General features: G+C 72.0%; 54 protein-coding genes (1 of these 54 running past the window's edge). 35 read left to right on the forward strand and 19 right to left on the reverse strand.

What is annotated here, in order from left to right; translation table 11 throughout:
- Positions 1 to 212: 212 nt before the first annotated feature.
- Positions 213 to 902, forward strand: a complete 690-nt coding sequence (locus C503_RS0128015; protein WP_018685538.1) for a DsbA family oxidoreductase — start codon at positions 213 to 215, stop codon at positions 900 to 902.
- 285 nt (positions 903 to 1,187) lie between these two features.
- Positions 1,188 to 3,998, forward strand: coding sequence for an ATP-binding protein (locus C503_RS41160; RefSeq protein ID WP_018685539.1), 2,811 nt, complete (start codon positions 1,188 to 1,190; stop codon positions 3,996 to 3,998).
- A gap of 65 nt (positions 3,999 to 4,063) precedes the next feature.
- Here the strand turns inward: C503_RS41160 and C503_RS0128025 are convergent, their stop codons facing one another.
- Both C503_RS0128025 and C503_RS41165 read right to left on the reverse strand, forming a co-directional pair.
- Entirely contained in the window at positions 4,064 to 4,681 is a 618-nt protein-coding gene (locus tag C503_RS0128025; RefSeq protein WP_018685540.1) for a malonic semialdehyde reductase, read from the reverse strand.
- A gap of 69 nt (positions 4,682 to 4,750) precedes the next feature.
- Positions 4,751 to 6,190, reverse strand: a complete 1,440-nt coding sequence (locus C503_RS41165; protein ID WP_063710851.1) for an MFS transporter — start codon at positions 6,188 to 6,190, stop codon at positions 4,751 to 4,753.
- A 259-nt stretch (positions 6,191 to 6,449) separates the two neighbouring features.
- On the opposite strand from C503_RS41165, the gene C503_RS46980 reads away from it, so the two are divergent.
- Complete coding sequence (locus tag C503_RS46980; RefSeq protein WP_018685542.1) at positions 6,450 to 7,016, forward strand: cupin domain-containing protein; 567 nt, start codon at positions 6,450 to 6,452, stop codon at positions 7,014 to 7,016.
- Positions 7,017 to 7,106: 90 nt separating this feature from the next.
- Here the strand turns inward: C503_RS46980 and C503_RS0128040 are convergent, their stop codons facing one another.
- From C503_RS0128040 to C503_RS0128055, 4 genes are read right to left on the reverse strand one after another with little or no spacing between them, the layout of a single operon-like run.
- Positions 7,107 to 8,270, reverse strand: a complete 1,164-nt coding sequence (locus tag C503_RS0128040) for a 3-deoxy-7-phosphoheptulonate synthase (protein ID WP_018685543.1) — start codon at positions 8,268 to 8,270, stop codon at positions 7,107 to 7,109.
- Positions 8,267 to 9,367 (reverse strand): hypothetical protein, encoded by a 1,101-nt coding sequence (locus C503_RS0128045; protein ID WP_156893576.1) that lies wholly within the window; start codon positions 9,365 to 9,367, stop codon positions 8,267 to 8,269. The genes C503_RS0128040 and C503_RS0128045 overlap by 4 nt, the downstream gene beginning before the upstream one ends.
- Entirely contained in the window at positions 9,364 to 11,250 is a 1,887-nt protein-coding gene (locus tag C503_RS0128050; RefSeq protein ID WP_018685545.1) for a phenazine-specific anthranilate synthase component I, read from the reverse strand. The genes C503_RS0128045 and C503_RS0128050 overlap by 4 nt, the downstream gene beginning before the upstream one ends.
- 27 nt (positions 11,251 to 11,277) lie before the next feature.
- Positions 11,278 to 12,885 (reverse strand): FAD-dependent monooxygenase, encoded by a 1,608-nt coding sequence (locus C503_RS0128055; RefSeq protein ID WP_245572603.1) that lies wholly within the window; start codon positions 12,883 to 12,885, stop codon positions 11,278 to 11,280.
- 395 nt (positions 12,886 to 13,280) lie between these two features.
- Between C503_RS0128055 and C503_RS41175 the strand changes: the two genes are divergently transcribed.
- The 8 genes from C503_RS41175 to C503_RS0128100 all read left to right on the forward strand — a co-directional run bounded on the left by C503_RS41175 (position 13,281) and on the right by C503_RS0128100 (position 21,485).
- Complete coding sequence (locus C503_RS41175) at positions 13,281 to 14,579, forward strand: aspartate kinase (RefSeq protein ID WP_018685547.1); 1,299 nt, start codon at positions 13,281 to 13,283, stop codon at positions 14,577 to 14,579.
- A 12-nt stretch (positions 14,580 to 14,591) separates the two neighbouring features.
- Positions 14,592 to 15,404 (forward strand): 2-amino-3,7-dideoxy-D-threo-hept-6-ulosonate synthase, encoded by an 813-nt coding sequence (locus C503_RS0128070; protein ID WP_018685548.1) that lies wholly within the window; start codon positions 14,592 to 14,594, stop codon positions 15,402 to 15,404.
- Positions 15,405 to 15,447: 43 nt separating this feature from the next.
- On the forward strand, positions 15,448 to 16,551 hold the full coding sequence (locus C503_RS0128075; protein ID WP_018685549.1) for a 3-dehydroquinate synthase II: 1,104 nt from the start codon (positions 15,448 to 15,450) through the stop codon (positions 16,549 to 16,551).
- Positions 16,548 to 17,312, forward strand: a complete 765-nt coding sequence (locus C503_RS0128080) for an amidohydrolase family protein (RefSeq protein ID WP_018685550.1) — start codon at positions 16,548 to 16,550, stop codon at positions 17,310 to 17,312. The genes C503_RS0128075 and C503_RS0128080 overlap by 4 nt, the downstream gene beginning before the upstream one ends.
- Positions 17,309 to 18,628 (forward strand): AMP-binding protein, encoded by a 1,320-nt coding sequence (locus C503_RS0128085; RefSeq protein WP_018685551.1) that lies wholly within the window; start codon positions 17,309 to 17,311, stop codon positions 18,626 to 18,628. The genes C503_RS0128080 and C503_RS0128085 overlap by 4 nt, the downstream gene beginning before the upstream one ends.
- Positions 18,629 to 18,653: 25 nt before the next feature.
- A complete protein-coding gene (locus C503_RS0128090) occupies positions 18,654 to 19,841 on the forward strand; it encodes an FAD-dependent monooxygenase (RefSeq protein ID WP_018685552.1) in 1,188 nt (395 codons plus the stop codon).
- 204 nt (positions 19,842 to 20,045) lie between these two features.
- Positions 20,046 to 20,819 (forward strand): 2,3-dihydro-2,3-dihydroxybenzoate dehydrogenase, encoded by a 774-nt coding sequence (locus tag C503_RS0128095; protein WP_018685553.1) that lies wholly within the window; start codon positions 20,046 to 20,048, stop codon positions 20,817 to 20,819.
- Between the two features lie 12 nt (positions 20,820 to 20,831).
- Complete coding sequence (locus C503_RS0128100; RefSeq protein ID WP_018685554.1) at positions 20,832 to 21,485, forward strand: isochorismatase family protein; 654 nt, start codon at positions 20,832 to 20,834, stop codon at positions 21,483 to 21,485.
- Positions 21,486 to 21,577: 92 nt separating this feature from the next.
- Here C503_RS0128100 and C503_RS48120 read toward each other — a convergent pair whose 3' ends face one another.
- From C503_RS48120 to C503_RS48625, 3 genes are all read right to left on the reverse strand, one after another.
- Positions 21,578 to 22,444: an SAM-dependent methyltransferase gene (locus C503_RS48120; protein ID WP_018685555.1), complete on the reverse strand. Its 867-nt coding sequence runs from the start codon at positions 22,442 to 22,444 to the stop codon at positions 21,578 to 21,580.
- A 71-nt stretch (positions 22,445 to 22,515) separates the two neighbouring features.
- Positions 22,516 to 23,352 carry a helix-turn-helix domain-containing protein gene (locus tag C503_RS48125; protein WP_156893577.1) on the reverse strand — a complete coding sequence of 279 codons (837 nt, stop codon included), beginning with the start codon at positions 23,350 to 23,352 and terminating at the stop codon, positions 22,516 to 22,518.
- Between the two features lie 39 nt (positions 23,353 to 23,391).
- Entirely contained in the window at positions 23,392 to 23,595 is a 204-nt protein-coding gene (locus C503_RS48625) for a DUF397 domain-containing protein (RefSeq protein WP_026316774.1), read from the reverse strand.
- A 249-nt stretch (positions 23,596 to 23,844) separates the two neighbouring features.
- Between C503_RS48625 and C503_RS48135 the strand changes: the two genes are divergently transcribed.
- Entirely contained in the window at positions 23,845 to 24,363 is a 519-nt protein-coding gene (locus C503_RS48135; RefSeq protein ID WP_425393538.1) for a helix-turn-helix domain-containing protein, read from the forward strand.
- Here the strand turns inward: C503_RS48135 and C503_RS0128125 are convergent.
- Positions 24,270 to 24,788: a hypothetical protein gene (locus C503_RS0128125; RefSeq protein ID WP_018685559.1), complete on the reverse strand. Its 519-nt coding sequence runs from the start codon at positions 24,786 to 24,788 to the stop codon at positions 24,270 to 24,272. The genes C503_RS48135 and C503_RS0128125 overlap by 94 nt on opposite strands.
- 588 nt (positions 24,789 to 25,376) lie before the next feature.
- Here C503_RS0128125 and C503_RS0128130 point away from each other — a divergent pair.
- Positions 25,377 to 26,516, forward strand: a complete 1,140-nt coding sequence (locus tag C503_RS0128130; RefSeq protein ID WP_156893578.1) for a hypothetical protein — start codon at positions 25,377 to 25,379, stop codon at positions 26,514 to 26,516.
- Positions 26,517 to 26,527: 11 nt separating this feature from the next.
- On the opposite strand, the gene C503_RS0128135 is transcribed toward C503_RS0128130, so the two are convergent.
- Complete coding sequence (locus C503_RS0128135) at positions 26,528 to 27,472, reverse strand: SMP-30/gluconolactonase/LRE family protein (protein ID WP_018685561.1); 945 nt, start codon at positions 27,470 to 27,472, stop codon at positions 26,528 to 26,530.
- Between the two features lie 251 nt (positions 27,473 to 27,723).
- On the opposite strand from C503_RS0128135, the gene C503_RS46315 reads away from it, so the two are divergent.
- Together C503_RS46315 and C503_RS0128145 are read left to right on the forward strand one after the other, a co-directional pair.
- Positions 27,724 to 27,882 (forward strand): hypothetical protein, encoded by a 159-nt coding sequence (locus tag C503_RS46315; protein ID WP_156893579.1) that lies wholly within the window; start codon positions 27,724 to 27,726, stop codon positions 27,880 to 27,882.
- Between the two features lie 62 nt (positions 27,883 to 27,944).
- Positions 27,945 to 28,628, forward strand: a complete 684-nt coding sequence (locus C503_RS0128145) for a hypothetical protein (protein ID WP_018685563.1) — start codon at positions 27,945 to 27,947, stop codon at positions 28,626 to 28,628.
- On the opposite strand, the gene der is transcribed toward C503_RS0128145, so the two are convergent.
- The 3 genes from der to cmk are packed head-to-tail and all read right to left on the reverse strand — an operon-like array spanning position 28,567 to position 31,389.
- Entirely contained in the window at positions 28,567 to 29,988 is a 1,422-nt protein-coding gene (gene der, locus C503_RS0128150; RefSeq protein ID WP_018685564.1) for a ribosome biogenesis GTPase Der, read from the reverse strand. The genes C503_RS0128145 and der overlap by 62 nt on opposite strands.
- Positions 29,981 to 30,667 carry a lysophospholipid acyltransferase family protein gene (locus C503_RS0128155; protein WP_018685565.1) on the reverse strand — a complete coding sequence of 229 codons (687 nt, stop codon included), beginning with the start codon at positions 30,665 to 30,667 and terminating at the stop codon, positions 29,981 to 29,983. Before C503_RS0128155 ends, der begins: the two co-directional genes overlap by 8 nt.
- Entirely contained in the window at positions 30,664 to 31,389 is a 726-nt protein-coding gene (cmk, locus tag C503_RS0128160; RefSeq protein ID WP_018685566.1) for a (d)CMP kinase, read from the reverse strand. Before cmk ends, C503_RS0128155 begins: the two co-directional genes overlap by 4 nt.
- Positions 31,390 to 31,659: 270 nt before the next feature.
- Here cmk and C503_RS0128165 point away from each other — a divergent pair, with 270 nt between their 5' ends.
- Together C503_RS0128165 and C503_RS0128170 are read left to right on the forward strand one after the other, a co-directional pair.
- On the forward strand, positions 31,660 to 32,835 hold the full coding sequence (locus C503_RS0128165; protein ID WP_018685567.1) for an AGE family epimerase/isomerase: 1,176 nt from the start codon (positions 31,660 to 31,662) through the stop codon (positions 32,833 to 32,835).
- A gap of 320 nt (positions 32,836 to 33,155) precedes the next feature.
- The gene (locus C503_RS0128170; RefSeq protein WP_018685568.1) at positions 33,156 to 33,869 is read left to right on the forward strand and encodes a S1 family peptidase; all 714 of its coding nucleotides are present in this window, start codon (positions 33,156 to 33,158) and stop codon (positions 33,867 to 33,869) included.
- Positions 33,870 to 34,072: 203 nt separating this feature from the next.
- On the opposite strand, the gene C503_RS0128175 is transcribed toward C503_RS0128170, so the two are convergent.
- Together C503_RS0128175 and C503_RS0128180 are read right to left on the reverse strand one after the other, a co-directional pair.
- A complete protein-coding gene (locus C503_RS0128175; protein WP_018685569.1) occupies positions 34,073 to 34,750 on the reverse strand; it encodes a hypothetical protein in 678 nt (225 codons plus the stop codon).
- Between the two features lie 53 nt (positions 34,751 to 34,803).
- The gene (locus C503_RS0128180; RefSeq protein ID WP_018685570.1) at positions 34,804 to 35,067 is read right to left on the reverse strand and encodes a DUF6059 family protein; all 264 of its coding nucleotides are present in this window, start codon (positions 35,065 to 35,067) and stop codon (positions 34,804 to 34,806) included.
- Between the two features lie 237 nt (positions 35,068 to 35,304).
- Here C503_RS0128180 and C503_RS0128185 point away from each other — a divergent pair, with 237 nt between their 5' ends.
- The 18 genes from C503_RS0128185 (at position 35,305) to C503_RS0128275 (ending at position 54,993) form a co-directional block, all read left to right on the forward strand.
- Positions 35,305 to 35,775, forward strand: coding sequence for a L,D-transpeptidase (locus C503_RS0128185; protein ID WP_051114953.1), 471 nt, complete (start codon positions 35,305 to 35,307; stop codon positions 35,773 to 35,775).
- Between the two features lie 516 nt (positions 35,776 to 36,291).
- A complete protein-coding gene (locus C503_RS0128195) occupies positions 36,292 to 38,592 on the forward strand; it encodes a chemotaxis protein CheA (RefSeq protein WP_018685573.1) in 2,301 nt (766 codons plus the stop codon).
- Entirely contained in the window at positions 38,589 to 39,020 is a 432-nt protein-coding gene (locus C503_RS0128200; protein WP_018685574.1) for a chemotaxis protein CheW, read from the forward strand. Before C503_RS0128195 ends, C503_RS0128200 begins: the two co-directional genes overlap by 4 nt.
- 141 nt (positions 39,021 to 39,161) lie before the next feature.
- Positions 39,162 to 40,805: a methyl-accepting chemotaxis protein gene (locus C503_RS0128205; RefSeq protein ID WP_018685575.1), complete on the forward strand. Its 1,644-nt coding sequence runs from the start codon at positions 39,162 to 39,164 to the stop codon at positions 40,803 to 40,805.
- A gap of 187 nt (positions 40,806 to 40,992) precedes the next feature.
- Complete coding sequence (locus C503_RS0128210; protein WP_018685576.1) at positions 40,993 to 41,862, forward strand: hypothetical protein; 870 nt, start codon at positions 40,993 to 40,995, stop codon at positions 41,860 to 41,862.
- A 355-nt stretch (positions 41,863 to 42,217) separates the two neighbouring features.
- On the forward strand, positions 42,218 to 43,297 hold the full coding sequence (locus tag C503_RS0128215) for a protein-glutamate methylesterase/protein-glutamine glutaminase (protein ID WP_018685577.1): 1,080 nt from the start codon (positions 42,218 to 42,220) through the stop codon (positions 43,295 to 43,297).
- The gene (locus tag C503_RS41190; protein WP_018685578.1) at positions 43,294 to 44,130 is read left to right on the forward strand and encodes a CheR family methyltransferase; all 837 of its coding nucleotides are present in this window, start codon (positions 43,294 to 43,296) and stop codon (positions 44,128 to 44,130) included. Before C503_RS0128215 ends, C503_RS41190 begins: the two co-directional genes overlap by 4 nt.
- Positions 44,124 to 44,507, forward strand: coding sequence for a response regulator (locus C503_RS0128225; protein WP_033401148.1), 384 nt, complete (start codon positions 44,124 to 44,126; stop codon positions 44,505 to 44,507). The genes C503_RS41190 and C503_RS0128225 overlap by 7 nt, the downstream gene beginning before the upstream one ends.
- Positions 44,507 to 44,986 (forward strand): chemotaxis protein CheX, encoded by a 480-nt coding sequence (locus C503_RS0128230; protein ID WP_026316775.1) that lies wholly within the window; start codon positions 44,507 to 44,509, stop codon positions 44,984 to 44,986. Before C503_RS0128225 ends, C503_RS0128230 begins: the two co-directional genes overlap by 1 nt.
- Entirely contained in the window at positions 44,983 to 45,345 is a 363-nt protein-coding gene (locus C503_RS0128235) for a response regulator (protein WP_018685581.1), read from the forward strand. The genes C503_RS0128230 and C503_RS0128235 overlap by 4 nt, the downstream gene beginning before the upstream one ends.
- Positions 45,346 to 45,349: 4 nt before the next feature.
- On the forward strand, positions 45,350 to 45,826 hold the full coding sequence (locus C503_RS0128240) for a hypothetical protein (protein ID WP_018685582.1): 477 nt from the start codon (positions 45,350 to 45,352) through the stop codon (positions 45,824 to 45,826).
- Positions 45,827 to 46,048: 222 nt separating this feature from the next.
- Positions 46,049 to 48,088 carry a flagellar biosynthesis protein FlhA gene (locus C503_RS0128245; protein WP_018685583.1) on the forward strand — a complete coding sequence of 680 codons (2,040 nt, stop codon included), beginning with the start codon at positions 46,049 to 46,051 and terminating at the stop codon, positions 48,086 to 48,088.
- Complete coding sequence (locus C503_RS0128250; RefSeq protein ID WP_156893580.1) at positions 48,066 to 50,699, forward strand: hypothetical protein; 2,634 nt, start codon at positions 48,066 to 48,068, stop codon at positions 50,697 to 50,699. Before C503_RS0128245 ends, C503_RS0128250 begins: the two co-directional genes overlap by 23 nt.
- A 26-nt stretch (positions 50,700 to 50,725) precedes the next feature.
- Positions 50,726 to 50,980, forward strand: a complete 255-nt coding sequence (locus C503_RS41195; RefSeq protein ID WP_018685584.1) for a hypothetical protein — start codon at positions 50,726 to 50,728, stop codon at positions 50,978 to 50,980.
- Between the two features lie 510 nt (positions 50,981 to 51,490).
- Positions 51,491 to 52,228, forward strand: coding sequence for an aspartate/glutamate racemase family protein (locus C503_RS41200; protein WP_018685585.1), 738 nt, complete (start codon positions 51,491 to 51,493; stop codon positions 52,226 to 52,228).
- A 6-nt stretch (positions 52,229 to 52,234) separates the two neighbouring features.
- Positions 52,235 to 53,422: an MFS transporter gene (locus C503_RS0128265; RefSeq protein ID WP_018685586.1), complete on the forward strand. Its 1,188-nt coding sequence runs from the start codon at positions 52,235 to 52,237 to the stop codon at positions 53,420 to 53,422.
- 54 nt (positions 53,423 to 53,476) lie between these two features.
- Positions 53,477 to 54,547: a class I SAM-dependent methyltransferase gene (locus C503_RS0128270; protein ID WP_018685587.1), complete on the forward strand. Its 1,071-nt coding sequence runs from the start codon at positions 53,477 to 53,479 to the stop codon at positions 54,545 to 54,547.
- Positions 54,548 to 54,555: 8 nt separating this feature from the next.
- Positions 54,556 to 54,993 carry a cupin domain-containing protein gene (locus tag C503_RS0128275; RefSeq protein WP_018685588.1) on the forward strand — a complete coding sequence of 146 codons (438 nt, stop codon included), beginning with the start codon at positions 54,556 to 54,558 and terminating at the stop codon, positions 54,991 to 54,993.
- A 64-nt stretch (positions 54,994 to 55,057) separates the two neighbouring features.
- Here the strand turns inward: C503_RS0128275 and C503_RS0128280 are convergent, their stop codons facing one another.
- The 3 genes in view from C503_RS0128280 to fliQ are tightly spaced (at most 33 nt apart) and all read right to left on the reverse strand, a layout consistent with a single transcriptional unit that may run on beyond the window.
- Complete coding sequence (locus C503_RS0128280; protein ID WP_018685589.1) at positions 55,058 to 56,158, reverse strand: EscU/YscU/HrcU family type III secretion system export apparatus switch protein; 1,101 nt, start codon at positions 56,156 to 56,158, stop codon at positions 55,058 to 55,060.
- A 33-nt stretch (positions 56,159 to 56,191) separates the two neighbouring features.
- On the reverse strand, positions 56,192 to 56,959 hold the full coding sequence (locus C503_RS0128285; protein ID WP_018685590.1) for a flagellar biosynthetic protein FliR: 768 nt from the start codon (positions 56,957 to 56,959) through the stop codon (positions 56,192 to 56,194).
- Positions 56,960 to 56,965: 6 nt separating this feature from the next.
- Positions 56,966 to 57,116: the 3' portion of a flagellar biosynthesis protein FliQ gene (fliQ, locus tag C503_RS0128290; RefSeq protein WP_018685591.1), read on the reverse strand. The gene runs 122 nt beyond the window's last position; the window shows 151 of its 273 coding nt (coding positions 123-273); its start codon lies beyond the right edge, outside the window; it ends in the stop codon at positions 56,966 to 56,968.

Below are 57,116 nucleotides of genomic sequence, written 5' to 3' on the forward strand. Positions count from 1 at the left end.
GCGGGATCGCGCCGGTCTCTTCCCACCCGATCCCAGGAGGCCCCCAGGGCCGAGTGGGATCGGGTGGGAAGAGACCGGCTGAAGGCGATCCCGCCGCGAGGCGAAGCCGAGCCAACAAACACAGCAGGCCAATACATCCCGCAAAGACGTGATGCGTCCCCCGCGAGACGGGGAGATCATGGGACCAGAGCCCAGGACACTAGGAGAGCACCTTGAGTTCGGACGAGACCGTCAACCCAGCCGCCCGCACGGTCACCGTGTGGTCCGACCTGGGCTGCCCCTGGGCCACCCTCGCCCTGCACACCCTCCGCACCGTCGCCACCGAGCGCGCCGAGACGGTACTGATCGACCACCGCGTGTTCCCGTTGGAGCTGTTCAACGAGATGCCCACCCCCAAGCACATCCTGGACGCGGAGATCGTCACCATCGCCGGGCACCGCCCGGAGGTGGGCTGGCGGCTGTGGGCGGCGGCCGAGTCGACGTACCCGGTCACCATGCTGCCCGCGATGGAGGCCGTGCAGGCGGCGAAGTCGGCCGAGGTGGGTGGGCTGGTGGCGAGTGACGAGCTGGATGCCGCGCTGCGCAAGGCTTTCTACACCGACCAGCGTTGTGTGAGCATCCCGTCGGTGATCCTGGACGTCGCGAAGGAATGCCCCTCGGTGAACTCCGAGGCGCTGGCCGAGGCGATCGCGCGTGGCGCGGGCCGGGCCGAGGTGTACCGGGACTGGAGGATCGCCCAGGGGCCCTCGGTGCAGGGCAGCCCGCACCTGTTCGCCGCCAACGGGTACGCCGAGCACAACCCGGGTGTCGTATACCACTGGACGAATCGTCCGCCGCTCGGTTTCCCCCGGCTGGACGACTATGACCCGGCCTGGGCGCACAAACTGATCGATTCGCTCTGATCGGAATTCCCGCCATTCCCCCGATGGTCGGGAATACCTCCCAGGGGCGGACGATCCCACCCCCGCGTCGGGTGTCCCAGCGAAACTCCCTGTGCCTGCGCGGGAAACGGACCCCGGGCGCGCGGTTCTCACCCCCCGTGAACCGCGCGCCGGGGGTATTTCCGGCTATCCGGGTGCGACACTGGTGCGGCGCCGATAGGCTGCCCCGGCTCGTTGGTCACGGTTCGATAACTCGGGTCCAGGCGGGCGCACGCAGGCCCGACATTGGTACAGGGGGGTGGCCACGTGGGACCGAACTCGACACCGCTGGTCGGTCGGGGTGCCGAACGCGCCGAGCTGAGCCGGGTGCTCGCCGCCGCGGCCGACGGGACCGGGGCCTGTGTGGTGCTGGAGGGCCCCGCGGGCATCGGCAAGAGCAGGCTGCTCGCGGCCGCCTGCGCGGAGGCCGCGGCGCTGGGCATGGCGGTGGCCGCGGGCCGGGCGACCGAACTGGACAACGTCGCCCCGCTCACCGCGCTGTTGACCGCGCTCAAGAGCAGCGACCCGCCCGTGTTGGCCGACATCGCCCAGTTGGGTGACCCGGCGGCGGGCCGGTTCTGGTTGGTTGACCGGCTCGACGAGCTGGTGCAGAAGTACGTCACCGGCCGCGCGCTGCTGATCGTCGTGGACGACATGCAATGGGCCGACGAGCTGACCGCGCTGGCGCTGCGGCTGCTGGTGCCGTCGCTGTCGAGCTCGCCGGTCGTCTGGTTGTTGGCCCGACGTCCGATGCCCGCCCGCACCACCGGACAGGACGTGGTGCACCGACTGATCGAGTCGGGGTGCTCGCGCGTCGTCCTCGGTCCATTGGACGACGGCGCGGTGGCCGACATCTGCGCCCACGTCCTGGGTGCCCGTCCCGACCCGACGGTGCTCGCGCTCGCGGGTCGCAGCGGCGGCAACCCGTTCCTGATCGAGGAGGTGCTGGTGTCCCTGCGCGACCGCGGCCAGATCCTGGTCAGCGGCGACACCGCCACCGCGGTCGTGCGGGACCTGCCGCCCAGCTTCCTCACCTCGGTGGAGTACCGGCTGCGCGGCCTTGGCGAGGACGTGCGCAGGCTGCTGGAGGCCGGGAGTGTCCTGGGTAGACCGTTCACCGTGCACGAGGCCGCGCGGCTGCTCGGTCGCCGTCCCATCGACCTGGTGACCGCCACCGACGAGGCGATCCGGCTGGACGTGCTGGTCGACTGCGGCACCGATCTGGCGTTCCGGCACGACCTGATCCGCGAGGCGGTCTACAACAACCTGCCCGGTCCGGTCCGCCAGGTGCTGCACCGCGAGGCGGCGGCGGTGCTGGAGGCCGAGGGCCGCTCGCCGATGGAGATCGCCGAGCACCTGGTGCGGTGTGGACCGCGCGGCAACCGGCAGGCGGTCACGGTCGTGCAGCAGGCGGTGGCCAGGGTGGCGCCGACCGCGCCCGGCACGGCGGCCGACCTGATCACCCGCACGCTCGGCCTGCTCGACACCGACGACGTGACCCGGCCCGGCCTGGTCGCCGACGCGGTCCGGCTGCTGGCCAACGTCGGCAGGCTCGCCGAGGCCCGCGACCTCGGCGAGACCGCGCTGCGCACCGGCATGGACTCGGCCACCGAGTCGGCGCTGCTGATGGGCCTGGCGGAGGCGTTGAAGCACGCCGGGCAGGACGCGGCCGTGGTCGAGTACACCGGCCGCGTGCTCGACATCCGCGGCACGCCCGCCGAGGTCCGCGCGCACGCCTACGCCACCCGCGCGCACGCCCTGGTCAACACCGGCGACGTGCGCGACGCCTCGCGCGCGGCCGCGGACGCCGTGGTCTGCGCGCGTACAGCCGAGGCGCATGCCGCGTTGGTGCACGCGACCGCCGCGCAGAGCATCATCGAGCTGGTGCGCGGGGATATCGGTGCCTCGGTCGAGCGCGCGCACGAGGCGGTGCAGACCGCGGACGAGGTCGGCGGCGAGGCCCGGCACCGCCACCCGCGGCTCTGGCTCGGCCACGCGCTCTCCGCCGCCGACCGGTTCACCGAGGCCGCCGCGGTGTACGAGGTGGGCCGCCGGGAGGCCGAACAGCTGGGCACCGCCTGGTCGCAGCCGCTCTGGCACTACTACCAGGCCGAGCTGTGGGCGGCGAAGGGCATGCTGGAGGACGCCAAGGCCGAGGCCGAGGCGGGGGTCCGGATCGCCGACCAGCTCACCGCGATGGCGCTGAGCGTGCCGCTGCTCGGCACCCTCGCGCACCTGGCGGTCCGCCGGGGCGACCTGGTCGCGGCGGGCGGCTACCTCGACCGCGCCCAGCGGCTCACCCTGGACGGCGTCGGCTCCCGGCTGGAGGACCTGTCCTGGCGGCTCGCGCTCTACCAGGACGCGGGCGGGCAGCCGCAGGCCGCGATGGAGACACTGTCCACTTTGTTCACCGCGCTGCCGGACCGGCTGCTGGTGCTGACCCAGGACCCGGGCGCGGGCCCGCAGCTGGTGCGGCTGGCCCTGCGCACCGGTGCCCGGGACAAGGCCGAGGTCGTGGCGGCCGCGTTGGCCGAGCTGGCCGAGGGCAACCAGGGCATCTCGTCGCTGGCGGGTGCCGCGGCGCATGCCAGGGGTCTGCTCCGGGGCGATCTGGACGCGTTGCGCGCGGCGGTCGCGGAGTACGAGGACAGCCCGCGGGTGCTGGCCCGTGCGCTGGCGGTGGAGGACGCGGGGCTGGCCGAACACGCGGCGGGGGACCGGAAGGCGGCGGTGTCGCTGCTGGAGGAGGCGGCCACGACCTACACCACCGCCACGGCCCGCTTCGACCTGGACCGGGTGCAGCGGTCGCTGGCCGAGCTGGGTGTCCGCCGCCGGTCGAAACCGGACGCGGCCCGCTCGGCGGGCAACAACGGGACACCGCTGACCCAGTCGGAGCTGCGGGTGGCGCACATGGTGGCCCGGGGCAAGACCAACCGGGAGGTCGCGGCCGAGCTGTTCCTGTCGCGACACACCGTGGACAGTCATCTGCGGCACATCTTCGCCAAGCTCGGGATGTCCAGCCGGGTCTCGTTGACCCGATGGGTGATGGAGCAGGATCCGCCGATAGCGCGTACCTGATCCGACTGGCACGAAAGAGAAATCGGCGGCGCGGGGTCGGTCCCCGCGCCGCCGATCCCGTCGGGTCACTCGGTGCTGAAGACCTCGTCGTACTCCAGCCGGGGCAGCCTGCCCCACCAGGCGTTCTCGCCCGGCCTGCCGATGTTCACCACGACCAGCGCGCGGTGCTTGCCACCCGGGAAGAACTCGGCGGCGACCTTCTCCGCGTCGAAGCCGGACATCGGCCCGGCCGCCAGGCCTGCCGCCCGGACGCCCAGGATGAAGTAGGCGACCTGCAGGGCGGTGTTCAGCGTCGCCGACTCGGCGCGCACCGTCGGGTCGCCGAAGAACGCGTCCTTCGCCTCGGGGAAGAACGGGAACTGGGTCGGCAGGTTCTCGTGGAAGTCGTCGTCCGCGGCGAGGACCGCCACCAGCGGCGCCGAGGCCGTCTTCTGCTTGTTGTTGTCCCACATGTGCTCGACCAGCCGGGCGCGGGCGCCCTCGGAGCGGATCAGCTTGACCCGCAGCGGCTGCTGGTTGAACGAGGTCGGCGCCCACTTGACCAGGTCGTAGATGGCCTGGACCTGCTCGTCGGTGACCGGTTCGTCGGTGAACGCGTTGGCCGTGCGCGCCTCGCGGAACAGGAGGTCCTGCGCGGAGCGTTCCAGCACCAGGTGCTCGGTGAGGTTCTCCAGGGTGGTCACGGTGTGTTCCTTTCGATTCTTCTTCTCTGGGAATCCGGGGGCGAACATGGCGTGTTCGCGTGATGTGGCTCAGTGGTGCGGCGCCGGGGGCTGCCAGGTGCGGCGCAGCCAGACGACGACCGGCACGGCCACCGCGGCGATGCCGACGGTCACCCACAGGGCCACCGCGTGCCCGCCGGACAGCGCCTCCGGCCGGGTCGCGCCGCCCGCGGCCAGCGCGCCGGTGCGGGTGTTCGCGACCGCGCCCAGCACCGCCACCCCGATCGCGCCGCCCACCTGCAGCGACGTGCTGACCAGGCCGGACGCCGCGCCCGCCACCTCGCCGCGCAGTCCGCTGGTGCACACCACGAAGGCGGCGACGATGGCCGCGCCGAGGCCGAAGCCCCACAGCACGCCGGGGACCACGAACGAGAGCACGATGCCGTCGGCCGGGTCGAGCACGGCCGCCCACAGCGCCAGTGCCAGCGCCTGCAGCACCAGGCCTGCGGCCAGCGCGTCGACCGGGTTGAGCCTGCCGAAGGCGCGGATGGTGACCTGCGAGCCAAGGAACAGCGCGACGCTGACCGGGATGATCGCGAACGCCGCCTGCAGCGGGCTCAGCTCCCTGGCCAGCTGCACGTTCAGCGTGGCCACCAGGAAGGTGCCGAACATCAGCGCGCCGACGGCGGTGTTGGCCAGGTTGCCCAGCACCACGTTGCGCAGCCGGAACAGCATCCGGGGCATGAGCGGCGACCTCGCCCGCAGCTGTCGCGCCACGAACGCGCCCAGCAGCACGACCGCGACGGCCAGGGCCAGCAGTGTCGAGGTGCTCGCGCCCTCGGTGCCGAAGCGCAGGACCGAGAACAGCAGCACGCACAGGCCGCCAACGCCCGCCGCCGCGCCGAGCACGTCGACCCCGCCGGTGGCGTGCGGCGCGCCGGTGGGCAGCGCCCGGACCCCGATGGCCAGCACGACCAGGATCACCGGCACGTTGATCAGGAACGTCCACTGCCAGCCGATCGAGGTCAGCAGCCCGCCGAACAGGGTGCCGGTGGCGCCCGCGACGCCGCCGATCCCGCCGAACATCCCCAGCGCCTTGTAGCGCGCCGGGCCCTCCGGGAAGATGTCGGTGACCAGCGCCATCGCCGCGGGCGAGATGATCGCCGCGCCAAGGCCCTGCGCGGCGCGCGCGGCCACCAGCTGCCACGGCTGGGTGGACAGCCCGCAGGCCAGCGACGCCAGCGCGAACAGCGCCAGCCCGGCCAGCAGCACCCGGCGGCGCCCGAGCAGGTCCGCGGCCCGGCCGCCGACCAGCATGAACCCGCCGAAGGCGAGCATGTAGGCGTCCATCACCCAGACCAGCCCGGCCGGGCTGAAGCCCATCTGGCGCTGGATGGACGGCAGTGCCACGTACACGATGCCCGCGTCCAGGACCACCATGAACTGGACCACCGCGAGCAGGCCGAACACCCGCCACGGACTGCGCGTGGTCGCGGCCGTGGCGGCCGGATCCACCTGGGTAGTACTCATCCAGCTGCTCCCTAACCGTCGGGGCCCGCACCGCGCGTCGTCCGGCGGTGGGGCTCGGTGTCGATGTCGATGTTTCCGGCGGTGCGGGGTCGGCCACATCCCGTGTTCAAGGGATCATCGGCGGCGGGCGCGCCGGTTCCGGCGGCGCGGCGGGCCGCGGGCGGGCGCGCAACATCCCGCAAAGCCGGGACGACGCGGCGGGGCCCGCCGGCCAAAGCTGGAGAGGTTCAGTCTTCCGATCTCTGCCGGAGGTGTCGCTGTGACCTTTACCGAGCCGACGACCTATACCGAGCCGACGACCTGTCCCGAGCCGACAAGTCCACCCGGGCAGTCCGAGGTCCTGCTGGTGCGCGCGGGTGAGGGCATCGCGCTGTGGGTGCCGGAGGAGCCCCCGGTCGACCTGGTCGACGGGGCGGGCCCGCAGATGTCGACCTACACGTTCGTGGCGACCGGGGACAACACCCGCGGGTCGCTGGCCGTGGTGGACACCGTGGTCCCCGCGCACAACGGGCCGCCGCCGCACCAGCACGCCGACGCCGACGAGTCGTTCTACGTGCTGGAGGGGCGGTTCGACGTGTGGGCGGGCGGCAAGCACTTCACCATCGGGCCGGGCGACTTCGTGTTCGTGCCGCGCGGCACCGAGCACATCTGGAAGAACGCGGGGGACACCACCGCGCGCATGATCCGCATCTACACGCCGGGCGGCATGGAGCGGTTCTTCATCGACATCGGTCGACCCGCGCAGCTCGGGGAGCCCGCGCCGCAGCTGACGGTGGCGGACGTGCGGCGGGCGGAGAAGGTCGCCGCCGAGCACTACGGCGGCTGAGCCCGGGACACCGAGGGGCCCGACCGAGTCGTTCGGTCGGGCCCCTCGGTGTCTCTGGGGGGTGTTTTTGCGGAATTGCCCCGGACTTGGTCAGAGGCAGCGGTCGATGAGCTCGATGCCCTGGGCCCGGGTCAATCGCGGGTCGCAGAGCGAGGTGTACCGGGTGGCCAGGTCGGCCTCGGACCCGACCGGGCCGCCGAGGCACTCGGTCACGTCATCGCCCGCGGTCTCCAGGTGCAGCCCGCCCGCGGGCACGCCCTGGCGCGCCAGCACCCGGTGGAACGCGGCGGCCTCCGCGACCAGGGCGTCGAGGTGCCGGGTCTTGACGCCTGTCGAGGTGGTGATCGTGTTGCCGTGCATGGGATCGCACAGCCACACCACCGGGTGCCCGGCCCGGCGCACCGCGGACACGATGCACGGCAGCGCGTCCTCGACCCGGTCCCGGCCCATGCGCGAGATCAGCACCAGGCGTCCCGGCTCGCGGTCGGGGTCGAGCAGCCCGCACAGCCGCACGACCTCCTCCGGCGGCGCGGTCGGTCCGACCTTGCACCCGACCGGGTTGCGCACGGACGCCAGCAGCCGCACGTGCGCGTGGTCGGGCTGCCGGGTGCGCTCGCCGATCCACGGCAGGTGCGTCGAGGCGAGGTAGGGGCCGGTGTCGCCGTCCCGCAGCAGGGCGGACTCGTAGTCGAGGACCAGTGCCTCGTGGCTCGACCAGGGTCCCCAGTGGCCGGTCCGACGCCGGTTCAGCACGTCCAGCACCCGGCCTGCCGCCTCGTAGGCCCAGAGCATGCGGCGCGGGTCGTGCTGGCGCGCCGCCCGGGTGGGCACCTCGGAGTTCACCAGGTGCCCGCGGAAGGACTGGATGGTCCGGTCCCCGTGTCGCTCCGTGGGCTTGGACCGGGGCTTGGCGAACTGGCCGCCCAACCGGCCGATCCGCAGCACCGGGACGTCCGTGCGCTCGTGCAGTCGATCGGCCAGGGCGTCGACCACGTCGAGTCGGGCGCCGACGTGCTCGGCGGTGCATTCGTAGAAGCTCTCGGCGCAATCGCCTGCCTGGATGACCCGAGCCTGACCCGTGGCCACCCGCGCCAATGCCTCACGCAATGCTTCGAGGTCGGCTGGGTCGATCAACGGGTCTGCTCGCTCCAGCGTTCGGCGCGCGTCGGCGTAGGCGGGATGGGCCCGCCACAGCGGTTGTTGCGCGGCGGGCGCGGCCGCCCAGGTGGCGGCGGTGGCCAGTGCTCCGCTCATCGGTCGAACTCCTCGTCGGGCACCCGCGCGAGAGCGGCGTGCACGTGGGTCGATTTGTGGCGCAACAGGACCGGCGCGCCCTCGATGTGTTCCAGGCCCGAGTGGAAGCCGCCGTGCTGGTGGTCGGCCAGTGCCACGAGTGCGGTCCTGGCGAGGACCGACACGCCGTGATCGGTGCCGCCGGTGGCGCGCAGGGCCGAGCATGCCTGCAGCAGGTCGATCGCGTCGGCGGTCCGCTGGGTGCGGTACGGGTGGTAGCCCGGTCCGGTGATCGCGGGCCGGTCCCAGAACCCGCCGTGCACCGGGTCGTGCAGGCGGGTGGCCGCGAACTCCAGCAGCGCCGACGCGGTGCCCAGGTGACCGCTGGTGCCCAGCAGCCGCCCGGCGTGCGCCAGGGCCAGCGCCACCCGGGCCAGCGGGCCGCACCGGGTCAGCGCCTCCGCCGCGAGCACGGTGCCGGGCGCCGGTCCGGCCATGGCCCGGCGCGCGGCCGCGGTGAGTTCGCGGGTGAGCGCGGGCAGCGGGTCGATGTCCACATCGGACTCGCCGAGCATGTCGGCGGTGGCCAGCGCGCGGATCGCCGCGACGGTGGCCTGCCGGGACGGGGTGGGCACGGCCGCGTCCCGCCAGTCCGCGGTGAGCGCGGTGGGGAACACGCCGTCGCGGGTGGTGCTCAGGCAGCGGTTGAGCAGGTCCACCGCGCGGGCGCGCAGCCGGTCGTCGTCCTGGCGGTGCGCGCGGACCAGCAGCGCCGTCGCGGCGTGCACCTGGTAGCGGGTGGTGCGCAGGCGCTGGGCGCCGTGCGGGGTCCAGCCGCGGTCGGTGACCTCCAGGAAGCCCGCGTGGCCGTGCCGGTCGGCCAGCGCGTCCAGGCCGGCGGCGGCGGTCGCCAACTCGGCGGTCAGCCCTGGGTGGGCGGCCACGGCCAGCACCGCGCTCGCCTGGTCGACCAGGCGGCGCTCGGTGCCCAGCGGGCGGGCGCCGGTGGGGTCGGTGGCGGCGTGCGCGCCGCCGCGGTCGGGGTCGAGCAGGTGGGTCACGAGGAAGTCCCGTGCCGCGCGCGGCGCCCGGGTCCTCGGTAAGGAAACTGCGGTCACGTCGTCCTCCGTCGTCCGCGGGTGGTCGTGCCGAGCGCGGTCCCCAGCAGGTCGCCGAGGATCGCCGGGCCGTCGCGGGTCAGCACCGACTCGGGGTGGAACTGCACCGAGGCGAACCCCGGGCCGCGCAGCGCGTGCACCTGCCCGGTCCGCTCGTCCCGGCTCACCGCCACCGGGCCGTCCCTGGTCGGGAACGCCGGGTCCGGGCACACAGCCGTGAAGCTGTTGTAGAAGCCGACGGACTCCCGTCGGCCGAACAGATCGATCTCGCGTTGCGTGCCCTGGTTGGGCACGGTTCTCCGACGCACCGACAGCCCCAACACCGAGGAGAGCACCTGGTGTCCCAGGCACACCGCGAGCATCGGGGTCCGGGCGATCAGCGCGTGACGCACGATCCGGCGCAGCGCGGCGATCTTCGGGTCCTGCCCGTCCCCGGGATCACCCGGGCCGGGGCCGACCACGACGAACCCGGCGTGGTCCAGGTCGCCCGGGTCGCGGTACGGCCGCACCTCGACCTCCGCGCCCAGCGCGGTCAGCTGGTGGGCCAGCATGGCGGTGAACGTGTCCTCCGCGTCCACGATCACCCCTCGCGTGCCGCGCAGCACGGGCGTGGTCGCGGTGTTCGTGAGCCAGAACCGCGCCAGTGTGGTGTTCCGCTCCGCCAACGCCGTCCGGACCTCGGGGCGCGCGCCCACCGGAGCCACCGCGTGGGCCGGTCGCGGGGCCAGCCCACCCCGGAACGCGGCCAGCAGCCCCTCCGCCTTGGCCGCCGTCTCCGCGGCCTCCGACTCCGGGCGCGAGCCGCGGACCAGGGTCGCGCCCAGGCCGATGCGCAGCCGCCCGCGGTCGATGTCGGCGGTGCGGATCAGGATCGCCGAGTCCAGCGTGCGCTCGCCGGTGGCGTCCCGGCCGATCAGCGCCGCGACCCCGCTGTAGTAGCCGCGGCCTGTCGGCTCGTGCCGGGCGATGACCCGACACGCGTTCTCCAACGGACTGCCGGTCACGGTCGGGGCGAACATGGTCTCCCGTAGGAGTTCCCGAACGTCTGCCGCGCACTTGCCCTCGATGAGGTACTCGGTGTGCGCCACCCGGGCCATCTCCTTCAGGTACGGCCCATGCGCGCGCCCGCCCTCGGGGCAGACCCGCGCCATCATCTTCAGTTCCTCGTCGACCACCATCGACAGCTCGTCCGCTTCCTTGCGGTCGGCCAGGAACTCCAACACCCCGTCCAGCTCCGGGCGCCCGCCCGGGTACCGGTAGGTCCCACTGATCGGGTTCATGACCGCCACCCCGGACTCCAGGCTGACATGCCGCTCCGGGCTCGCCCCCAGGAACATCCGAGACCCCAGCCGCACCAGGAACACCCAGTGCGCCCCGCTCTCGCCGCGGAGCAACCGGGCGAACACCGCGAGCGCGGCGGCGGGGGAGAAGTCCGGGAGCTCCGCGGTGAAATCCCGGCGGATCACGAAGTTCGCCCCCGCGCCCCGGCCGATCTCGTCGGCGAGCACTCCGCGCACGATGTCCGCGTAGGTCGGGTCATCCGTGGCGAACCCGGCGTTCGCCAGCTCGACCGGCATGTCCGGGATCAGTCGCAGCACGTCCGCGAGCCCGGCGCAGGACTGCTCGCGCACGCTCAGCGCCAGGATCGGCGCGCCGTCGTCGCGGCAGTCGAACCCGCGCTCGGTGATCTGCCGGAACGGGATCAGCGCGAGCAGCTCCTGCCGGGGCACCCCGCTCGCCGCGTCGTCGGCCAGCGGCAGGTCCGCCAGGAGATCCACAGTGGACTCCGTGCCGACCAGCACGTCCACCGTCTCGTGCCCGGCTCGGTACAACAGCGCGAACGCCGCGGGCGGGTCGGCCAGCAGCGCGCCAAGGTCCGTCATCGTCCTCCCCCTCCACCGGCGGCCGGGTCACCGGCCGCACACCAGCTCCAGCACCGCGTCCCAGTCGGCGGGCACACCCTCACCCCGCCACGCCACGTGCTGGTCCGGGCGGACCAGCACCAGCCCGTGCCCCCACACCGCGCGCACGTCCGGGTCGTCCACCACCAGGTGGTCCACCGGCACGCCCATCCCGGCGGCCCGCTTGGCCAGGTCCGCGCCCAGGTCGCGGCCGGTCAGGTCGACCAGCGTCAGCCCGGTCCCGAACCGGTCGAACAGCGCCGTCCCGTCCGGCAGCGGCACCGCGGGCGCGCGCCCGCCCGGCCAGGGTGTGGGCGTGATCCGGTCCCAGTGCCAGGCGGGCGCCGGGCCGTCCTCGTGCGCCACCACCGGCGAGCAGGCGTACCGGTATCCGAAGTGGACACCCGGGTTGTCCACCTGGGACGCCTCGCGGGCGAGCAGGCCGCCGAGCTGCTCGCGGGTCGCGCCGTCGGCGGCCAGCCGGGTGTAGCGGCGCCACACCTCCAGCAGGTCGGCCGACATCTCCCGGTTGAACAGCGCCACCGGGCGGCGCTCGGCCTCGTAGGAGTCCAGCAGCCGCGGCCCGCCCCAGCCGTTGACCACCGCGGCCAGCTTCCAGCCCAGGTCGACGCCGTCGGCGATGCCGGTGTTCGCGCCGTGCCCGCCGAACGGGTAGAACTGGTGCGCCGAGTCGCCTGCCAGGAACACCGACCCGCGCCGGTACCGGGCGGCCACCGCGAGCGCGCCGCGCCACTGCCCGACGCTGAGCACCTCGTCCACGGCGAAGTCCACGCCCAGCTTGTCCCGCACGACCGCCATCGGGTCGCCCGCGAACGGCTCGTCCTCGGGCACCTGGAACGACGCGGTCCACACCGCGCCCTCGTCCCGGGACACCAGGGTCAGGCCGCGGCTGCCGATCGTGACGAAGGCCCGGCCGTGTGCCCGGAGCACCGGGTCGGACGAGCGGAAGTACACCGAGCAGCGGCTGCTGCCCTGACCCGAGGACACCAGCGGGATGTCGAGGCAACCGCGCACCACGCTGCTCGCGCCGTCGCAGCCGACCAGGAACCGGGCCCGCAGCGTGTGCCGGGACGCGGTCTCCGCGCACAGCAGTGTGGCGGTGATGCCGCCGACGTCCTCGAACAGCCCGGTGAATGTCCAGCCCTCGCGCACCTCGACCAGCGGGTGCGCGCGGACCGCCCGGCGCAGTGTCTCCTCCAGTACCGTGCCCTGGATCCGCTGGTACACCTCGACCGGCGCGGACCCGTCGCGCACGCCCGCCGCCCGCGCGGCCAGCTCGCGCGGCGACGGGTACGACCAGACCGCGACCGGCGGCTCGGCCAGGCCGGTGGTCCAGTGGAAGTCGGCGCCGTGTCCGCCGTCCACCCCGCCCGCGCGGACTTGGTCGACCAGGCCGAACCGGCGCAGCAGCTCCATGCTGCGGCCGTTGATGAAGTCCATCTTCGGGAACACCGGCGGCGCCGTCGACCGGTCCACGACCACGCTGGGCACCCCGTGCCGGGCCAGCTCCAGCGCGACCACGCAGCCGACCGGACCGGCGCCGACCACCAGCACCCGGCCCCCGGCCGGGTTTCGCTCACGCGATTGTTCTCTCACCGGCAGGCTCCTCGTCCCCCGTCGGAATTCCGATGTGACGATCCTGCCGACCGTTGCCCGCGCCGGTATCACGCTTCCACGGGATCCTGTCCCGCGTTAATGCCCTACGCGGTTTCCCGGTGCCCGTGTTCTTTTACTCACGAGTCGTCCTCGAAATGCACGGCCGACCCGGGGAATCCGTCCGGTTGCTCCTTCCGGTCCGGGTTGGACGGTCGGTGGACCACCCGATGGTGTCACCCGATCGGCGCACGACGATCCGCCATCCGGCCTGGCGTGCGCAAGATGGCGTGAACGGGTGATGTCCCCCGTTCACCCGTCAAGCAGCCTTGCCGCATCGCTTCACGAGGCGGACTCCGGCTCGTCCGGATCAACCGATGATGGGGATGGGGCTTCGGATGGTCACCGACGTTCTGGTGCAGAAATACGGGGGCAGCTCGCTGTCCACACTCGACCGGGTGCGCGGGGTCGCCCGGCGGGTCGCCGCCGCGCACACCGGCGGCAGGCCCACCGTGGTCGTCGTCTCCGCCCGGGGCGACACCACGGACGCGCTGATCGGCGAGGCGGCCGCGCTCGGCACCGCCCCGGACGCCCGCGAGCTCGACCAGCTGCTGGCCACCGGCGAGTGCGCCAGCGCGGCGCTGCTGGCCATCGGCCTGCGCGGGCTCGGCGTCCCGGCGGTGTCGCTGACCGGCAGGCAGGCGGGAATCCGGGTCGCGGGCCGTCACGGCGCGGGCCGCATCGACGAGATAGACACCACCCGGCTCGAACGGGTCCTGGCAGGCGGCTCGGTCGCCGTGGTCGCCGGGTTCCAGGGCACCGTCGGCACCTACGGTGCCGACGACGTCGATGACGCCGATGACGTCGTCACGCTGGGTCGCGGTGGCTCGGACACCACGGCGGTCGCGCTGGCGGCCGCGATCGGCGCCCGCGACTGCGAGATCTACACCGATGTCGACGGTATCTACACCGCCGATCCGAGAATTGTGCCGACCGCGCGAAAAATTCCGTTCGTCCGCCCGGACGTGATGGCGGAAATGGCCTTCGCGGGTGCCCGGGTACTGCATTCCCGGTCGGTCGAGCTGGCCGCCATGGCGGGCGTGCCGGTGCACGTCCGCGCATCAGTCGGGGATCAATCGGGAACCATTGTCGCTCCACGGGGGAGTAATCCGATGCTGGAAACCACCGGTGCGGTAGTCGCCGTCACCCACGACACCGATGTCGCCCGCGTGCTGGTGCGGTCCCGCGGCGGGACCGACCTGGCCGCGGAGGTACTGGACATCCTGGCCCGGCACTGCGTGCCGGTGGACCTGGTGGCCAGGTCCGGGCCGGACGAGGACGAGTTCCGGATGGGCTTCACCATCCGGCGCAGCGACGTGCCCGAGGTGCGCGCCGCCCTGGAGGCCGCGGCGGGGGCGCACGGCGGCCAGGTGCGGGTGGACACCGCCGTGGGCAAGGTGTCGCTGATCGGGATGGGGCTGCTCAACCGCCCCGAGTACGTGGCCAGGATGGCCGCCGCGCTGGCCCGCGCGGGCATCGCGACCAGCTGGGTGTCCACCTCCCAGCTGCGTGCCTCGGTGACCGTGCACGAGGGGAACGTGGCCGACTCGGTGGTGCTGCTGCACCGGGAGTTCGGCCTGGAACAGACCGAGTCCGCCGAGCCGGTGGCCGACCTGGCCATGTCGGCGGGCAGTTGAGGGGGGATCCGCATGTCCGTCAACCATTTCGCCCGCGAATTAAGGCTGCGCAGGCTCTACCGGCACGGTGGCCAGGGGCTGCTGGTGGTGCCGCTGGACCACTCGATCAGTGATGGCCCGCTGCGCGGCACCGGCGCGCTGGACGCGCTCGTCGGCGGTCTCGCGGGCACCGGCGTGGACGCGATCGTGCTGCACAAGGGCAGCGTCCGACACGTCCGGCACACCCGTTTCACCGCCATGTCGCTGATCATCCACCTCAGCGCGAGCACCGTGCACGCGCCGGACCCGGACGCGAAGTACCTGGTCAGCGGTGTGGACGAGGCGCTGCGGATGGGCGCGGACGCGGTCAGCGTGCACGTCAACCTCGGCTCGGCCGACGAGCGCGGGCAGATCCGCGACCTGGCCTCGGTGGCCGAGGTGTGCGACCGCTGGAACGTGCCGCTGCTGGCCATGATGTACCCGCGCGGCCCGCGCATCGCCAACCCGCGCGATCCGGAGCTGGTCGCGCACGCCGCCACGTTGGCCGCCGACCTGGGCGCCGACATCGTCAAGACCCCGTTCGTCGGCACCGCGGCGGAGATGGCCGACGTGGTGGCCAGCTGCCCGATCCCGCTGATCGTGGCGGGCGGCGCGCGGATGGCCACCGACGCCGAGGTGCTGGCCTACGTGGACGAGGCGATGCGCGGCGGGGCCAGCGGGGTGGCCATGGGCCGCAACATCTTCGAGGCCGCCGACCCGGGCGGGCTGGCCCGCCGGATCGCCCGGCTGGTGCACTCCGCGGCCGAGCGCGGTCGGCTCGAACCGGTCGTCACCACGGCCAGCTGAACTTCGGCGAACCGTTTTCCCAACCGAGACAAGGAGACTTGGCGTGAAACTGTGCTGGATCGACGTGCGCGCGATCACCACCGGCAAGCAGGCCGTCCTGGAGGAGGCACTGCACCAGCGCGTGGACGGGATCGTCGCGGCGGACCCGGCGGACCTGGTCGGGTTACCGCCCACGGTCAAGAAGGTCCTGTTCCCGAACACCGGCGCGGCGGTGCCCGCCGATCTGTCCGATGTGGACGTCGTGGTCACCCGGCCGGGCACCGCGGGCGTCGCCGAGGCGGCCGCGGCCAACCCGGGCGTGGAGTTCGGCCGGTTCGTGGAGATCACCGACCGGCCCACCCTGGACGAGGCCTGCGTGGCCGCCCGGGACGAGCGGTGGAGCCTGCTGCTGTTCCGCGACCCCACCAAGATCCCGCTGGAGATCGTGCTGGCCGCCGCCGACGGCGCCACCGGCAGCATCATCACCGCGGTGGCCGACGTGGCGGAGGCCGAGATCGTGTTCGGCGTGCTGGAGCACGGCTCGGACGGTGTGCTGATGGCGCCTGCCAAGGTCGGCGACGCCACCGCGCTCAAGGCCGCCGCGCTGGCCCGTCCGTCCACTCTGGACCTGGTCGAGCTGCGGGTCACCGGGACCACGCACGTCGGCATGGGCGAACGGGCCTGTGTGGACACCTGCTCGCACTTCCGCGAGGACGAGGGCATCCTGGTCGGCTCGCACTCCAAGGGCATGATCCTGTGCGTCAGCGAGACGCACCCGCTGCCCTACATGCCCACCCGCCCGTTCCGGGTCAACGCGGGCGCCATCCACTCCTACACCGTCTCCGGCGAGGGCCGCACCAACTACCTCAGCGAGCTCACCACCGGCGGCAAGGTGCTGGCGGTGGACGTCAAGGGGCAGACCCGGCTGGTCACCGTGGGCCGGGTGAAGATCGAGTCCCGGCCGCTGCTGTCCATCGACGCGGTCGCCGACGACGGGCGCACCGTCAACCTGATCCTGCAGGACGACTGGCACGTGCGGGTGCTCGGCCCGGGTGGCTCGGTGCTCAACAGCACCGAGCTCAAGCCCGGCGACGTGGTGCTCGGCTACCTGCCCACCGCCGACCGGCACGTCGGCTACCCGATCGACGAGTTCTGCCTGGAGAAGTGAGCACCGTGCGGCCGGTACTGGATTTCCACGCCCGGCTCGCGCCCCGGCCCGGCGCGGCCGACGACCTGCTGTCCACCATGGACGCCTGCGGGATCGGCCGTGCCGGGGTGGCGGCGGGCGGGGTGGTCGGGCTGGACGCGCTGTCGCGCCTGCTCGTCGTCGGCGGACACGTCACCGACGACGCCGACAACGACGCCGTGCTCGCCGCGTGCTCGGCCGCCGGAGGGCGGTTGGTGCCGTACTTCTTCGCCAACCCGCACCGGGGGATCGAGCACTACACGACGCGCGCGGCGGAGTTCCGGGCCGTGGAGATCTCGCCCGCCGTCCACGGCGTCCCGCTCAACGACTCGCGGGTGCACGCGCTCGTGGAGGTGGCGCGCGTGCACCGGCACCCCGTCTACACCGTCTGCCTGTCGCGGCCGGGCGCGGGCGTGGCCGACCTGGTCGCGCTGGCGCGGGCACACCGCGAGGTCACCTTCGTGCTCGGCCACCTCGGCGTGGGGCTGATCGACACCTACGCGGTCGACCTGGTCGCGGCGAGCCCCAACGTGCTGGTGGAGACGTCCGGCGCGTTCGGTTTCACGGTGCGGGTCGCGCTGGAACGGCTCGGCCCGGACCGGCTGCTGTTCGCCGCCGAGCACCCGTTGCAGCACCCGTCGGTCGAGCTGGCCAAGTACGCCGCGCTCGACCTCGCCGCCGACACCTGGGAACGGATCGCCTGGCACAACGCCACCCGATTGCTCGGAGAGGATTTGCCATGACCCTCGAACTGACCCGTGCGGCGCTGCCGCAGATCGGGCAGTGGGCCAGCACCGACGAATTATCCGACCTGCAGGACCGGCAGCTGCCCGAGCTGCTCCGATGGGCGGCCCGCTCGCCGTTCTACCGGGCCCGGCTCGGCGCCACGCACCCGAGCACCCGCGCGGAGTTCGAGTCGCTGGCCCCGACCACCAAGCAGGACCTGCGGGACAACTACCCGTTCGGCATGCTCGCGGTGGACCGGGCGGACCTGGCCACCTATCACGAGTCGAGCGGCACGGCGGGCTCGCCGACGCCCTCGTATTACACCGAGCGGGACTGGACCGACCTGGCCGAGCGGTACGCCCGCAAGTGGATCGGCATCACGCCAGCGGACGTGTTCCTGGTCCGCACCCCGTATGCGCTCATGATCACCGGTCACCTGGCCCAGGCCGCCGCCCGGCTGCGCGGCGCTACCGTGGTGCCCGGCGACAACCGCTCGCTGGCCATGCCGTACTCGCGGGTCGTGCGCGTGCTGCACGACCTGGGTGTCACGCTGACCTGGTCGATGCCCACCGAGACGTTGATCTGGGCCGCCGCCGCGCGCGCCGCCGGGCACGAGCCCGGCCGCGACTTCCCGGCCCTGCGCGCGTTGTTCGTCGGCGGCGAGCCGCTCAGCCCCGCCCGCCGCGCGCGGATCAGCGAGATCTGGGGCGTGCCGGTGATCGAGGAGTACGGCTCCACCGAGACCGGCAGCCTGGCGGGGGAGTGCCCGCACGGCCGCCTGCACCTGTGGGCCGACCGGGCGATCTTCGAGGTGTACCGGCCGGACACCGGCGACCTCGTGCGCGAGGGCATCGGCCGACTGGTCGTGACCCCGTTGTACCGGGAGGCCATGCCCTTGCTCCGCTACGACCTGGCGGACGACGTCGAGGTCAGCTACGCGGATTGCCCCTGCGGTTGGCACCTGCCCACGGTCCGGGTATTCGGACGTGCCGCCTTCGGTCACTCGGTGGGCTCCGCGAAGATCACTCAGAACAGGCTGGAGGAGCTGGTGTTCGGCCTGCCCGCGTCGTTCGGCGTGCTGTTCTGGCGTGCCCGCGCCGAACGCGACCGGCTGCGCGTGCAGATCGAGGTCGCCGCCGGGCACCGCGCCGCCGCGACCGCCGCGCTCACCGCCGCGATCCACGTCGAATACGGGGTCCGCGCCGCGGTCGAGGGTGTCGAACCGGGGACGTTGGTGCCCGAGCGGGTGCTGACCGCGGTGCACGACGTGGTCAAGCCGCGCAGCCTGTTCGGCGCCGACGAGGACTGGGGCAAGGCCCTGCTCTACCACTGACCAGCAGCGACACTCGGAGGACCAGATGAGGGAACCATTGCGCGTCGCCGTGGTGGGCGCGGGCATCGCGGGGCTCACGATCGCCGCCGCGCTGCGCGCCAACGGGTTGCGCTGCCACGTGTTCGAGCAGACCGGGCACCTGCGCGAGATCGGTGCGGGAATCCAGCTCTCGCCCAACGGCACCCGCCCGTTACTGCGCCTGGGCCTGGGCCGTCGCCTCGACCAGGTGGCGGTCCGCCCGGACGCGATCGAGGTGCGCGATTGGCAGGGGGACCGGTTGGTGGCGCGTACCGAGCTGGGTGCTCGGTGTGTCACGGAGTATGGCGCGCCGTACTACACGGTGCATCGCGCGGACTTGCACCAGGCATTGCTCGAACTATTGCCCGAGGGCATCCTGCACCTTGGCCGCCGCTGCGTGGGCGTCGTCGAACAGCGCGACGAGGTGGAGCTGAAGTTCGACGACGGCTCCACGGCCACCGCGGACCTGGTCGTCGGCGCGGACGGCATCCGCTCGGTGGTCCGTTCGCAGCTGGTCGACGACGAGCCCAGGTTCTCCGGGCAGAGCGTGTTCCGAGCGCTGGTGCCCGCCGACGCGGTCCCGGCCCTGGCGGGTCCACCGCGCGTCCGCATCTGGATGGGCCCCGGCAGACACTGCGTCTGCTACCCGGTCTCCGGCGGCACCCGCCTCAGCATCGCCGCCAGCGCCCCGGCCGACGACTGGCGCGTCGAGTCCTGGTCCGCCCGCGGCTCCGTGCCGGACCTCCTGGCCGCCTACCCCGACTGGCACCCCACCGTGCTGGCCCTGCTCGCCGCGCCGACCGAGGTGACCCGCTGGGCCCTGCACGACCGCCCCCCGGTCACCCGCTGGAGCAGCGAACGCACCACCCTCATCGGCGACGCCGCCCACCCCATGCTGCCCTTCGGCGCGCAGGGCGCGGCCCAGGGCATCGAGGACGCCATCTCCCTCGCCGCCCACCTGAGAGGCGTGCCCGCGCGCGGAGTCCCGGAGGCCATACGCAAGTACGAGGCGGTCCGTCGCCTGCGCACCGAACGCGTCTACGAGTTCATCCGCGACAACGAACGAGAACACCACGTCGCAGACCCCACCCATCTCCCCACCCGGGACACCCGCATGCGCGGCGAATGGTCCCTGCGCGCCCGCTCCTGGCTCTTCGGCCACGACGCCGCGGAGCTGACCACTGAGTCGCGTTGAGTCGCCGTAGTCCAGGGGTGCGGAAGAGGTGTGGATGGACTGTTGTGGGTGAGTCGGCCGGGTCGGTGGTCGACGAAGTTGCTTCCGCGTCGGAGTCGTTGCGCCGCCAGGCATGAAGGCGAACGAGTCCCAGAACCGCGGATGGCATGGCGGGGTTGCGACCCCGATGGGGGACGGCAGTAGGAAACCGAATGAGGAGGGGTAATGCAGGACCTCGGTTTAGGGGGAAAGGTCGCGCTGGTCACCGGGGCGGCGCAGGGGATCGGGGCGGCGGTCGCGCGCGCGTTGGCCGCCAACGGGGCCGCGGTCGCGGCCGTCGATTCCAATGTGGACGGCCTCAAGGCGTTGGCGCGCGACGAGGACGCCGTCCGGGCGTACCCGGCGGACGTGCGGGACAGCGCCGCCGTGGACGCCGTCGTCGAGCAGGCCGAGCGCGAGCTGGGGGCGCTGGACATCCTGGTCAACGTCGCCGGTGTGCTGCGGATGGGGCCGGTGGTCGAGTTCGCCGACACCGACTGGAAGACCGTGTTCGACGTCAACACCAGCGGCGTCTTCCACGTCTCGCGCGCCGTCGCCCGGCGCATGGTCGCGCGCGGGACCGGCGCGATCGTCACCGTCGCGTCCAACGCGTCCGGGGTGCCGCGCATGCACATGGCCGCGTACGCCGCGTCCAAGGCCGCCTCGACCATGTTCACCAAGTGTCTCGGCCTGGAGCTGGCCGAGCACGGGATCCGGTGCAACATCGTGTCCCCTGGCTCGACCGACACCGCCATGCAGCGTTCCATGTGGACGGATGAGAGCGGGCCGCGGCTGGTCGTCGCCGGTTCGCTTGAGGCTTACCGGTCGGGCATCCCGCTCGGTCGGATCGCCCAGCCCGGACACATCGCGGACGCCGTGCTGTTCCTGGTGTCGGACCGCGCGGGCCACATCACCCTGCACGACCTGTGCGTCGACGGCGGCGCCGCGCTCGGCGCCTGAGGAGTGTCCACAATGGCCATACAGCCGATAGACCCGTACCCGATGCCGGTCGAGGCCGACCTGCCCGCAGGCCGGGTGTCCTGGCGGCCCGACCCCCGGCGCGCCGTGCTGTTGGTGCACGACATGCAGCGCTACTTCGTCGCACCGTTCGACGCGGACCGGGAACCGCGCAGCACGTTGGTACGCAACCTGGTCCGGCTCCGCGCCGCCGCGATCGCCCTCGGCATCCCGGTGGTCTACACCGCGCAGCCGGGCGGCATGGACCCGGCCCAACGCGGCCTGCTGAACGACTTCTGGGGACCGGGCATGACCACCGCGCCCGCCGACCGTCGGATCATCGACGCGCTCACCCCGGGCCCGGCCGACGTGGTCCTGACCAAGTGGCGCTACAGCGCCTTCCACCGCAGCGACCTCGCCGACCGCCTCGCCACGTGGCACCGCGACCAACTCCTGATCACCGGTGTCTACGCGCACGTGGGCTGTCTGACCACCGCGGGCGACGCGTTCGCCCTTGACATCCGACCGTTCCTGCTCGCCGACGCCCTGGCCGACTTCTCCCGGGCCGACCACGACCAGGCCCTCACCCACGGCGCCCGCACCTGCGCCGCGGTCACCACCACCGCCCGCGCCCTGTCCGACCTCGGGGCGCACCGAGCGGCGGCCTAGCGCACCACCGGCGCCTCGGGCCCGGTAGCAGGAGTGCCGACCGGCGGCGGTCGTGGGTTCGCCCGCGGCCGCCGTCAGGTCCGTGGCGTGGGTCAGCCTGCCTTGTGGCCGATGCCCGCGAGGATCGTCGAGTGGGCGGGGGTGTCGAACTCGTCGTCCTTCTCGTCCGGCAGCACGTGTTCCGGGTGCCAGGACGGCGTCCACGTCAGACCCGGCTCCACCAAGGCGAAATCGCCGAACAGGGCCGTGATGTCCGCGTGGTTGCGCCAGATCACGTTGTTGCCGGACTGGTCGTAGAAGTCCTTCAACGTCCCCAGCTTGTCGCCCAGCTCCTCCGGCACCCCCTGGTCCGTCAGGTGCGACAGCGCCAGGTACGACCCGCCCGGCAACAGGTCCCGGTAGCGCGCCACCGAGATCGGCCCGATGTCCTCGCCGGTGCGCGGGTCCGGTTGGTGGACGTGCAGGACCGCGATGATCAGCAGGGCGATCGGCTTGTCCAGGTCGATCACGCCGGTGTCGGCGATCTCCGCCCACAGCTTGTCCGGGTCGCGCAGGTCCGCGGTCACCACCGTGTGCCGGGTCGGGTCGCCGGAGTTCTCCAGTAGTACCCGGGACTGCGCGACCGCCACCGGGTCGTTGTCCACGTACACCACGCGGGTGCCGACGGGGGCGGCCGACTCGGCTATCTGGTGGGTGTTGCCCATCGTGGGCACGCCGGAGCCGATGTCCACGAACTGGCGGACGCCCAGGCCCACCAGGTGGCGGACGGCGCGGCGGAGGAACTGGCGGTTGGCGCGGGCGATCGAGCGCAGCAACGGGATCCGGACCAGGACGCGGTCGGCGAACTCGCGGTCCACCGCCCAGTTCGCGTCGCCGCCGAGCAGGTAGTCGTAGACGCGGGCCACGCTGGGGCGTTCCAGGTCCACCGGGCGCGACTGGTACGGGTCTTCCTCGCTCACGGTCCGCTCCTCGCCGGTTTCAAGATCGACGGACAGGATAGCCGGCCGGGCCGGTCGCGGGTATCCGACCTTCAGGTGGCATCCCGGCGTGCCTCGCGGACTCGCCGTAGCCACTCGATGGTCTGGACCCCGTCCAGCGCGGTCGCCCAGATCTCGTCGAACCAGGTGCGGTACCGGGAGATCTGGTCGGGCTTGTTCAGGTAGGTGGCCTCGTCGGCGCCCTCGACGTAGACGAACGAGTCGTCGTCCGGGCCGTCCATGACGGTGAAGTCGGTGGCGGGCACCGAACCGGCCTGGTGGTAGAGCAGCACGCGCACCTCCGTGTGCGGGTTGTCCGCCAGGAACCGCAGCATGTGCTCCACCGCGTCCAGCGCGACGGTGCGGCCGAACCCGATCGTCCGCCACACCGCGGCCTCGCTGAGCACGTAGCGGTAGCTGCCGCCCGGGTTGTCGGCCACCGCGGCGCCGCGCTCGCGGCGGGCGGTGATCAGCGCCTCCAAGTTCTCCTCGTCGCTCCTGCCGTTGCGCGGCAGGAACATCTTGAGCACGTAGGGTTCGCCCTGCAGCGGCCCGGGGATGGACTCCCCGTGCCACGCGCACAATCGGCTCGCCCGGCGCTCGGCTTCCTTGTACTGGGTGAACCATTCCGCCACCTGGGGGCCGGACCGGACGGTCTCCCGCGCGATCCGGTGCAGCTCCCGCATCTCCGCGGCCGAGTCCGCAGGCACGGCCAGCACCCGGATGATCCCCTCAAGGTCGTCGTCCACGATCTTCGTGGTCTGCGCCTCGATCTTGTGGATCTTGGGCTGGCTGCACCCGAGGTGCTCGGCGAGGGTGGCCTGGTTCATCCCGTTGGCCTGCCGGGCGGCCCGGATCAGCTTGCCCAGCCGCTTGCGCTCGGTGCTCACCGGCACCGCCGGATGCCGGTGAGCACGCGAAACCCGCCGCTACGCGCGGAGAACGGACACGAAGCCCGCCCAGCGGTCCGGTGCGAACACCAGGGCGCGCGCGTCCGGTCGCTTGCTGTCGCGGACGCCGACGGCCGACCCGGCCACGCGCACTTCCACGCAGTTGCCCCCGTTGGGGCCACAACGGGACGAACGCCGCCAGGGTGTCGCGGGCGGGGTGAGGGGCGGAACACGGTTGCGCATGGGAACCCCCGAGCGGTCGTGGACATCGCTAGTGTGATTATTACCCTTCCGTCCAGCACCGCACTACGAATCGGATTCGGAGCACGCACCGCCGATGGATGAACATCCGCCTGGCGTGGTGACATCGCCGCCGTTCCCGCCCTTCCCTGTGCCGAACCCACGTGGTGGGGCATACATACCTCAGATCTCCGGCGTGGCGCCGGGGGTTGTCGGACTCCGCCGCGGCAGACCCGGGCCCGGTGAGGCCTGGTGAGCCCGGGTCCCACCCCTTTACGCGGAGAACGACGGGCCAGGTTGGCCCGGGAGCTCGCGGGCGCCTTCGGCGCGGGCGAGACGATCCCGGGACTGGCGGCGACGACCGGCCGGTCACCCGGCCTGGTGCGCCGATTACTGGAGGAGGCCAACGTGGTCGCCCCCGCCTGGCCCGCCTGTCTGGGAATTTCCCAGCAGCGGCTGGCGGAGGTGTTGGCCGAACGCTACCGGCGCGGCGCGTCGATGCAGGCGCTGTCCGAGGAGAGCGGCATCGACCGGCGGGTGGTGCGCAGGCTGCTGGAGCAGCAGGACGCCGCCCCGGCGCCGCGGCAGGCCTCGTCCGCGTTGCGGCCCACCGATCTCGTCGAGCTCTACGACGGCGGGCGGAGCCTGCGGCAGCTGGCCGAGCAGACCGGCCTCTCCTACGCCAAGGTGCGCGACACGCTGCTGGCGGCGGGGATCACCCTGCGCTCGCGGGGCAACCCGGCCGCCCGCCACGCCGGGCGTGACAGCTGAGCCTCGTCCGGCCGTCGGGGCAGCGGGACGACCGTGGGCCACGGCCGCTCCGGTGGCGGGACGGGCGTGGGCGGCGGTGCCGGGGTGGCGACCGCGGGCGCGAGCAGCGCGCAGGCCAGCGCGAGCCCGCCGACACTGGCGGTCAGGCGCGCCAGCCAGACCGGCGCGAGCACCGAGGCGAGCAGCCACGCGCCCGCGGCCAGGAGTGCCAACGCCAGCACAGTGAGCACCACGCGGGCGGCGGGTCGGCGTCCGCGCGGGCTCGCGCGGTGGCGCCCGGCCGTCATCGGGCCGCGGAAGAGCACCACGCACCACACCGCCGAGCCCGGTTCCCGTGCGGTCGGCGGCAGAACGACCGGATCAGGTGACCGCGTGACCGGTTGTCGCGGTGGCGGCACCTCGTTGTGCGGATCTACGATCTCCAACGGGATTATTCCTCCTAATAGATTATCCCACCGCGCCGTATCACCGCTGCTCGCGGGAACGGCGCCCCGGGGGTCGCGATGCCAGTCGCGGCCCCCGGCCAACATAATGCACGCGCGATCTTCCTCGTTGCGGGGATGGTATTCGTCTTGACGGCCAGCGGTTCGAGTGCTGCGCCGAACGGTACCCGGTGCAAAGCCCCGTTGACACGGTAGGTCTCGGGAGGGTCTCCGTAGGACATCCCGTGTGGACTTGTCTTCACCGTCCGAACGATTGGACCTGTGGCTTGTTCGGACAAACGGTGTCGCTGCTGGTCTGTTTGAGTGAATATTCCCGAGGTCAATGTCTCGCACGGTAGAGCCGGGACCCGATGAGTGTTTGCCGTAACTCGCTGGTTGCCGACACCGGACAATTGTCCGGTGTTTGTCACGCGCTCTTCTTGTCGGCCCGGTGATGTCCGCGGAGTGTCAACACAGTGGTTCCGGGCAGTTCACCGGATTCACCTCAATTCCGTATGGTCGCCGGCGAGTCGCCCGGGTATAGCGGGGTTCGGCCATGGCGCGTGGCCCCGGGGTGCCAAGCTGTGCCGCATGCGAACCACCGGGGGAGTGCGCGGGCTCGGGTTGTCGGCACTGATGCTGGCCGCCGCCCTGACCGCGTGCGGCCAGGATCAGGAATCGGCGGGCGCCTTCGCGCCGTACCCGGGCCATGTCGGCCCGGGCGGCGGGTGGGCGCCGGAGAACGTCGGCGTCAAGCGGCTGGTGCCGGTGGGCGACTGCGTCATCGGGCTCGGTACCCGCAACGACGGCTACCGCACGGTCGGCGCGAACTGGCTCGGCACCCCGGACTGCACCCGTCTCGACCTGTTCCCGGCCGCGGGCGCGACCGGCGGCGACGAGGCCCAGGCACGCGGCGGGTCCGGCAACGGCATCGGTGACGTGCCCGCGGTGGCGGGCCCCGGCGAGGCGGTCACCGGGGCCGCGGACACGTTCGTCCGCCTCGGGCCGGACGGACAGGTCACCCGGCTGGCCGAGTTGACCGGTGTGGAGAAGCCGAAGGCGGTCGCACTGGTCCGCGCGACGCGGAACCTGGTCGCGTTCGGCGGTTACCCCGGCAATCCGGTCGCCTGGCTGTCCGCGGACGAGGGCGCGACGGCGCGTCTCGTGCGGCTGCCCCGCAGTGGCGTCCAACCGGAAGGGAGCGGCGGCCCCTATCGGGCGGGTGCCGCGGGCGACCGGATCGTGGCCACCGGGTTCACCGCGTTGCCCGAGGGCGAGGTGTGGGCCTCCGACGACGGCGGCGAGACCTGGCGCTTCGACCGGACGCCCGCGCTGCCCAGGGACACCAACCTCTACGGCGCGCTCCCGACGCCGGACGGCTGGCTGCTCTACGGCGCGGCGCACGACGGCCGCGCCCCGAACGTGCCGGTGGTGGTCACCGGCACGCCCGGGAACTGGACGGTGGCGGACACCGGCCCGATGGGGGCGGGCGGCATCATCGCCGCGACCGTCGACCACGCCGGTCGGCCGGTCCTGCTCGGCCGGGTCTACCAGCCGTACGAGCCGGGGAAGAACACGGAGTACTGCTCGGTGGTGTGGTCGCGGACGCCGACGGGCTGGCAGCGCGAACAACTCGGCTGCGGCGACCAGCCTGCGAGCGTCGTCACGACCCTGCGCGACGGCCGGGTGCTCGTGGCGAGCGCCCGGGACCTGTGGATCAGACCCGCCTGATCAGAGGTGCGCTAGAACCGGGGTACGGCGACGGCGGTGTAGGGGGTGGTCGGGGTCGGCGGGGTGCTGAAGCGGGCGTTGACCGCGTAGAGGCTGTCGCCGAAGACGGCGACCGCGGTGGCGATGTCGAAATGCGCGTCGAACAGCCTGCGTTGCAGCGAGCCCTTGGTGCCGTCCTGGCTCAGCTCCACCTTGGCGATGGTGTTGCGGCCGTTCTCCATGATGTAGACGTCCCGGCCGACCCGCAGCTCCCCGTCGTTGCCCGGGATGGTGGTGCCGCCCAGGTCGACGACCTTGGCCGCGCCGGTCGCCGGGTCGACCCGGTACAGCTTGCCGGTCGAGGAGTTGCCCAGGACCAGCGCCTGCTCGTCCGGTGTGGTGAGGATGCCGTTGCCGTTGAACGAGTTCGGGACCTGCTCCCACTCCCCGCTCAACGCGATGGCCTGCGCGTCCTTGGGCAGCGAGCCGTCCCGGCCGATCGCCAGCTTGTAGAGGGTGGGCTTGTAGGAGTCGCTGAAGTAGACCCCGTCCCGCGCGACGACCACGTCGTTGACGAACGCGCCGGGCCCGGGGACCGGCCAGCGGCCGAGCACCTTCCCGTCGCGCAGGTCGATCGCGCGCAGCTCGGAGCCGCCCGCGACGTACAGCCGGTTCCGTGCCGGGTCCACCTTCATCCCGATCGACGGCCCGCCGACGGCCGGGCTCAGCTGGGCGCCCTTCCCGGTGCGCAGGTCGACCTGCTGGATCCGCCCGTCGGCGAGCGACCCGAAGTACGCGACCGGCGCGCGACCGATCGCGATCCCCTCCGGCCGGAACCCGTCGGGGAGCTTGAGCTCACCGGGAAACCCCATGGTCGACGCCGCGCCCGCGGTATCCGGCGCGGCGTTCGCGGAGAACGACGTCAGTCCCGTCACGGCCACGAGCGCGGTGACGAGAACGGCGATTCTGCGTGTCATTCGCCCGAGTGTGGTTCCCGCGGGCGATTATGGTCTAGACCATGCTGGGTGATGACATCCACACTTCGGATAACCGGGAATCCGCCCCGACCGGCGCTGTTCGTGAATTCCCAGTTCCTGGACCACCGCGCCGCCGCGGTGTCGAAATCCGGTGTCCACAGTCGACTGACGGTGACTTTCCCGAACCGGCCACGGATGTCGGATGGGGGTGGTACGGTCCGGCGCGCCGGTGGGAACGGGAGGGACCGCCGGTGTCCGTTCGCTTGTCGCACAGGGGGTATGCCGTGCTCTACCGTCGGATCTCGGTCGGACTCGTGCTCGTCGCGGTCGTGCTCACCGGCACGGCCTGCAAGCACGCGCCGCGGGTGAAGGCCCCGCACGTCGGCGGCACGACCACGACCCGTCGTTAGTCCTCAGTGGACTGACGGGGGCGCCCGCCTGCCCGGTCGCGGTGGTGCGGGATCATGGCGGCGTGGTGAGAATCGGACGGGTCCTGCTGGTCGCGCTGGTGCTGCCCGCGCTCACCCTGGCGCTGGCGTCGACGGTGACGCTGCTCGCCATCCAGGCCGATCTCGGCTGGTGGGACTGGCTGGTGTTCGTCCTGGGCATCCCGCTCGTCCTGGTGAGCGGCGCGTTCTCGGTGCGCGCGGTGTCCACCATGCTCGTGCGCGCCACCGAAAACGGTACGGCGGGTGAGCCCAGCGAGGGCGCGGCCTGGATCTGCGGGTTCGCCCTCGTCTACGCGGTCGTGTTCAGCGCCGTGATGGGCACCCCCGCCTGGCTGCTGCTGCACCGCGCCCAGACGACCGAGTGCGAGGTGCTCGACACCGCCCGCGGCCCGGACGAGCCCGACGACGACGGCGGCACCCAGCCGGTCTACCACCACCGGCTCGCCTGCGCGGGCGCCGGGCCCACCGACTACGCCGCCGCCGAGCCGCTCCCCGCCGTGGTCACCCTCGACTACGACCCGTCCGGCGAGGTCTCGCCGGACGACCTGGCGAGCGCCCGCTCCCTGGCCGCGATCGCGACCTGGGGCACGGGCGTGCCGATGGCGATCTACCTGCTGGTCGCCTTCGGCCGCGGCTTCTTCCGGCTCAGGACTTCCGCTGCTTCTTCTCCCGCACCCGGACCGAGATCCGCACCGGACTCCCGGTGAACCCGAACCGCTCGCGCAGCTTGCGCTCCACGAATCGCCGGTAGCCCGCCTCCAGGAAACCGCTGGTGAACAGCACGAATGTGGGCGGCCGAGTCTGTGCCTGGGTGGCGAACAGGATCTTGGGCTGCTTGCCCCCGCGCACCGGCGGCGGCGTCGCGGCGACCAGGTCCGACAGCCACGAGTTCAGCTGTCCGGTCGGCACCCGCTGGTCCCACGAGTCCAGCGCGGTCCGCAGCGCGGGCGCCAGCTTGCGCACCGCGCGCCCGGTCAGCGCCGAGACGTTGACCCGTTCCGCCCACGGCACCCGCACCAGGCCACGCTCCAGCTCGCGTTCGAGCTGGTGGCGGCGGTCCTCGTCGACCAGGTCCCACTTGTTGAAGGCCAGCACGCAGGCCCGGCCCGCGTCCACCACCATGGACAGCACCCGCAGGTCCTGCTCGGCGATCGGCTCGGCCGCGTCCAGCAGCACGATGGCCACCTCGGCCGACTCGATGGCCGCCTTGGTGCGCAGCGACGCGTAGTATTCGGTGCCGCTGGCGAAGTTGACCCGCTTGCGCAGGCCCGCGGTGTCCACGAACCGCCACACCTGCTCGTCCAGCTCCACCAGCGAGTCGACCGGGTCGACGGTGGTGCCCGCGACCGAGTCGACGACCGCGCGCTCCTCCCCGGTGAGCCGGTTGAGCAGGCTGGACTTGCCCACGTTCGGCTTGCCCACCAGCGCCACCCGGCGCGGGCCGCCGCGCGCGCCGAAGCTCTCCCGGGGCGTCTCCGGCAGCGCGGCCAGGATCGCGTCCAGCAGGTCGCCGGAGTTGCGCCCGTGCAGCGCGCTCACCGGGAACGGCTCGCCGAGGCCCAGCGACCACAGCGCGGCCGTGTCGGCCAGCAGCCGGTCGTCGTCGACCTTGTTGGCCACCAGGATCACCGGCTGCTTCGACCGGCGCAGCACCCTGGCCACCGCCTCGTCGGTTGCGGTGGCGCCGACCGTGGCGTCCACCACGACGATCACCGCGTCCGCGTGCGTCATCGCGTACTCGGCCTGCGCGGCGATCGCGGCGGGCAGGCCCTCCAGGCCCGGTTCCCAGCCGCCGGTGTCCAGCACGGTGAACCGGCGGCCGTTCCACAGCGCGTCGTAGGCGACCCGGTCCCTGGTCACCCCGGGGATGTCCTGCACCACCGCCTCGCGGCGCCCGAGAATACGGTTGACCAGCGTGGACTTGCCCACGTTCGGCCTGCCCACGATGGCCAGCACCGGCTGCGGCACCGCCGCGTCGTCGCCTGCGTCGGCGAACGACTCGTCGATCGCGGCCCACTCGGCCTCGTCGGACCAGGTCCCGTCGAGCGTCCCGTCCAGCTCAGTCATGACTTCCGCTCTCCCCGGCGGGCTCGCTCGCCCGCGCGTCCGGCGCGACGCCGCGCGCCGCGTCGAGTTCTCGTACCAGGTCCGCCAGCCGGACCCGGATCTGTTCGGTGGCCTCGGCCAGCCCGGCGCGGCCCTTGCCGACGACGAGCGGGTACGGCTCGCCGACCAGCACGTCGACCACCGGCCGGAACCGCCTGCGCCGGTCCGCGGGCCTGCGGGTGCCGCGGCTGGCCACCGGCAGCACCACCGCCCCCGACGACCGCACCAGCCAGGCCGCGCCCTGCTCGGCCGCGGCCACGTCGCCGCTGCCCCTGGTGCCCTCCGGGAACACGCCGACCAGGCCGCCGTCGCGCAGCACCGCCACCGCGGTGGTCAGCGGCGCCCGGTCGACCTCGCCGCGGCGCACCGGGACCTGCCCGATGGCCCGCAGCCCCCACCCGGCGATCCCGCCGAACAGCTCGGCCTTCACCAGGAACACCGAGCGGCGCGGCAGCAGACCGAAGATGATCTGCGGCTCCACCATGGAGCTGTGGTTGGCGACCAGCACCACCGGCCCGGTGCGCGGCACCCGCTCGCGGCCGCGCACGCGCAGCCGGAACGCCGGTCGGAACCCCACACGCCCGATGAACCTGCCCACGTCGTGCAGCCACGGCAGGGCGCCGGGGGGCAGCTGGGTCATCTCGCGGCCGCCGCGTGGTCGAGGCCGCGCTCCCGGACCAGGTCCAGCAGCCGGTCCAGCACGCCTGCCACGTCCAGGTCGGTGGTGTCCACCTCGACCGCGTCCACCGCGGGCCGCAGCGGCGAGGCGGCCCTGGTGGAGTCCAACCGGTCCCGCCGCTCCACGTCCGCGCGCGTCGCGTCCACAGAGGACTCCCGACCGGCGGCACCGTCCTGGGCCGTCCGGCGCGCGGAGCGGGCGTCGGCGGAGGCGGTCAGGTAGACCTTGAGCCCGGCGTCCGGCGCCACCACGGTGCCGATGTCGCGCCCCTCGACCACGATCCCGCCGCGCGCGACCCGGGCCGCGCCGATGATCCGCCGCTGGTGCGACACCAGCCGCTCGCGCACCTGCGCCACCGCCGAGACCGCGGACACCGCCTGCGTCACCGGCCCGCCCCGGATCTCCGCGGCCACGTCCTCCCCGGCCAGCCGCACGTCCGGGGCGTCCGGGTCGGTGCCGATCGTCAGCTCGGCCGCTTCCGCGCAGCGCAGCACCGCGGCCGCGTCCCCGGGGTCCACCCCGGCCCGCAGCACCGCCAACGTCATCGCCCGGTACATCGCCCCGGTGTCCAGATAGGCCGCGCCGAGCGCCGCCGCGAGCCGCCGCGCCACGGTGGACTTCCCGGTGCCCGAGGGCCCGTCCAGCGCGACGACACCCCGCAGCTCGCCCTGCTCCACCCGCATGCCCGCCTATCCGTCTCGCCTGGTGCCCAGCCGTTCGGTCCACCATTCTGCCTGCCGCCCCCGGTGCGACCCGGACGTGGGGTTTCGAAGCGCCCTCGCCGGGAAGGCGCCGGACGGGAATTCGCGGGGACCCGCGGGTTGACGTTACTGAGTGTCGCCAGTGGTGTGCGCGGAGTTGTCCACAGGGTGTGCGAGTGGGACGGGCGGATCAGGGCGGCGGCGGATCAGGCCAGAATGGGTGGGAGAGGCCCGACCGCTGGAGGTTGTGACGTGCCGTCCGAGGAGTGGCTGGTCGGGCATCGACGCGAGCTGGCCCGGTTCGCCGCGCGATCGCTCGATCCGGCAGGCGGGTTTCGCTGGTTGAGCGACGACGGGGACCGGACGGACGAGCCGCTCGCCACCTGGATCACCGCGCGGATGACGCACATCTTCGCGTTGGAGGCCGGGCTGGGGGACCCGCGGGCGCCCGCCCGGGTGGATCACGGGATAGCCGCGCTGACCGGGCCGTTGCGCGACCACGAGCACGGCGGCTGGTTCGTCTCCGTCGTCGACGATCGCAAGGCCGCCTACGACCACGCCTTCGTCGTCCTCGCCGCCGCCGGTGCCGCCGCCGCGGGCAGGCCGGGTGGGGCCGAGCTGCTGACCGACGCCCTCGCGGTGATCGAGGAGCGGTTCTGGGACGGGGCCATGCCGCTGGAGAGCTGGGACCGCGCCTGGACGGCGACCGAGGACTACCGGGGCGCCAACTCCACCATGCACTTCGTCGAGGCGTTCCTGGCCGCGGGCGATGTCACCGGTGACCGGGTCTGGCACGACCGGGCGCTTGGGCTCGCGCGACGGGTGGTGCACGAGATCGCGGCGGCCGAGGACTGGCGGGTGCCGGAGCACTTCACCCCGGACTGGCGGCCGGACCACGGGTATCACCGTGATATTCCGCGGGACCCGTTCCGGCCCTATGGCGGGACGGTCGGGCACTGGCTGGAATGGGCGCGATTGCTGCTGCACCTGGAGGCCGCGTTCGATAAACGGACACCGGGCTGGCTGCTTTCCGACGCGCGCGCGTTGTTCGACTCCGCGGTCCGCCGCGGTTGGGGCGTCGACGGGTTCCCGGGGTTCGTCTACACGCTGGACTGGTCGGACCGGCCGGTCGTCCGGGAACGGATGCACTGGGTGGTGGCCGAGGCGATCCTGGCCGCCGCCGCGCTCGCCCGGCGCACCGGCGAGGCCGGGTATGCCGACTGGTACGAGCGGTTCTGGGCCTACGCGCGCGAGCACCACATCGATGTCGAGCACGGCGGCTGGCGGCACGAGCTGGCCAAGGACGGGCGGCCGACGAGCACCGTATGGGCAGGTAAACCCGATAGTTACCATGCTTACCAGGCGGCGGCGTTCCCGTCGTTGCCACTCGCCCCGGCCGCCGCGCTGGCCGTGCGAGAGTCCCGTTGAGTCCACTGCGGACAATCCGGATCGGACGGTCCGAATTCTCGGACCGGCTTTGGTCGGGTATTCGACAAAACGGACCTTTCGGATTCGTCGAGTAAGGGCATAAGGCGCGGCAATAAGCGCCAATGATGTCGGTTAACTGGCAAAAATCGTCCCAGAACCTGGTATGTCCGGGCTTGCTTCCTGATCACGAATCAGTGCATATTCGATGAGCGAAATCGAGTGGCGCCGTTTGTCTCCACGGCCTGCTCATTTCGCAGCGGTAACTGCCATATGTCCACGTCACCCTGCATGGCGGCTGGTCCGCCGATTGGAAGACTCTTATGCGCAGATTTCTCGCGGCCCTGCTCGGGGTCGGCGCCGTGGTGCTGTCCGTGGTCGTCGGGGGTGCGTCCGCCGAGGCAGGCGAGGCCCAGCCCGCGATCATCGGTGGGCACGGTGCCACCGAGACGTACTCGTGGATGGTCTCGGTGAACAACGGCTGCGGTGGCAGCCTGGTCGCCCCGCAGTGGATCGTCACCGCGAACCACTGCGGGTCCGCCTCCTCCGGCCGGGTCGGCTCGACCAACAAGAGCTCCGGTGGTGAGGTGCTGCGGATCGACCGGCGGATCACCAAGCCGGGCACCGACCTGACCCTCATGCACACCACCACCGCCTCCCGGATGAAGCCCGTCGCGCTGGCCACCAGCCAGCCCGCCGCGGGCGGCTCCGTGCGGCTGCTCGGCTGGGGCTGCACGAGCTGGCCGTCCTGCAGCACGCCGCAGAACCTCCAGGAGATCGACCTGACCATCCTGGCCAGCAGCCGCTGCCGCGCGGGCGGCGGTACCTCGACCGACCTGTGCGTCTCCGGCGACCGGGCCCACTCGGCCTGCCACGGCGACTCGGGCGGCCCGGCCGTCGTCGGCAGCCGCGGCAACTGGACGCTGGTGGGCGAGACCCACGGCCCCGGCGACAACGGTGGCGAGTGCGCCACCACCACCCTCTACACCGGGATCGCGGCCAACGTGAGCTGGATCCGCCAGCAGACCGGCTCATAACCGGCTCATGACGGCCACGCACGCGCTACCGCCGCCCTCGCACGCGACGCGGTAGCAGGCCGCCGGGGGCGAATCCTCCCGGACCCGCCCCCGGTGCTCGCGGCAGGCGCTCGCAGGCAGGACGGTGCCTGCGCCCGCCTGCCACGGGTCCGCCACCGAGCCCGCCGCCCCGGCCACCCGGCCGGGGCGGCGGGCCCGAGTCGCTACGCGGTCACCGCAGCGTCCTCCGTGGACAGCCGGAGCACCCGCCCGTGGTCGCCCAGGATGGTCTCGCCCTTGGTCAGCCAGGACACGCCGAAGGCCAGCACCGCCACCGTCTCCAGCCACAGCACCGGCCGCATCGCGTGCAGCCACGGGTCGAGCACCCACCCCGACAGCGGCATCAGCACCAGGCACACCAGCATCACCACGCCGCACGTCAGGTACACGCGGTCGCGCGCGGCCTTGCGCGGCGAGGGCCGCGGGTCGTCGCCGCGACGGAACAGCACGATGCTGAAGAAGGCCAGGGACAGGAAGAAGATCCCGGCGAAGCTCAGGTGCACGATCCCGATCACGCTGTCGTCGCCGACCGGGTGCTGCGGCGACACCGGGAACAGCGCCAGCCCGATCGCCGCCACCGCCGCGATGTTCGCCACGACGTCGTCGACCCGGTCGTAACCGCGGTAGGACAACAGGAACACGCCGATCGCGCACATCACGCCGACCAGCAGGTCGCGCACCGAGCTGTGGTAGTAACCGCTGATCGAGTCGCGCAGGCCGTCGCCCGCGACGAGGTTGCCGACCACGAGCAGTACCGGCAGCCCGAGACCGAGCACGCCGATCGCGCGGCGCAGGAACAGATAGGAATGGACGAGGCCGTCCTGGGGAGTGGGGTGGGGCATGACCGCCTCCTAGGGAATCCCGATACCGGGAATTGCCCGGTGGCGGCACGACCCTAACCGGTACGCCGGTCCACTTGGCCGAAGAACGCCCGTTCGGCCCTGGTCAGCGGCACGCCGACGCGCTCGGGGTGCCCGTGGCACGGTGGTGTCCCTGTCTGCTGTGTCCTTCTCCGCTGTGTCCCCGGCGGTGACGGCGGGCGGAGGAAGTCCGGGTGCGGGTACAGCGCCGCGCCCAGGTCGATCACCAGCCGGGTCAGCAGCCCGCGCAGGCCGCCGGGCAGATCATCGGATGAATGCGCGTCCGCCTCACGTTTCATGCCGGGCAGTCTCCCGCCCGGCACTCGAATCCGCAGCGAATCCGACCGACTCCCGGATCGTGGGCGTTGTTCGCGTTTCCGTGAATTCCGCGTCCGCGCGGCTATCCGGGTCAGTCGGCCGGATTCCGGCACTCGCACATGTGGGTGGGATTGGGCGCACGAACACCCGGGTATGTCCGGGATACCCGAGGCAGCACCAAACACGAGCCCGGTTCGCGGGCGGATGGGAGGTCGACCATGGGATCGCTGCGCAGGACGGGATCGAGGGCCGTGTTCGGCCGGGCGGCCGGGGTGGCCGCCGCGATGGTCGGGTTGGGTGTGGCGGGCGTGCTCGCCGCCCCGGCGGCCGGTGCGGCGGGACCACCGTGCGGTCCGGAGGCGCGGGCCTGCGTCTCGTTGGGCGGCAACGCGGCGTGGCTGATGGACGGCGGGGCGGTGACCTACGGCCCGGTGCCCATCACCACCGGCCGCAAGGGGTACGCCACCCCGACCGGCACCTTCCACGTCACCTACCGGGACATCGACCACTACAGCCGGGCCTTCAACGGCCCGATGCCGTACTCGGTGTTCTTCACGACCTCCGGGGTGGCCTTCCACCAGGGCAGCCTGAAGGTCAAGTCGCACGGGTGCGTGCACCTGTCGAAGGAGGCGGCCAGGACGTTCTACGACGGTCTGGCCCCGGGTGACGTGGTGCAGGTGGTCGCGTAGCCGCGAACAGCGGGATCAAGCACAGCAGGGATCAAGCACAGCAGGGATCAAGCACAGCAGGGATCAAGCACAGCAGGGATCAAGCACGGCGAGGAACACGGGTGGGCGGCACTGTGCCGCTCACCCATTTCACGTCCGGCGTTGATCCGCGCGGGTTCACCCTCGGCCGGGAAGGTCCGGCGACGGTCGTCGGCCCTGGAGTTCCGTGTTCACGCGTGCAGCGCTGCCGGTACCGGTGGCATTCACGTCCGCCCCGTCCGCCCACCCCGCCCGGACCGGGGAAGAGGCACGGCTCACTTGGCGGCCGAACTGCACCCCGCGTCCCGTACTCTCGACCTCCCCACGCCGGGGGCGCTCGTGCTCACCATCACCGTGATCTGAGTCGCCATGAAAAGGTGCATTGATGCACCGACGTTCACCTGGTCGTGCACCCAGAAATCCTCACGCAAATGCTCAGGCCCTCCGGGACGTCGCCGATGACAGCGGGCGACACCGGACCTGGAAGCGTGGTGGAGCGTGGAAGACTTCGATGATGTGGTCCAGGAATTCCTGGTCGAGAGCTACGAGAACCTCGACCAGTTGGACCAAGACCTCGTCGCGCTAGAACGCGACCCGACCGCTCGCGACCGACTCGCGAGCGTGTTCCGGACCATTCACACCATCAAGGGGACCTCGGGGTTCCTGGCGTTCGCCAAGCTGGAGCAGGTCACCCACGCGGGTGAGTCGCTGCTGGCCCGCCTGCGCGATGGTGCGCAGGTCCTGGACCGTCGGGGCGCCGACGTGCTGCTGCGCGTCGTCGACATCGTGCGCGCGCTGCTCGCGCAGATCGAGCGGGACGGCCAAGAGGGCGAGATGGACATCCGGTCCGTCATCGTCGAGGTCGAGGCGTGCATCACCGGCGAGGGTGCCCCCGCCCCGCTGCCCGCCGCCGACAGCGCCGCCAAGGCCGAGAGCAAGTCCGAGACCGAGCCCGCGAAGTCCGAGGCGTCCGCGCCCGCCGAGACCCCCGCCGAGCCGGTCGCCGACGCGCCCGCCGCCGTCGACACCCCGGCCGCCGCGCCGACCGCCGACGCCGCCAAGACCGCCGACGCGGCCCCGATGGAGGAGCCCGCCAGCCGTCGCGGCGTCGCGGACACCTCCGTGCGCGTGGACGTGGAGCTGCTGGACAAGCTGATGCGCCTGGTCGGCGAGCTCGTGCTGACCCGCAACCAGATGGTGCGGGCCACCGAGCACAACGGCGACCACACCCTCAGCCGGGCCGCGCAGCGACTCAACATCATCACCAGCGAGCTGCAGGAAGGGGTCATGAAGACCCGCATGCAGCCCATCAGCCACCTGTGGTCCAAGCTGCCCCGGGTCGTCCGCGACCTGAGCAACTCGCTGGGCCGTCAGGTCCGGCTGGAGCTGGAGGGTGCCGAGACCGAGCTGGACCGCAGCCTGCTTGAGGCGGTCAAGGACCCGCTGACCCACCTCGTGCGCAACGCGGTGGACCACGGCCTGGAGGCACCGGAGGACCGGGTCAAGGCGGGCAAGCCCGCCGAGGGCACGCTGACCCTGCGCGCCTACCACGAGCACGGCCACGTGGTGGTCGAGGTCGCCGACGACGGCAAGGGCGTGGACCCGAAGCTGATCGGCGCCACCGCGGTCAAGCGCGGCCTGCTCACCGAGACCCAGGTCGCCGCCATGGACCCGGACGACGTGCTGCGCCTGGTGTTCCGCCCCGGTTTCTCCACCGCGGCCAAGGTCAGCAACGTGTCCGGCCGCGGTGTCGGCATGGACGTGGTGCGCACCAACCTGGAGGCCATCGGCGGCGCGGTCGACCTGCGCTCGGTGGTCGGCAAGGGCACCACCTGGCGGTTGACCATCCCGCTCACCCTGGCCATCGTGCAGGCGCTGATCGTGGAGAGCGGCGGCGAGCGCTACGTGCTGCCGCAGATGTCGGTCCGCGAGCTGGTCTCGGTCGAGGGGCAGACCTCGGCGCGCATCGAGTACGTCTCCGGCGCCCCGGTCTGCCGCCTGCGCGGCAGGCTGCTGCCGCTGGTCCGGCTCAACGAGGCCCTGGGCGGTCCCGCCGAGCGTCCCGAGGAGAACGGCGAGGCCATCTACATCGCGGTGCTCAACGGCGAGGGCCACGAGTTCGGCCTGGTCGTCGACCGCGTGCTGACCACCGAGGAGGTCGTGGTCAAGCCACTGGCCAGCCACCTCAAGGACGTCGGCTGCTACGCCGGTGCCACGATCCTGGGCGACGGCCGCGTGTCGCTGATCCTGGACGTGCTGGCGCTGGCCCGCAACGCGCACCTCGGCTCGGCCGAGCGCGCCGCCGCGGCCGCCGCCGCGCTGGCCGAGGCCGCCGCCGCGCTGCGCGGCGAGTCCCGCGACCGGCTGCTGGTCACCCGGGTCAGCGACCGCCGGGTCGCCATCCCGCTCAGCATGGTCACCCGCCTGGAGGAGTTCCCGGTCACGGCCATCGAACGGGTCGGCAGCCGCGAGGTCGTCCAGTACCGGGGTGCGATCCTGCCGCTGCTGCGCCTGTCCGGGCTGCTCGGCTCCTGGTCGGAGGACGTCTCCGACACCGTCCCGGCGGTCGTCTACTCCTCCGGCGGCCACTCGGTCGCGCTGGCGGTGGACGGCATCCTGGACATCGTCGACGACACCGCGCCGCACGGCCCGGCCGACGGCGACGGGCTGTCCGGCTCGACCGTGATCGACGACAAGGTCACCGAGCTGCTGGACATGCGGCGGGCGATCATGGCCGCCGACCCGGACTTCGACCTGCCCGAGTACGAGACCCCCGACTACCTGGTGGAGGCGTCGTGAGCACCTACCGATACGCCACCTTCGAGGTGGCGGGCCAACTCTTCGGGCTGGAGGTGGGCGAGGTGCAGGAGGTGCTCGCGTTCAGCGAGTACACCCCGGTGCCGCTGGCCCCCGGGCACGTCGGCGGCCTGTTCAACCTGCGCGGCCAGGTCATCGCCGCGCTGGACCTGCGGGTCCGCCTCGGCGAGCCGCGGGTGGACCGCGCCGGTCCGGCGATGAACGTCATCGTGCGCACCGACGAGGAGTCGGTGAGCCTGCTGGTGGACCGCATCGGCGACGTGGTGGAGCTCGACGACACCGCCGCCGAGCCGGTGCCGGACACCCTCAGCGGTCCGGCCCGCGAGCTGATCACCGCGGCGTACCCGCTGGCGGACCGCCTGATGCTCGCGCTGGACGCGCGGGCGGCGGTACGCGGCGAGGCCGCCTGACACCCCTACCGGTCCGGGTATCGACTGTCCCCGGCGGCATCTCGCCGCCGGGGACGGCCCCGGACCGCACCCGTGCTGTTCCCCTTGCCATACCTCTCCTCGCCGCGACGACGCGGCACCTGCGAAGGGCAACCGGACGCGATGTCTGACTCGACCACCCCCGACGCGCGCCGGGGCGGCCTCGGCCGGTTCCTCGCCGACCGCTCGCTGGCCACCAAGATCTTCGCCGCCATCGCGCTGCCCGCGGTGGTGGCCATCGGCGTCGGCGTGCAGGGCATGATCATGACCCACGACGGGGCGCAGACCTCGGCCAGGATCGGCCGCAACGCCGCCGCCGTCGGGGAGATCAGCAACTTCAACAGCCAGGCCATCACCGCGACCTCGTTCCTGCTCAGCTCCTTCATCACCAGTGACGCGAGCCGGGTCCAGACCGAGGTCCAGGGCACCACCTCGGCGATCGCCGACCTGCGCAAGTCCCTGGTGGGCTTCCAGGGCACGCTCGCCGCCGACCCGACCGCGAGCCAGAACGCCAAGGACGTGCTCGCCGGCATCCTGGGCAACCTGGACAAGCTGTCCTCGGTGCTCGACGACCAGGTCTTCCCGCTGGCCACCGCCGGGCAGTCCGAGCAGGCGCTGGTGCTGTTCAACGGCGCGGGCCAGGCGGTCATGAACGACATGGGCAACGGTCTGGCCCAGCTCCAGCAGATCGAGCTGACCGACGTGGCCGGGGGCGTGGCGGACGCCGCCTCCGCCAGCGACACCGCGCGCTGGACGATGCTGACCTCGCTGGGCGCGGGCCTGCTGCTGGCGCTGCTGCTGGGCTGGGTCACCATCCGCGGCATCACCCGCTCGATCGGCGCGGTGTCCAGCGTGCTGGAGTCGGTGGCCGACGGGAACCTGACCCGCCAGGTCGATGTCCGCTCCGCCGACGAGGTCGGCCGGATGGCGACGTCGCTGAACAAGGCCACCGCGAGCATGCACGACACGGTCACCGCGATGGCCAGGGGGATCGACTCGTTGGAGGGCGCCACGCACGAGATGACCGGGATCGCGGGCAAGGTCGGCCGGGCCACCGACGAGACCAGCAGCCAGGCCGGTGTGGTCGCCGCCGCGGCCGAGCAGGTCGCGCGCAACGTGCAGACCGTGGCCACCGGCGCGGACGAGATGTCCGCCTCGATCAAGGAGATCGCGCAGTCGGCCAACGAGGCCGCGGACGTCGCCGGCCAGGCCGTGTCCGTCGCGGCCACCACCAACGGCACCGTCGCCAAGCTGGGCGAGTCGTCGATGGAGATCGGCAACGTGGTCAAGGTCATCACCTCGATCGCCGAGCAGACCAACCTGCTGGCGTTGAACGCCACCATCGAGGCGGCTCGGGCGGGCGACGCGGGCAAGGGCTTCGCCGTGGTGGCCAACGAGGTCAAGGATCTCGCCCAGGAGACGGCGAAGGCGACCGAGGACATCTCCCGCCGGGTCGAGATGATCCAGGCGGACACCACGAACGCCGTGCACGCCATCGACGAGATCTCCGAGATCATCGGCCGGATCAACGACTTCCAGCTCACCATCGCCTCCGCGGTGGAGGAGCAGACCGCCACCACCGCCGAGATGAACCGGAACGTGGGCGAGGCCGCGGCGGGTGTGTCCGAGATCGCAGCGAGCATCGCGGGCGTGGCCGACGGGGCCACCAGCGCGACCTCGGCGATCGGCGAGTCGGACCAGGCGATGGGCGCGCTGACCCATCTTTCGGCTGAACTACAGGAGCAGGTCAACCGCTTCACAACCTGATTAATCCCGGGTCACCCACACGGTCCTCATTGATCACAGTATGCTCGCATGTGGACAGTCCGAGCTGGACAGAGGGCAGAAACCGGGCGGCGCCGTTCCTCACCCCCCAGGGACGGCGCCGTCGCTCTGAGTAGTATTATCGGCTGATATGTACTCTTTCGGTAATCGAGAGGTGCATACTGCTCAGATGTACAGCCTCGTCAGTGCCCCCGTTCTGGGGTTCGATCTCACCCGCTTGGAGGGCGGGCCTGCAACGGCGGACATTCTGCTGACGTTGCTGGCCCAGACCAGAGCCGGTGTCGAAGGGCTTGCCCGGCACGCCGCCCCGCAAACCCCCGCCCTGGCCCTCGCCCGCTCGCACGCCCTGCGCGCGGCCACCGAGAAGCCGTCCGTCCGCGACCTCGCGGGCCCGTCCGCGGTCAGCCTGCTGCAACGCGCTCCCATCGGGACGCTCGCCGCACTGCTGCACTGCCTGCGCACCGACATCCTGGTGCCGGACCGCGATGACGCCACCGTCGACACCCCGCCCGCCGACGCCCCCGAGGACGCGGTCGCCATGGTCACCGACGCGGTCTGCGCGACCTACCTGCGCGAGTCGCTGACCGACACCGACCGTCGGGTGCTCGCCGCCGCCTGGCTCTCCGCCCGTCGGCACCTGGCGAAGACCACAGTGGACCTCGGGCCCGCGACCCAGCCGGTGCACCGGCTGCTCGACCGGGTCCGCTCCGCCCACCCCGCCGAGGTGCGCGCCCTGGGGGCGTCCGCGGAGCGGATGCGCGCGGGCCAGGTCAGCTGGTCGGCCGCGATGCACTCGGCCGCCTGGGGCGTGCACCTGGCCGGACGGGTCCGGGCCGCCGCCGCGGCACAGCTGATGCTGGTGCGGGCCGTGGACACCGCGGGCATCTCGGTGGACGACCGGGCCAGCGGCGTGTGGAACGTGCTCAGCGGCGCCGCGCAGGCGCTGATGGTCCGCGACCTCGTCGACTCCGAGTCCGCGCAGGAACTCCTCATCCCCGCCCTCACCGCGTTCGGCCCCGACTGGCTCGCCGACGCCTGAAAGTCCCGTCCGGGTCACCCGTTCGGCTGGAAGCCAGACCCATCTTCAGGTCCCCGTTGTACCCCTGCGAGGTTGCGGCGCGCACGACGATGTGACGCCGACAACTCGCTCCCACACTTCCCCCAGGGCCCGCGCGAAACCGCGCGGGCCCTGGGCTTTTTCGACCGGAACCCCTTGGTTCCGGCGCCCCGGCGCCGACTACCGGATCGAACCGATGCGACAACCGTTCGGCACCGAAAAACCGTGAACCGGCTGAGAACTCCCCCTGACGAGCGCTCAGGACCGCGTGGACCCGGCCGATGCAGCAGTTGTCGCGGAGGTCAGGTGCCTCCGCCGCGATCTCGGAGGGCCCACTGTGATCACGGTGCTGGTGGTGGACGACTCGGTGGTGATCCGCCGGCTCGTCACGGACGTGCTCTCCGCCGATCCGAAGGTCCGCGTCATCGGCACGGCCCCGGACGGCAAGATCGCGCTGGCGAAGATAGCCCAGCTCAAACCCGACGTGGTCACGCTGGACGTGGAGATGCCCGTGCTCAACGGCGTCGAGACGGTCCGCGAGATCCGCAAGACCAACCCCAAGTTGCCGGTCATCATGTTCTCCACGTTGACCAGTGACGGTGCCGAGGCCACGGTCGCCGCGCTCGCCGCGGGGGCCACGGACTACGTCACCAAGCCCGCCAACGCGGGCAGCGTCAACAAGGCCGTCAACGAGGTGCGCGAGCAGCTGCTGCCGCGCATCCACGCGCTGTGCGGCAAACCGGTCTACGCCCCGCCGCCGCCGCGTCCCCCGGACGCGGCGAAGAAGGCAGCGGGGCCGAGGCCACCGGTGCAGGCCGTGTTCATCGGATCGTCCACGGGCGGTCCGGAGGCCCTGCGCACGGTGCTGACCAAGTTGCCGGCGACCCTGCCGGTACCGATCCTGGTGGCGCAGCACATGCCCCCTGTGTTCACCACCATGCTCGCCCGCCGCATCGACCAGGAGAGCGCCCTGCGCGTGGTCGAGGCGACGGAGGGCGATCCGCTGCGGCCCGGCAGTGTCTACATCGCACCGGGCGGGCGGCACATGGAGGTCGTCAAGGCCCCGGGCGGTGCCCGGATCCGGTTGCACGACGGCCCCATGGAGAACCACTGCAGACCGGCGGTGGACGTGTTGTTCCGCTCCGCGGCGCGCGTCTACGGCGCGGGATCCCTGGTCGTCATGCTCACCGGCATGGGCCAGGACGGAAAGCTCGGCACCCAGGGCCTCGCCGCCCTCGGGGCCGGGGTGCTCGCCCAGGACCAGGCAAGTTCCGTGGTCTGGGGGATGCCCGGGGCTGTCGTCAGCGCGGGCTTGGCCGACGCGGTACTGCCGCTCGGACAGATCGCGGAGAACATCGTCGCCCGCCTGCAAGCGAAGGCGACCGCAACTGGAAGGGAGGTGGCGCGGTGGAAATGACCCCGGCGCTGTTCGCGTTCGTGGCCGACCTGGTCTACCGGGAGGCCGGCATGGTGCTGCGCCCCGGCAAGGAATACCTGGTCGAGTCCAAGCTCAAGCCAGTGGCCAAGAACACCGGGCACCCCACGGTGGGCGCGTTGGCCAACGCGCTTCGGACGGGCTCGGCCTCCCTGCGCACGCAGGTGGTCGAGGCCCTGACCATCAACGAGACATCCTGGTTCCGGGACCGGGAGCCGTACGCCGCGCTGCAGGATGTGATCCTGCCCGACGTACTGTCCAACTCGACCGGTCCGGTGCGGATCTGGTCGGCGGCGTGCTCCAGCGGCCAGGAGCCGTACAGCATCGCCATCACCCTGGAGAAGGCCCTCCCGATCGGGCGCAGCTACCAGATCATGGGTAGCGACCTGTCCGAGGAGATGCTGCGGCGTTCGCGCGCGGGCAGGTTCAACCAGTTGGAGATCAACCGGGGACTCCCGGCGACCGACCTGGTGACCTACTTCCAGCGCGCTGGAGCGGAGTGGGAGGTGATCCCGCGGATCCGGCAGAACCTGTCGTTCCAGCGGGTCAACCTCTGCGCGACGCTGCCGCCGATGCAGAAGTTCGACGTGGTGTTCCTGCGCAACGTGCTCATCTACTTCGAGCCGGAGACCAAGCGCGCGGTGCTCGACCGCATCCGTCAGGTGCTCAACCCCGGTGGTTGGCTCCTGCTCGGCGCGGCAGAGTCCACTGTGGGCATCGACTCCGTGTTCGAGCGGGTGCCGGTGGGCCGGACCGCCATCTATCGGGCGCCTGCCCGTGAACGCCAACTGGTGAAAGAGGTGACGCAGTGCTAGGGATTGTGATCGACGATTCCCGGGCCATGCGCAAGATTCTCCGCGGCCTGTTGGCCGACCTCGGGTTCGAGGTTCTGGAGGCGGGCAACGGCCGGGAGGCGCTGGACTTGCTCCAGAGCGATGGTCGCGTGCCCGACCTGGCGCTGGTCGACTGGAACATGCCCGTGATGACGGGACTGGAGTTCGTGGTGGAGGCGCGCAAGCTCTCCGAACTGCGCCAGATGACACTGATGATGGTGACCACCGAAAGCGAGCACGGACAGATCGTGCGGGCGCTCGCCGCCGGTGCGCACGAGTACGTTATCAAGCCGTTCACCCGTGACGGAATCATTGACAAGCTGGCCCTACTCGGCCTGGTCCCGGTGGGGGTCCTCTGATGACGAACGATGTTGCTACCACTGTTGAGGTCGACCTCGACATGATCGCCGAGCAGGTCTGGTCGGCGTTCCTGAACAGCGGCGAGGACGAGGCCGTGTTCGCCGCCGAGGACAAGGGCGCGCACATGGACCTGGCGGCCTCGGTCGCGATGGTCGGTGCCTACGAAGGTCACCTGATCGTGTCGTGCTCGCACAAGGCGTCCCGCGACGTCGCGTCCGTGCTGTTCGCGATGGAGGTCGACGAGGTCAGCCAGGACGACATCGGCGACGCGCTCGGCGAGCTTGCCAACGTCCTCGGCGGTAACGTCAAGAGCGTGCTGCCGTCCCCTTCCCAACTGTCGCTGCCCCGCGTCTCCGCCACCGAGCACGAGCGCTGGCCCGGGACCGTCGAGGTCTCCCGGACCGTCGTGAGCTGGCGCGGCGAACCCTACGTCCTCACCCTGCTCAGCGGGTCGAACCACCAGGAGGTGTCCGCATGAAGATCCTGGTGGCCGACGACAGCAGGGTCATGCGCCAGATCGTGATCCGTACCCTGCGTCAGGCCGGGTTCGAGGACCACGACATCGTCGAGGCCCCGGACGGAGCCGCCGCCCAGACCTCTGTGGCGGAGGAGAATCCGGACCTTGTACTGTCCGACTGGAACATGCCGAACATGAGCGGCATCGAGCTGCTGCACGCTCTGCGCGCCAGCGGCAACACCGTCCCCTTCGCGTTCGTCACCTCGGAGTGCTCCGACGAGATGCGCACGAAGGCAGAAGAGGGCGGCGCACTTTTCCTTATCAGCAAGCCGTTCACCGCGGAGACCTTCCGCGAGCGGCTCGGCGACATCCTGGGGTGAGGTCATGACGGAGACGCTGCCGGTTCCGAAACAAGTCCGCGACGTCCTGTCCGACCTGCTCGGCCGTGACGTCACGGTCAACATCACCGATCCGCCCTCGGCGGACGCCCCGGCCGTGGCGGTCTATGTCCGAGGCACCGGGATGACGCTGCACGGGGTCATCGGCTTCGACCTGCCGCTGGCGGCCAACGCCGCCGCCTCGGTCGGTCTGGTGCCGCCGGGCGGTGCGGCCGCCTGCGTGGAGGACGGCGAGCTGAGCCCACTGCTCAAGGACAACCTCGGCGAGGTGTGCAACATCCTTTCCGGACTGTTCCACCAGGAGGGTGGACCGCACGTGCGGTTCCACAAGCTGCACACCCCGGTGGCCGACGTGCCCGGCGACGTCCGGTCGCACCTGGCCGCGCTGGGCAGCAGGCTGGACCTGACGGTCGAGATCGCGGGGTACGGCAAGGGCACGATGTCGATCGTGGCCGCGTTGTAGTGGCCCGACCCAGGGGGTCGGGCCACTGCCCAACTGAGCGTGGGCCTCATCCCCGGATCAGGGGATGAGGGCTCCACGATCGGGTCTTTTTCGGTTCCGGGCAGTAGTGCGGGGTCAAGTCCTCAGCAATCCTGATTGCCTGCCGACAAGGAGGGAGCGAGACGCCAGGAAGGCAGCGCGAGGCCAGGGATCGGCCGGCCACCGGACTATCCGGGATGGACGATGAGTTCGAGGCGACTGAGCCAGTTCGCGGTACCCGCGGGCGTCATCATGATCATCGTACTGATGGTCGTGCCGATGCCGACCTTCATGCTGGACATGTTCATCGTGATGAACATCGGTCTGGCGCTGCTGATCGTGCTGATCAGCATGCAGGTGCGCAAGCCGCTGGAGTTCTCCGTCTTCCCCTCGGTGCTGCTGCTCGCCACGCTCTTCCGGCTCGCGCTGAACATCAGCGCGACCCGACTCGTGCTCCTCGACGGCGACGCCGGGGCGGTCATCGGCGCCTTCGGCCATGCGGTCGTCGGCGGCTCGCTGGTCGTCGGCCTCGTCGTCTTCTTCATCCTCATCGTCATCCAGTTCGCGGTCATCACCAACGGCGCGGGCCGGGTCGCCGAGGTCGGCGCCCGCTTCACCCTGGACGCCATGCCCGGCAAGCAGATGGCGATCGACGCCGACCTGAACGCGGGCCTGATCGACGAGCCGGAGGCGCGCAAGCGGCGCGCCGAGGTCACCGCGGAGGCCGACTTCTACGGCGCCATGGACGGTGCGTCCAAGTTCGTCAAGGGCGACGCGATCGCCGCGGTGGTCATCACCCTGATCAACCTCATCGGCGGCTTCTCGGTCGGCCTCATCCAGAAGGGCATGTCCGCGAGCGAGGCGATGAACTCGTACTCGCTGCTGACCGTCGGCGACGGCCTGGTCTCCCAGATCCCCGCCCTGCTGCTGTCCGTCGCCACCGGCCTCATCGTCACCCGCGCGGCGGGCGAGCAGGACATGGGCAGCATGGTGACCAGCCAGTTCACCGCCAACCGCAAGGCGATGAAGATCGGCGGCGCCGCCCTGCTCGCGCTGTCGCTGATGCCCGCCATGCCGATGATCCCGTTCCTGCTCGTCGGCGGCGGCCTGCTGATCGTGTCCAGCCGCAAGCCCAAGGCCGAGGTGCCCGAGGAGATCGCCGCCGAGTCCGAGCAGGCGCCCGCGCCGGACGCCACCGAGACCCTGATCGCCGAGATGCGCGTCGACCCGCTGGAGCTGGCCCTGGCCACCGACCTGGTGGATCTGGTGGACGCCGCGGGCGGCGACCTGCTGGACCGGGTCCGGGCACTGCGCCGCAAGATCGCGCTGGAGCTGGGCGTGGTGATGCCGCCCGTGCGCACCCGCGACGACCTGGACCTGCCGCTGTCCTCCTACGTCATCCGGATCAACGGCGCGGACGTCGCCCGCGGCTTCGCCCCGCCCGGCACCGTGCTGGCCATCGGCGACGGCCTGGACTCACTGCCCGGCCGCGCGGGCACCGAGCCGGTGTTCGGCCTGGAGGGCAAGTGGGTGCCCGCCGAGCTGCGCCACCAGGCCGAGGCGCTCGGCGCCACCGTGGTCGACCGCGCGTCGGTGCTGGTCACCCACCTCGCCGAGGTCGCCCGCACGCACGCGGGCCGACTGCTGGGCCGGGAGAACGTGCGCCAGCTGACCGACGTGGTCCGCCGCACCCACCCGGTGGTGGTCGAGGAGCTGACCCCGGCCCTGATGAGCCTCGGCGAGATCCAGCGCGTGCTGCACCGGCTGCTCGATGAGGGCGTGCCGATCCGCGACCTGGTCGGCATCTACGAGGCGCTGTCCCCGGCCGCCAAGGCGGGCGCCGACATCGACCGGCTGGTCGAGGCGGCCCGCGCCGCGCTCGGCCCGGCCATCGCCGCCCGGCTGGCCATCGACGGCGTGCTGTCGGTGATCACCATGGACCCGCGGGTCGAGCAGGCGCTGCTGGAGAGCGTGCGGGTCACCGACGCGGGCGACCGGCTGGCCATCGACCCGCACGTGCTGGAGGCCCTGGTCGGCGAGGTCGCAGGCCTGGCCGGTCGCGCCGAGGCGCAGGGCTACGCCGCGGTGCTCGCCTGTGCGCCCCGCCTGCGCACCCCCCTCTACCGCCTGGTGCACGCCGCCGTGCCGCGGCTGGCCGTGCTGTCGTATTCCGAGCTGTCCGGTGGCACCCACCGGATCGAGACCGTCGGAGTGGTGAACAGTGGCTACTCGATTGCTGCTTGAGGGACCTGATCTGGAAGCGCTCCTGGACCGTGTTCGCACCGAACACGGCTCGGACGCCCGCATCGTCTCCGCCGACCGCCTGCGCAAGGGCGGCGTGGCGGGGTTCTTCTCCAAGCAGTGGTTCGAGATCGGGATAGAGGTCCCGGAGCCGGGGGACCCGGCGGTGCCCTCCGCCCAGGTCCTCTCGGTGTCCGACCTGTTGCAGCTGGCCGACAAGAAGGACGGCGCGGACGTGACCGACCGCGTCCCGGAGCCGCGCGGCGGGGACGAGCCCATCGAGGAACCCAGGTCCCGTGACCCGTTCGCGTCGTTCTTCGCCGCTGCCGGGGGAGACGCGGCCAACGGCGCGGAGGTCGCGGCCACTGCGGCCGGTGCGGCCGCGCGGGCGGCGGCGGGCATCGCCAAGCCCACCGAGGTCGCACCCGACGAGATCGGCCCGGTCGTCCCGCGCTTCGGCGGCTCGGAGAGCGACCCGGTCGCCGCGCTGCGCGCCCGGGCAGGCTCGGCGGGGCTGAACCCGGCGGCCGCGGCGCCGACCCTGCCGTATGAGTCCGAAGTGGACCTGCACGCCGAGTCGCCGGACCCGGACGCCATCCGCGCGGCCGCGCTGCGTGCGCGCGCGGCTGCCGCGCCCGAGGTCGCGGAACCCGAGGACCCCGATGCCGTCCGCGCCGCCGCTTTGCGCGCGCGTGCCGGTGCGGCGAGCATGCGCCCCGCCGAACCCGAGATCGATGCGCCGGATCCCGACGCCGCCCGCGCCGCTGCCTTGCGCGCGCGGGCCGGTGCCGCCAGCCTGCGCACCCGCCCCGAACCAGCCGGTCCCCACCAGGAAACCGGCACCGCTGGAGCAGGCTCGGGGGCAGGCTTCGGCAGCGGGGCCGCGCCGGTGACCGGCCGGACCATGGCGGACGCGTTCCGGCCGATCGACGAGGTCGCCGAGGAGCAGGCCGCCGGTCGCGACGTCGGCTACGCGGGTGCCTCGGCCGGACGCGACGAGTTCAGTGGGGGACCTGAGGTCGGCGGTGCCGGTCGTGGTTCCGGCCCTGGGCGTGGTTTCAATGGCGCGGGTTCCGAAGATGTGGGCTTTGCGAACGGTTCGGCGGGTCGGGGGCAGGAGTTCGCTAGCAGGCCTGGGGCAGGCGGGGCTGGGCGCGGTTTCACCAATGGTGCGGGTGCTGCCGGGGTCGGCTTCGAGACCGGTGCGGCCGGTCGGGGTGGTCAGGAGTTCGCCGGGGGGACTGGGACCGGGCGGGGCTTCGGTGCTGGTCTCGGTGCCGGGTTCGCCGGTGCCGGGCGGGGACCCGACGGTGGCGTGGGTTCCGCCGATGTCGGCTATGCGAGTGGTGCCGCCGGTCGGGGTGGCTCGGAGTTTGCCGGGGCTGGAAACGGATTCGGGGGCGGAATGGGCTACACGGAGGTCGGCTACGAGAACGGCTCGGCTGCTCGGGGCGGGCCGGAGTTCGCCGGTGGGCCGGGGGCGGCGGACCGGGGCCTCGGCGGCGGTGTGGGGTCGGCCGATGTCGGGTACGAGCGCGGTTCCGCAGGCCATGAGTCGGGTATGGCCGGGGATGCGGGTGACTATGTCGGTTCCTCCGGCGGGTACGACGCGGGCGGGTCCGGTGTGACCGGCCGTGGTGGTTCGGCCGTCGACTACGCAGCCGGGGCCGGGTTCGCCGGTGGGCCGGGAGCGGCGGGGGCGTGGGCTGGGGCCGAGCCTGCTGTGGATCAGCGGTTCGCGGGTATGGGGGCCGCGCATCCCGGTCTGCCCAGTGTCGATGAGCTGTGGGGGGACGAGCAGTGGGAGCGTTCGGCTGTCGTCCCGCCCGGTGAGGAAGTCGAGCCTGCTGAGTTCCCGTCCGTGCGGCGGCCGTCGGGGCAGGGTGGGCCGCGTATGTTCACCGCGCGTCCGGTCGACGCGCCCGAGGAGCACGAACGGGTGGACTACGACGACCTGCTCGTCGCGCCCCGGCTGCCGTCGAGCCCGGCGCGGCACGCGCTGCTGGAGGAGGACGAGTCCGTTGATGTCGACATGGGCCCCGCTTGGCCGACCGCGGACGAGCCGCGACTGGTGAACGACCCGACGCCGCGGCCGCGGCGTCGGTGGGACACGCCGATCCCGAAGGACCTGCTGGTCGCCATGCCGGGCAAGGTCATCGTGGTGGCCGGGTCGGTGCAGCAGGCGACCACGGCGGCCGAGTGGATCTGCGCCAGGATGCGCCTCGGCGCCGGGGCCGTGCAGGTGGCGGGCCCGGACCAGATCGGCCGCGGCCGCATCCTGGGCCCCGAGCACGCCGCCGACCTGGCGCGCGACCTGCGCCGCAGCCCGGTGCCCTCGGTCGTGGCCATCGACGCCGCGGTCGAGGACCCTGACGGCGGCCGCTGGGCGGGCGCGGTCGCCAAGGCGCTCGGCGCCAACCACGTGGTGGCGGTGGTGGACGCCACGCGCAAAACCGCTGACCTGCGCAGGCACCTTGCCGACCTCGGCGGTGTCGACGCACTGGCCGTCTACGGCACCACCGCCAGCACCGACCCCGACTCCGTCCGCGAACTAGGCCTCCCCATCCTGACCATCGACGGCGTCCCGCCGACCCCCGCCCGCCGCGGCTCCTGACCCGCCCGATCCACGGAGGACTGCCCGTGTTCCGTTTCTCCACCCTCGCCCTCGCCCTGCTGATGAGCATCCCGTCGCTGTACGCGGCCTTCGTGGCGAACCGGCTCGACCCCACCGACGCGCTGATCCACTTCCTGATCGCCGTGCCGGTCGCGGGGCTGCTGCTGGCCATCCCGCGCGCCGCGTTCCAGCGCTACAGCGGCAATCGCAGCCAGGCTGCGGTGGCGGAGCTCATCCAGGCGGGGGCGGTGCGCACGGATCGGCCGGATGACCGCGGCTGAGTGCTCGTTGCGGTCTATCCACAGGGTGCGTGGTTTGTCCACAGTTCACTGTTGGGGGATATTGACAGCATTCATGATCGCGTAGCTTCCCTCTAGTAGGCCCGCCCCCTGGTGGGGCGGGGTCTGTCTTTCGGCGGTGCGGCAGTGGTAAAGCGGAGTGGGTGCGGCTGGGCGGTCGGGGCCGCTTTTGTTTTCTGGATTTCGGGGTGGGAGCCGGAGTGTTTCCGGTGGGTGTGCCGAGTGAGAACTGTGGTTGCGATGGGCAACTTGCGTGTTCGGTATGTGGGATAGTTCGACCGGTTGGGAGATGCGTCACGGTGATTCCGATACCGGACGTGATACTGGGAAATGGTAATTCACCGGGGTGGCCGTGCTGTTATGGGCCGGGTGGGTGAAGCCGGTCGTCGTGGCTTGCCTGGGGTCGAGTGGCAGTGCTTGTCTCTGGGCGCACCTCGACACCCGTGATTCGGTGAGTCTCGGGCGACCAATAGGGAAACAGGAGATCGCGCTGTGCGGATCGTCGGCTTGCTCGGTGGTTTGAGCTGGGAATCCTCGCTTGAGTACTACCGGGTTTTCAACGAGGCCGGGCGGCGAAGACTCGGGGGATGTCATTCCGGTCGCTGTCTCTTACAGTCGCTCGACTTCGGGGAGATCGAGAAGCTGGTGCGGGCCGGGCGGCGGGCCGAGATCGGGGAGATCATGCTGGCCGGGGCGCGCGGGTTGGAGCGGGCCGGGGCCGAGCTTCTGGTCATTTGCAGTAATACCAGCCACTTCTGGGTTCGGCAGATGGCCGAGGGGGTGGGTATCCCGCTGCTCGACATCGTGGACGTCACCGCGCGGGCGGCGCGGGAGCTGGGGATCGCGCGGGTCGGGTTGATCGGGACCCGGTACACGATGGAAGAGGATTTCTACACCGGCCGATTGGTCGAACAGGGCTTCGAGGTGCTCACGCCCGATTACGACGACCGGGTGCTGATCGACCGGGTCATCTTCGACGAGCTCGTCCGCGGTCGGTTCCTGGAGGGCTCCCGCGCCGCCTATGTCGAGATCATCGAGCGGTTGGCGCGGCGGGGCGCGCAGGGTGTCGTGCTGGGGTGTACCGAGATCGAGCTGCTGGTGCGCGCGGACCTGGTCGCCGACCGGGTGTCCATTCCCCTGCTGCCGACCACGAAGCTGCACGCCGAGGCGGCCTTCGACTGGTCGGTGGGGGAGTATCCGCTGGTCCCCGGTCCGCTGGTCGCCCGGTAGCCGGGGGTGGACGGAGGCTCGCTCAGCGGGCTGCCGCGTCCGGTGTGGACGCTGTACCTCGCGTCGCTGGTGAACCGGTTCGGGAACTCCGCCGTCGTGTTCCTCGCCCTGCGCATGCACGCCGTCGGCCTGGGCGCCGGGGTGGTGCTCACCGCGTACGGGGTCGGCGGGGTCGGGGCGAGCCTGCTCGGTGGCTACCTCGCCGACCGGTGGCCACGCCAATGGGTGATCGCCGGATCGGCGATACCGGCCGCGATCGGGTTCCTCGCCCTGGGCGGCGTGCGCGACTACTCGACCGCTGTCGCGCTCGCCCTGCTCACCGGGCTCACGGCGGAGATGTACCGGCCTGCCGCGAACGCGTTGGTGGCCGATCTGGTCGAACCCGAGCGCCGGGTCGGCGCTTACGTCGGGTATCGGCTTTTCACGAACGTGGGATTCGCGGTCGGCCCCATGGTGGCGGGCTTGCTCGGCGGTGGTGACTCTCCGACGGTCTTCGTCATCGCCGCGTTCTGCTGCCTCGGTTACGCCGCCCTGGTCCTCTTCGGCGTCCCCTCGGACAAACCTGCGGCGGCCGCCGGACAGCACCACGGCAACGCCTTCCCGCTCATCGTCCGCGACCGGCGGTTCCTGCTCTTCCTCGTCGGCTCGTTCCTCGCCATGTTCCTGCTGATCCAGTACCAGTCCACCTTCGCCCTGTTCACCCGCGACATCGGCCGCACATCCCAGGAGTTCGGGCTGCTCGTCGGGGCCAACGGGCTCCTCGTCGTGCTGCTCAGCGTCCCGCTCGCCGCCGCCACCGCGCCCTGGCGGTCCGGTACCGCGCTCGCCGTCGGGTTCGCGCTGACCGGGCTCGGGTTCGGCCTGGACACCGTGGCCACCGGGTTCGGCCCGCTGCTGCTCGCGGTCGCCGTGTCCACCGCGGGCGAGGTGGTGTTCATGCCCCGCAGCACCTCCTACGTCGTCGAGGTGGCGCCCGCCGCGATGCGTGCCCGCTACCTGTCCGCGTTGGAGGGCGCCTGGTCGGTGGCCATGGTCGCGTCGCCCGGTCTGGGGATCGCCCTCTACTCCGTGCTGGGCACCGGGTTCTGGCCGGTGTGCGCGGCGGTGGGCGTGCTCGCCGCCCTGACCGTCCTATCAGGACGGACCGGGCCGCGGCTCCCGGCGCAGGAGGGAGCCAGCCTGGCCGATCGCTGACCGCGCAACGCCGAACGTCCCGCACCCCGTTCGACCACAGGAGCGCCACCGAACATGATCGACACACCGATGCTCGCCCCGTCCCCCGACACCCTGTCCGCCGAAACCGGTCCCGCCAAAACCGTGCCCGCCAAGGAAATGCCCGCGCACAACCCGGTCACCGAGACCTTCAACTCCGCGCTCGCCACCGCCGCGCTCAGTGCCGCGTGGGAGGTCGGCCTGCTCGACCGGCTGCACGTCGACGGCCCGGTCAGCGTGGAGAAGTTCGCCGTCGACCACGACCTGCACGCGCCCACCCTGCTGGCGGTCGTGCGCGCTCTGGCCGCGCGCCGGATCGTCGTGCTGGACGGCCGCGGCCACGCCGAGCCCGGACCCGGGTTCGCCGACGCCTTCCGCACCAAGGGTTTCTTCCACTGGCTGGTGCGCGGTTGCGGTGAGCTGCTCACCGCGAACCTGCCCGCGCTCGCGCACAACGACCGCCGCGACGACGCCGCATTGCGCCGCGACTCGCGCGCGATCAGCGTGGCCTGCCGGGACATCGCCCGGAACTTCTTCGACCCGCCGTTCCACGACCTGCTCGCGGGCTTGGACTTCGACACCGCAGCCGACCTCGGCTGCGGCAGCGGCGACCGGGTGCTCGGCATGCTCGCCGGTCGCCCGCACGCGCGCGGGATCGGCATCGACATCGCCAAGGGGGCGCTGTCGGTGGCCCGTGAGGCGGTCGACGCCGAGGGTCTTGGCGACCGCGTCACCCTGCACCTGGACGACGCGCTCGCGCTGTCCGCCCGGCCCGAGTACGCCGCGGTGGACCTGGTGACCTGCTTCATGATGGGCCACGACTTCTGGCCGATGGACCAGTGCGTGCGCACCCTGCGCGGCCTGCGCGAGGTGTTCCCGAACGCGCGGTCGCTGGTGCTCGGCGACACCTGCCGCTCGACCGGCCTGGACGCCGACTTCCCGATGTTCACCCTGGGCTTCGAGCTGGTGCACGCCGCGATGGGCCAGTTCGTGCCCACCCTCGACGAGTGGCACGCCGCGTTCGACCAGGCGGGCTGGCTGATCGCCGACCGCCGGATGATCGACCTGCCCCCGTACAGTTTCGTCTACCACCTGCGGCCCGCGTGAGGAGCCCGATGTCGACCGAAGGCACGACCACCCCGAGGCCGCTGTCCGTGCAGCGCGACCTGCCGGTGTTCAAGCAGATCGAGGGCCACCACGCGCCAACGCCGTTCTTCCTCACCACCGACATGCTCGGCGGCCTGCCGGTGGAGCTGGCGGGCGCGGAGATCAGCAACCTGGTGGACAAGCCGGTCGCGGCCCCGCACACGCACGAGGTGCCGGAGATCTACCTGCTGCTCTCGCCCGAGCCCGGCGGTGCCGAGATCGAGGTCCGGCTGGACGGCGAGACGCACACCCTGGAAGCCCCGGGCGCGCTGCTCATCCCGGCCGGTTCGGTGCACTGCTTCGTGACCCGCCGCGCCATCCCCGGCAGCTACTGCCTCGGTCTGCTGCTCACCGGCCCCGGGCCGGGCGAGGGCGTCCGCGTGCCCAGGCCGGAGCCGAGCGCCTGACCGATCGGCACCGCGGTCCGGGTCCGTGGCGGGCGCGATGCCACGGACCCGGACCGCGATGGTCTCAGGCGGCCATCGCCGCCGCGCCGCGCGGCATGTTGTGCGTGCCCGCCGCGCTGCCCTTGGCGCGCAGCCGGTGCAGGAACGCCAGCACGTGCGCGACCGGTGCGAACAGGTCCACCGGGATCTCCTGCCCGACCTCGCAGGCGCTGTAGAGGGCACGCGCCAGCGGCACGTCCCGCACGATCGGCACCCGGTGCTCGGTGGCCTTCTCCCGGATCTTGGCCGCGATCTCGCCTGCGCCCTTGGCCACCACCCGGGGCGCGCCCTTGGCCGGGTCGTAGCGCAGCGCCACGGCCACGTGCGTCGGGTTGGCCATCACCACGTCGGCGGTGGCGATGTCGGCCATCATCCGGTTCCGGCCCATGGCCAGCTGCCTGGCCCGGATCTGGCCCTTGACCTGGGGGTCGCCCTCGGTGTTCTTGTGCTCGTCCTTGACCTGCTGCTTGGTCATCCGCAGCTCCTTGCCGACCCGGCGCTTGGCCACGATGAAGTCGGCTCCCGCCATCGCCAGACCGGCCGCGGCGGCCAGCCGGATCAGGCTCAGCACGGTGCTCTGCGTGGTGTCGACCAGCGACTCCAGCGGCATCGACCCGGAGCCCATGATGGTGGGCACCAGGTTCTTCACCGCCAAGTACAGCACCAGGCCCAGGATCGTGGTCTTGAGCAGGGTCTTGACCAGCTCCCAGATCGACTGCGGCCCGAACATCCGCTTCAGGCCCTTGAGCGGGTTGAGCCGGGTGAACTTCGGCTTCAGCAGCTTCATCGCCGGGCGCAGGCCGCCCTGCGCGCCCGCCGCGGCCAGCACGGCCAGCAGGGTCGCGCCGAGCAGCGGCGCCACCGCCATCGCCCCGGCCTTCACCGCGTCGCCCAGCAGGGTGAACGCGTCGGCCGGGTCGGGCTTCTCGATGAACCGGGCGATCCGGCGCAACAGCCCGGTGCTGCTGTCGAACAGGTCCCCGAGCACCCCCGGGATCAGCCAGGTGGCCACCAGCACGGCGGCCCAGGCACCCAGCTCCGGGGTGCGCGCGGTCTGTCCCTCGGACCGCGCCTCCTTCAGCCGCTTGGCTGTGGGCTTCTCTGTCGCGTCCTTGTTACCCGCCAACGCGAGTGCTCCCGTCCAACCGCTTCGCTCCGATCATCGACCGATCGCTTTCAGTACGGCGTTCGTGGCGTCCTCGGCGATGCTGTGCACGGCCTGCGGCAGCAGGGTCACCGCCATGCCGACCATCACCAGCGTCAAAGCGATTTTGGCCGGGTAGGCCATGGAAAACGGGTTCAGCGCGGGTGCGATCCGGTTGAGCAGGCCGAGGCCGATGTCGGCGCAGAACAGCACCACGATCATCGGCCCGGCGATCAGCACCGCGGCCAGGAACAGCCTGCCAAGGCCCGAGGTCAGCAGCGTGCCCAGCGCCCCCAGGTTCAGCACGCCGTTGATGGGGATCGCCTCGTAGGACAGCGTGAAGCCGCGGATGATCAGCTGGTGGGCGTCGGTGGCGAACAGCAGCGCGGTGGCCGCCAGGCCGTAGAAGCGGCCGATCACCGAGTTGTTGCCCGCGAAGGACATCGGGTCGAACGCGAACGCCATGGAGAACCCGCCGAACACGTCGATCAGGTCGCCTGCCGCCTGCACCCCGGCGAAGATGATCGCGGTCAGCAGGCCGAGCCCGGCGCCGACGATGACCTGTTCCAGCACGGCGAAGGCCAGCACCCAGGTGTCCGTGGAGGGGGCCTTCGCGGCCAGGTTGGGCACGATCGGCAGCACCATGGTGACCGCCAGCAGGCCCTTGATGGTCATCGGGATGGCCCGGCCGTTGAACGGGGGGCAGATCATCAGCCACGCCGCCGCCCTGGTGACCCCCAGGAGCAGGGCCACCAGCGTGCCTGGCGCGAGCTGGGCGTCCACCCGGCATCAGCCTCCCAGCAGGGACGGGATCTTCTCGTAGAGCGTGCCGGTGAAGCTGACGATCTCGTGCACCATCCAGCTGCCGCAGGCCAGCAGCGCGACCGCGACGCCGATCGCCTTGGGCACGAACGACAGCGTCACCTCCTGGATCTGGGTG

The organism is Actinokineospora enzanensis DSM 44649 (assembly GCF_000374445.1).
Taxonomy (GTDB): domain Bacteria; phylum Actinomycetota; class Actinomycetes; order Mycobacteriales; family Pseudonocardiaceae; genus Actinokineospora; species Actinokineospora enzanensis.

What these genes read in the sequence shown, in the direction of transcription:
- C503_RS0128210 (WP_018685576.1), top strand. Translation starts at nt 40,993, where the DNA reads ATGTACAGCCTCGTCAGTGCCCCCGTTCTGGGGTTCGATCTCACCCGC.
- C503_RS0128135 (WP_018685561.1), bottom strand. Translation starts at nt 27,472, where the DNA reads ATGACACGCAGAATCGCCGTTCTCGTCACCGCGCTCGTGGCCGTGACG.
- C503_RS0128050 (WP_018685545.1), bottom strand. Translation starts at nt 11,250, where the DNA reads ATGACGGACCTTGGCGCGCTGCTGGCCGACCCGCCCGCGGCGTTCGCG.
- C503_RS0128175 (WP_018685569.1), bottom strand. Translation starts at nt 34,750, where the DNA reads ATGCCCCACCCCACTCCCCAGGACGGCCTCGTCCATTCCTATCTGTTC.
- C503_RS41175 (WP_018685547.1), top strand. Translation starts at nt 13,281, where the DNA reads ATGGTCACCGACGTTCTGGTGCAGAAATACGGGGGCAGCTCGCTGTCC.
- C503_RS0128155 (WP_018685565.1), bottom strand. Translation starts at nt 30,667, where the DNA reads ATGACCCAGCTGCCCCCCGGCGCCCTGCCGTGGCTGCACGACGTGGGC.
- C503_RS0128130 (WP_156893578.1), top strand. Translation starts at nt 25,377, where the DNA reads ATGCGAACCACCGGGGGAGTGCGCGGGCTCGGGTTGTCGGCACTGATG.
- C503_RS0128240 (WP_018685582.1), top strand. Translation starts at nt 45,350, where the DNA reads ATGACGGAGACGCTGCCGGTTCCGAAACAAGTCCGCGACGTCCTGTCC.
- C503_RS0128180 (WP_018685570.1), bottom strand. Translation starts at nt 35,067, where the DNA reads ATGAAACGTGAGGCGGACGCGCATTCATCCGATGATCTGCCCGGCGGC.
- C503_RS0128090 (WP_018685552.1), top strand. Translation starts at nt 18,654, where the DNA reads ATGAGGGAACCATTGCGCGTCGCCGTGGTGGGCGCGGGCATCGCGGGG.
- C503_RS0128205 (WP_018685575.1), top strand. Translation starts at nt 39,162, where the DNA reads ATGTCTGACTCGACCACCCCCGACGCGCGCCGGGGCGGCCTCGGCCGG.
- C503_RS0128070 (WP_018685548.1), top strand. Translation starts at nt 14,592, where the DNA reads ATGTCCGTCAACCATTTCGCCCGCGAATTAAGGCTGCGCAGGCTCTAC.
- C503_RS0128040 (WP_018685543.1), bottom strand. Translation starts at nt 8,270, where the DNA reads ATGAGCGGAGCACTGGCCACCGCCGCCACCTGGGCGGCCGCGCCCGCC.
- C503_RS0128235 (WP_018685581.1), top strand. Translation starts at nt 44,983, where the DNA reads ATGAAGATCCTGGTGGCCGACGACAGCAGGGTCATGCGCCAGATCGTG.
- C503_RS0128185 (WP_051114953.1), top strand. Translation starts at nt 35,305, where the DNA reads ATGGGATCGCTGCGCAGGACGGGATCGAGGGCCGTGTTCGGCCGGGCG.
- C503_RS0128275 (WP_018685588.1), top strand. Translation starts at nt 54,556, where the DNA reads ATGTCGACCGAAGGCACGACCACCCCGAGGCCGCTGTCCGTGCAGCGC.
- C503_RS0128100 (WP_018685554.1), top strand. Translation starts at nt 20,832, where the DNA reads ATGGCCATACAGCCGATAGACCCGTACCCGATGCCGGTCGAGGCCGAC.
- C503_RS41190 (WP_018685578.1), top strand. Translation starts at nt 43,294, where the DNA reads ATGACCCCGGCGCTGTTCGCGTTCGTGGCCGACCTGGTCTACCGGGAG.
- C503_RS0128095 (WP_018685553.1), top strand. Translation starts at nt 20,046, where the DNA reads ATGCAGGACCTCGGTTTAGGGGGAAAGGTCGCGCTGGTCACCGGGGCG.
- C503_RS41165 (WP_063710851.1), bottom strand. Translation starts at nt 6,190, where the DNA reads ATGAGTACTACCCAGGTGGATCCGGCCGCCACGGCCGCGACCACGCGC.
- cmk (WP_018685566.1), bottom strand. Translation starts at nt 31,389, where the DNA reads ATGCGGGTGGAGCAGGGCGAGCTGCGGGGTGTCGTCGCGCTGGACGGG.
- der (WP_018685564.1), bottom strand. Translation starts at nt 29,988, where the DNA reads ATGACTGAGCTGGACGGGACGCTCGACGGGACCTGGTCCGACGAGGCC.
- C503_RS0128170 (WP_018685568.1), top strand. Translation starts at nt 33,156, where the DNA reads ATGCGCAGATTTCTCGCGGCCCTGCTCGGGGTCGGCGCCGTGGTGCTG.
- C503_RS0128085 (WP_018685551.1), top strand. Translation starts at nt 17,309, where the DNA reads ATGACCCTCGAACTGACCCGTGCGGCGCTGCCGCAGATCGGGCAGTGG.
- C503_RS48625 (WP_026316774.1), bottom strand. Translation starts at nt 23,595, where the DNA reads ATGCGCAACCGTGTTCCGCCCCTCACCCCGCCCGCGACACCCTGGCGG.
- C503_RS0128270 (WP_018685587.1), top strand. Translation starts at nt 53,477, where the DNA reads ATGATCGACACACCGATGCTCGCCCCGTCCCCCGACACCCTGTCCGCC.
- C503_RS0128230 (WP_026316775.1), top strand. Translation starts at nt 44,507, where the DNA reads ATGACGAACGATGTTGCTACCACTGTTGAGGTCGACCTCGACATGATC.
- C503_RS0128245 (WP_018685583.1), top strand. Translation starts at nt 46,049, where the DNA reads ATGAGTTCGAGGCGACTGAGCCAGTTCGCGGTACCCGCGGGCGTCATC.